The organism is Methanolobus sp. WCC1, from assembly GCF_045690315.1.
GTDB lineage: Archaea > Halobacteriota > Methanosarcinia > Methanosarcinales > Methanosarcinaceae > Methanolobus > Methanolobus tindarius.
On sequence record NZ_CP146979.1, the window covers coordinates 918,676 to 976,346 of the forward strand.

The following is a 57,671-nucleotide window of genomic DNA, read 5'->3' on the forward strand; positions in this document are numbered from 1 at the left end:
CCGTCTGATCCACAGAGATCCTGGTTAACGACCTGTGCCACACCGTTCCTTACTTCAAGGACCTTCTTGCCATCGACATCGTTCAGGCATCCTGCTGCAACTTCTTCATCCGTTGCATTTACAGGACAGACAATTACACAGTTTCCACATCCAAGACATGCATCTTCATCGATGACAAGTGTTGATGTGAGTGTAGGTCTCTTCATTTCCGCATTGAGCAGTTTCTTCTCAAGAAGTGTCTTTTTGTCGACTTCCGGAAGAATTCCTGTCTTTGTAACAGTAATAGCTTTAACAGGACATGCCATGTCACATGCACCACAGTAAATACATGCATCTGCGCGCTGTTCTACCTTGTTTACAATTTCTCCTGCTTCCCAGTCAGGGTTAAACAGTGCATTGCATGGGCATACATCTACACAGCTGCGACATGCGGTACATACTTTATCATCCTGTACCCATGTGCCTTCAAATGGCTTTTCAACGCTGATAGCTTCAGCAGGACAGACTTCTGCACACCAGCCACAGTGTATGCAACATTCTGTGTCAATAATAGTTTCACCGTCTACACTGGCAGTTCCATCGTTGGAAAGCCACTGTTTGACTTCAATGCAGCCCTGTGGACAGATCTGTTCACAAAGTCCACAGTGTACACAGTTGTCATTGACTGTTGTGTCCTTAAGTGCAACGCTTATGTAAGCATTATCATTTACAGACTCGCCGGCCTGTTTCAGTTCAAGTGCACCTGTTGGGCATGTCTTAGCACAGATTCCACATACAATGCAGAGTTCTGTCTGGTTCTCAAGGAAATCTTTGTCGATAAGTCCTCTGGCCACGGCTCCAACTGAACCGATAACTAATGAACCTTTAGGACATGCCATAACGCACGTTCCACAACCGATACACTTCTCAGGAGTGTATTCGAGTTGCTTGTCGTCTTTTACTCCAAACACTACTTCGTTCATTTGATCTTCTCCGTAATCCTGCCTAATAAGTACAAATGCTTCCAGGTCATGTCTTGTGAAAGATTGCAGCGGTTCTGCAGAAAAAATGCAGATATCAGTATTACTGAGGCCACTAAAGAACATTTCTCAATCAAGCACTTTTTGTGTTTGCGGGCATGAATACGCCTTTTTCAACAAGTCTTACTTTCAGGCTAAAAACCTTCGGAAAAACTTGCTTACAATCTTGATTCTCAATGATCGTGTCACTTTACTTAAATTCCAACCCATGGGGTCGGGAATTGTAAAATATAGTGACTCGTATTTGTTATAAAAGTATCGTTTGTATCTGTTGTTGTCGTTTGTATTTTTTGACTGTAAGTTTACCTCGCCAACCAACTGTATATATATTTTAATAAAAAGCATATTTTTCGTAGGATTTATATACTAAAACTTATCCCATATAATATGGGGTATATATTTTGGTCTGCGAAATTTTTTTGCATTTAGCTTATACGATCGATAACCGACCGTTTTTGCAATACTTTTATGATACCCTCATTGTGAGGAGATGGGAATGTGCCTTTGATGAGTATAATAGGATGTATGGAATATGAAAAAGAAATTGCCAGGATACTGGCTGAAGATAAGACCATAGAGCACATCATCGTAGTAGATGATTCAAGTTCATCTGAGCTGGTGTCTGATCTTAAGCATATGGGTGTGAAACCAAAAGTGCTGTATCCGGAGACAATCCCTCCGGGACTCAAGAAAAGTAAAAGTTTTAATGTGCTGGTCACACTTCAGGATGATACTGTTTACAAGTCCCCACAACATCTCAAAAATGAGACATGTGAAAAAATAAAGTTCTACGGACCTGTTTCAAATGGTGTGCTTATGTACTCCACTTCATGCGGTAAATTATTACAGGAAGAAGGAGTCGATTTCCACAACAGCAAGTTTATTCTGGAATTATTGTCTGAAGATGATACTAACAATAGTGCATATTTGAAAGAGAAACTTGACGAATGCCTTGCTGGTTCCGCCAGAAAAAGGGAAAAACAGAACGAGGCTAAATCTCTTGACATGGAGGAAAAGCACAGGGTTTGTTACAATAGATTAAAGGACATGATCCTGACACCAAAGACAAATTCATAAGTCATGTGTGGTATTTCTGTTTTCATTCCTGTAAACATTATTCTTTAATAGTTTACAGTACTGGTATGGGTAAAATACAGGGTTTTGCAGAGTTGTACATTTTAATCCAAATCCTGGATTTTTAAAGGATAACAGGGTAACATAATGGTAGCAAAAGGAAGTGCTTATGCACTTGGTGCAGGTACGGTAATAAACGCAATAGCCACATGGAAAGGTGCGGCTTTTGGTATCGATCTGAAGACATTTGCTGATGTGGAACTCACAGATGAAACAACATCGATAAGCGGCAGCATTCAGGGAATGCCTGACGCGGATACACAGCTTATTGAAAGATCGGTTTCATATGTACTTGAGCATTTTGGAATTGAGATGGGTGGCACAGTAACTACTCGATCAGAGGTTCCTCTTGCAAGTGGTCTTAAAAGCAGCAGTGCAGCTGCAAATGCTTCGATTCTTGCAACTCTGGATGCCATTGGCGAGGAGCTGGATCCTTTTGATGCTGTTAAAATGGGTGTACAGGCTGCCCTTGATTCAAAAGTGACAATCACCGGTGCTCTGGATGATGCATGTGCATCCTTTTACGGTGGTTTTGTAGTAACTGACAACAAAGCCATGGAACTTTTGAAAAGGACAGAGCACGACTATGAGGTGTTGATATTTGCACCTGATGAAAAGTCATTCAGTTCAGGTACCAACGTAGATAATTCAAGGCTGATAGCCCCATGGGTTGATATGGCATTTGACCTTTCCATGGAAGGCAAGTTTGAAAAGGCAATGACACTTAATGGTTTTCTTTACTGCGGCGCCCTGGGTTTTGACACGGAATTCCTGATGCGTGCTCTTAATATTGGTGTTGAAGGAGTAACACTTTCAGGTACAGGTCCTTCATTTGTTGCACTTGTAAATAATGAGCAGGCAGGTATTCTTGAAGATGTCTGGAAAGGCTATAATGTCAGCGGAAACGTGATAAGGACAAAAGTAAATAACAAAGGTGCTCATAAAGGTGCATGCTACGAAACAGCATAGCTTAATTTGTATAATTTGAAAAATAACATTCAATAACCGTCACTCATCATCAATAAACAATGATTGTAAATCAAAATCATATTCTTAAGTTGTAGTAATAAATAGATGTTTTTACATGCGGGGTATACATGTCCACTATCAAAGAAGTACGCACGGAAATAGAACAGATTGATAGCGAGATCATGCAGCTTATTCATAAGCGGGTAGGTATGGCTGCTAAGGTACTTGAAGCGAAGAAACAGGAAAAGATCAATATTAACGATCCGACACAGAATAATGTGGTTCTGGATCGTGCAGCAGATGCTGCAATAGAATTGAATCTTGATGTTTCTGCGGTAAAAGAAATATATAATATATTGATAAGGATGAACATCGAGCGTCAGCAGGAGCTGAGAGGCGAAGGTAATCTTCCTTAGGAGGTAAGAAATGGTTGATATTGCAATAATAATGGGTTCCGAATCCGATCGTTCTGTTGCAAACAGAGTGACCGGAGTGCTTGATGGTACGGATTATTCATACGATGTCCAGGTAATTTCAGCTCACCGTAACCCGGACAAACTGGATGAGTATGTTTCTCAAAGTGATTCAAAAGTATACATTGCCATAGCAGGATTGTCTGCAGCGCTTCCGGGTGTCATTGCATCAAAAACAAAAAAGCCTGTAATCGGCGTTCCTGTGAGCGCAAAAATGATGGGTCTTGATGCATTGCTTTCAACAGCTCAGATGCCGCCCGGCGTTCCGGTAGCAAGTGTTGGTGTTGACAACGGCGCAAATGCTGCCCATCTGGCAATAAGAATATTGGATCTTATCTAATATTCTATTTTATTAAGCTGGAATAAACATTGTTCATCCCCATTTCCCATTGTTTCAATGGCCTCAACTTCAAGTTCCTGATCATAGGTGTCAAGAATTCTTGAAAATATTCCTCTTGAAATGGTACAAAGAATTGGGTTAAGCTGAGCTTCTTCTTTTCCCCAGGGGCATACATTGCCTTTAATAAGGAATACTGTATTTTCCTCCTCGCCGGGACCTGATTCAAAATTGGCGCCAAGCTGGTTGATGATATTACAGCATATATCTCCAATTCCCTCATGTCCGTTCTCACGACTTCCAGAATCTGTATTTTCAAGAATAGATTCCACTACCATGTCTATCATCTGGTGAATAACAACACTCTTCTGTTCGGCTGGAAGTGTGCGAAGTAATGTCGGAATAATCTGTGTGAGAACTGATCTTATTTTGTTCTGAAGGTTTAGTTTATCCCTTTCCTCAAGCAGATCATAGTGCATCTTCTTCAGTTTCAGCAGTGAATTAATACGCGTAAGCAGTTCCATTTTGTTTACAGGTTTTGTCAGGAACTCATCAGCACCAGCCTCTATTCCGGATATCCAGTCATCTCTGCCGGAAAGTGCGGTGACCATAATAACAGGAATAAACTGGGTTTCAGGATCACCTTTTAACTTTTCACATACCTGATATCCGTTAAGATCCGGCATCATAACGTCCAGAAGAATAACATCAGGTTTTTCCTCGGGAACAAGATCAAGTGCGTCTCTGCCGTTTGTAGCAGATACGATAGAGTAATCATCTTCCAGATATGCTTTAAGCAACTCTATATTCATGATCTCATCGTCAACGATGAGTATTTTCGGATTATCAGTAAGAGTAATGGTGAGGTCTCCTGGTGCGTTTTGTTGGATGGTTTGAACTAGTTTTCAGTTCAATTATATATTTAAGTTTTTATTATATATACCTAATGCTTTTTAAGGTAAAATAATAAAATATGTAAAAAACAGATTGAAAATCTACCTTAACTATTACCTGTAAAAATGCAGGGAGAATCAAAGTTCAACAAGTTTTGCCTTTGAACCTTTAAGGCTGATTCCTGCAGACGTAATATCAAATATTGTAATATCAAGGGATATTTTTGTGCTTCTCATCTTTGGTATGCTTAAGAAACGTTCATTTTTGCCTGTATATGGATTTTCCTTAACCATGAGCTTGACAGAACCGTATGTTGAATAATCTGCAATCTTATGAGTCATCTCATAGGCAGCTTCATCCATTATGTAAAGAGCTGTTGTCTTCTGTTTTGCAAGCATACGGTTAATAGTATCAAATTTATCCCTGAATTCCTTTGGCATCAGACCAAATGCAAGCACTCCTATATTATCAATAACAGCCACATCTGTATCTTCAGGTATCAATCTGACGAGGTCAATTATGTCAATTTCCTCAATGTTAAAACCTTCCTGATCAAGTCTCATATGCCTGTCAAGATGGGTTTCTTCGATAATGTCAATCTCAGTATCACTGAAGTCATCAACGAGGTGAGCTTCCCGGGCTATTGAACGGGTTCTAAACTCTATGACCTGTTTTATTACAAGCTGTCCCTTCTCTATAAATGATTCCAGTCCAAGGCCAAGCATTGCAGCCTGCTCCAGTACGTCTTCCGGAGTTTCTTCAGTTGCAACCATTACACACTTTTTGCCGTCCATGCATGACTTATGGAGAAAGTGCAATCCAAAAATAGTTTTTCCAGCACCCGGTACACCTGTAATAAGGATTCCTTTACCTCTCGGATAACCGCCACTAATTTTTTTGTCAAGGTTTGCTATTCCTGTGGGCATTCTTTCCATATGTATCACGTCAGACTGTATAATTATCATTTTTCAACGAATTATATATTATTAGGGATAATATATTATATAAATATATTCTTAGATGGCTCCCAATAGCTAATTTTGGTAACAGAATAATCATAAAATGGTATTATGTGTAAATAGTGCAAAACATCGTGTTTTTTTAAGAGTTAGATTCAGTTTTTTGCGAATGTTTTTATATATTAGCCTCAGAAAATAAGAAGGGATTGGTATCATTACCATCGGGTATAAAATAATAGTATAGGGGATAATCGTGACAATAGATCTCAATATTAAAGTAGGGGGTGCAGCCGGCCAGGGACTTCAAACCACCGGCATGGCCCTTGCCAAGACATTAAAGAAAAGTGGATTCCATGTTTTTGCAACGCAGTATTATCTTTCCAGGGTGCGCGGCGGACACAACACATTCAAAATTCGTATAAGTGATTCTCCAATTGCTGCAATGAATGAAGGTGTGGATCTGCTACTTGCACTGGATTCAGATTCCATCGACAAACACCTCTCAGAAGTAAACGATGGTGTGGTGGTTGTTGATGCGGATAACGTAAAAGTAAACAGCAGTTCCGAATCTATTTTCCACGTTCCGATGCTGGAAATCGCAAAGGACGTTTGCGGTGACAAAATATATTCCAATTCAGTTTCCATGGGTGCTGTGATTGGTCTTCTGTGTCTTGACCTGTCTAACCTTGAGGAAATACTGAAAATTTCTTTCAAGAAAAAAGGCGAGGAAATTATACAGAAAAACATTAGTGCTGCAAGAGCAGGTTATGATTTTGTTAAGGAAAATTACCCCGGTGGCTGCAAGTTTGCTATAAATGATCCCGGGGAGAAGGAAAAGATGATGCTCATAAGCGGTAACGAGGCAGTAGGCCTTGGTGCCCTTGCTGCAGGAGTACAGTTCCTTGCTGCGTATCCAATGACTCCTTCAACAGGTGTTATGACCTATGTGGCTGCAAATGCGGATAAATTTAATGCTGTTGTGGAACAGGCAGAAGATGAGATTGCAGCACTTAACATGGTACTTGGTGCTTCTTATGCGGGAGCTCGTTCCATGACTACCACTTCTGGAGGAGGATTTGCCCTTATGACTGAGGCTCTTGGATTGGCGGGCATCACAGAAACTCCGGCTGTAATATTCCTATGTCAGCGTCCAGGTCCTGCAACAGGTCTTCCAACTATGACTGAGCAGGGGGATCTTCAGTTTGTCCTGACGGCTGCACAGGGTGAATTTCCAAGATGTATACTTGCACCGGGAACGCCGGAAGAATGTTTCTATCTGACTGCTGAAGCTTTTAACATTGCTGACAAATACCAGATTCCTGTATTTGTGCTGAGTGACCAGTACCTTGCAGATTCTCTTTTCACTTCAAAGAGATTTGATCCATCAAAAATAACTGTGCAACGTCACCTTCTTTCCGATCAGGATCTGAGAACAAAGAAAGAAAAGTATAAACGCTACAAAATTACTCCCATGGGAATATCTCCGCGTGCTTTGCCAGGTCAGGAGGGAGTTCTTGTTCTTTCTGACAGTGACGAACATGATGAGTTCGGTCACATATGCGAGGATGCGGAAAACCGCATAAAAATGAATGATAAGCGCATGAAGAAACTGGAACTTCTCAGTGATGAGATATCCGTTGCCAGAGTTTATGGCGACCCCGGCGCTGAGATTTCTCTTATAGGGTGGGGTTCAACCTGCGGTCCTCTTGCAGAGGTTGTGGATATTCTGAAATCTCAGGGTAAGTCGGTAAATCACGTCCATTTCACTCATATCCATCCGCTTCCGGTTGAAGCAACCAGGAATTTATTCTCTAAAGCTAAAAAGACCGTTTGTGTGGAGAATAATTCCACCGGGCAGTTTGCCCGACATCTCAAGCTGGACGCAGATGTGAAAGTAACTGAAACAATTCTTAGATATGATGGAGAACCCTTCAGTCCAGAATTCATAATTGCTGCCCTTAAGGAAAAGGAGGTGATCTGAGTGGTCAGCATAGAAGATTATGGTAACTTTGAAACAGCATGGTGTCCTGGATGTGGTAATTTTGCAATTCTGAAATCTATCAAGCAGGCACTTGTAAACCTTGGACGTTCACCTCATGAAGTACTGGTGGCATCAGGTATCGGTCAGTCAAGTAAAACTCCGCATTACCTTAATTGCAATGGTTTTAACGGACTTCACGGACGTTCATTACCACCTGCAACAGGTGCCAAGATTGCCAACCATGAACTTACTGTAATTGCTGTAACAGGTGATGGAGATTGTTATGGTGAAGGAGGGAACCATTTCCTGCACACCGTCAGAAGAAATCCTGACATAACAATGATTGTGCATGACAATCAGATTTACGGACTTACAAAAGGGCAGGCTTCGCCTACAAGTGAGATTGGTATGAAGACAAAGGTGCAGACCCATGGTGTGTTTAACATGCCACTGAATCCATTGTCTCTGGCTATATCCCTGGATTGTTCTTTTGTGGCCCGCGGGTATGCCGGAAAAGTCTCACACTTAACCTCCCTGATTGAAAAGGCCATTGAACACAAAGGTCTTTCACTTGTTGATGTGCTGCAGCCATGTGTCTCTTTCAATAAGCTGAATACGTTCAAATGGTATTCTGAAAGAGTCTATGAGATGGATGATGCCGGTTATGAGTTAAACGATCGCGTGAAAGCATTTGAAAAGTCAATGGAATGGGGTGAAAAGATTCCTCTGGGTGTTTTCTATGTGAACGAGAAACCATGCTTTGATGATTATCTCGATGTTCTCAAATCAGGCCCTCTTTACAAGAATCCGCCAGCGACAGAAAAAGTGAATGAACTTATAGACGGCTTTATATGAGCCGTTCTTTATTATTCTTTTAAAAAGGGTAATGTGAAGGTGAAGTTACTTCCTTTTCCTTCTTCACTTTCTACAGAAATAGTCCCTCCATGCAGCTCCACAATCTTTTTCACAATTGATAATCCAAGACCTGTACCCTGGTATGTTCTTGCCGTGGATGAATCTGCCTGATAGAATGGTGTAAAGAGTTTTATCTGCTTATCCTTAGAAATCCCAATTCCATCATCGATGACTGATATTTTCAAAAAGCTTTCATTTACACTAATGTCTACTGTGACATGCCCGCCGTTTGGTGTGAATTTGATTGCATTGCTCATCAGGTTGTAAAATATCTGCTTGAACCTGATTTTATCGGCATATATGGAAATGTCCTGGTCAATTTCAAAATTAAGCTCTATATTTTTCTTTACAGCAAGAGGGTCGATTATGTTGTAAACATTTTTTATTACTTCATTAACATCAAAAGTTTCCATATACAGGTCCATTTTTCCTGCTTCGACTTTGGAAAGATCCAGAATATCATTAATAAGTTCCAGAAGGTGCTTTCCACTTGTAGAAATATGGCTTGCAAAACGTTGCTGTTTTTCAGACATGTTTCCAAAATTGCTTTCCTGAAGCATCTGTGAATAACCTATTATTGCATTTAGCGGCGTTCTGAGTTCATGACTCATGGTTGCCAGAAATTCACTCTTAGTACGGTTAGCCTGTTCTGCTTCGAGTTTTGAACTAATAGTTGCTTGCTCTGCCATTTTCCTTGCAGTGATATCTTCTACGCTGACAACTATCTTTGGCTCATCAGGAATTTCGATATAGGCAGTTGAAACCAGTACATTGAGTTGAATGGTTTTACCAGCCGGGTCAAGTATCGTGGTTTTACCTTCCCTTTTATGAATATTCTTTTTAGTTACAAATGTTTCAATGGCAGAATCGTTAAATATGCACTTAATACATTCTTTGTTAGTTCCACAACCATTGCCTTTTTCTGAATTTATGCAGTCAAACACTTCTCCGGCTTTAAGGCCAAGCATGTTTTCTTTTTTTCGCTGCAACATTTCTAAACATGCATTATTCATATTCTCTACAATTATTTCTTCATTGAGCAGTACCATGGGTATTGGTGCAAGGTCGAATATGCTGTCAAGCATATTCTTTTGTTCCATTAATTCTTGCTCATTCTTTCGCCGTTCACTGATGTCACGGGTTATTCCAAGAAAATATCTGAAATTGCCTTCATCATCGAGTACTGGATTGATGTGCATTTCAGTCCATACTGTAGATCCATCTTTGCATGGCTGTTCAACTTCCAGTTTTCTGGGTGTATCGGGAACTACGCCTTTTTTGAATTTCCGGAAGAATTCATTCCATTGTTTCATTGCCTGAAGGCCGGATTCATTTGCAATTCTGTTTTCAATGTCCTGTTCATAGATTTCTTCAGGGCTGTATCCTCTCAATTTCTGGACAGAAGGGCTGACGTATAAGAGTTTTCCCTTCTCATTTATCATCCAGATTACATCATTGGCATTCTCTGCTATGAGCCTGAACATCTCCTCGCTCCTTTTCAGAGCATTCTCTATCTCTTTCTGTTCAGTAATGTCGGAACATACGCCAATGGTTCCCTGAATTTTTCCTGTATCTCTGTGATAAATTGGAAGACCATGTTCGATCCAGTATTTGATTTTCCCATCTTTGTTTATCATCCTGTATTCGGCATCGAAACTTTCACCATTCAAACGATACGCATCTATTGTCTTCATTACTCTTGGAAGGTCTTCGGGATGCACGTGTTCTGACCATGAATCAAGATTATTTTTGATTTCTCCCTGTTCATATCCAAGGTGTTTATCAATATCTCCAAACCATTCCATCTGGTCTGTTTTCATGTCCCATTCATATATCAGGTCACTAACACATTGTGCAGCTATCCTGAAACGTTCTTCAGCTTTTCTCCTGGAATTGATGTCACGGATAACTCCTATAAAATGTTTAAAATTAAAATTATCATCAATTATAGGATTGACAGTAAGTTCTGCCAGTATTGTTTGAGAGTTTTTACAAATTATCTCTATTTCAAAAACAGGTGGATCATAAACTACTCCCTTGCTCAATTCAGTTGCAAAGTGTGTGATCATATCTACACAATACACATATGATTCCTTTGTAATCCATTCTGAAAGATTCTTCTTAACAGCTTCATCCTGTGTAAATCCTGAGATCTTTTCTATGGAGGGGCTGAAATAGGAGAAGTCTCCTTTCATATCCATTACAAAAATTGCATCATTTACATTTTCTGTAATAAGGCGGAATTGATCATCATTTTTCTCAAGAAGGGAATCAAGATGTTCAAGTGTATGTTTGAGTTCGATTTTTGAGTATGGTTCTTTAATATACCATACATTTTCTTCATTCTCTATTGTTTTAAAAAAGAAGTCATCGGGGTTTGATACTATGAACAGGATAGGTAAATTGCTGGAGGATGCGATTTCTATTGCTTCTTCTACGTATTTCAGGTCATTGTTCCCAACTCTGGAGATAAATACTAAATTGTTTCCCGATTCAGGGATTTTAGGCTTACCATCATCCACGTGACATATGGAAAATACTTGATGTATCTCCTTTAGTTCTCTTTCAAGCCGATCATGGTTTTTTTTCGCAAAGTCGAGAATTATCGCTTTAATCATTTCTACCAGTTATTCCCTTGCCATAGCCAATTTCAAGAGATAAATCTTGGTCATATTTTATGCAAACATAATATATAATACCCGGCTATACAAATGTGTGCCGGTATTTTATCAGTGATCCATTGCATTTGCCATGATGACCACCAGATTTTCAAAAGAGCATTTTTCACTGGCAATAACCCCTGCTTTGAATGAGTGTTTTCCCATTTCCTCAATCACTTCGTCTATGCCTGTTATTGATGAAATCAGCATAAGGATAAATCCCTGAGGTTTGAGGTAGTTTCCAACCTGTTGCATAAAAGGGTCTACGTCCTTGCGTCCATCCAAGCCGCCGTCAAAGGCATAGTTAAGCCACCCTGGTACTTTTTCCTCATTTGATGTGGGGAGGTAAGGAGGGTTGAATATCACAATATCAAATTGTTTTTTTCCTTTAAGGCCGCAGAACATGTCAGTTCTTATTACCTCTATTCCGTTTGACTTTGCACATTTTGCAGCTATTGGACTAATCTCAGTGGCTATAAGGCTAATAGTCCTGTTGGCTTTAAGAACAGCGGATACAAAACCAGTTCCGGTTCCAATCTCCAGAACGTTCATACCATCTTTAACAAGGTCAAGCGCAGTATCTGCAAGTAGATATGAATCTTCAGCAGGTTCATAAACCTGCTCGGCCAGTGTGACCCTTGCGCTTCGGTGTTCAATTGTAACCATAGACAAATGTTATTTTTCTTTATGTCTGAACATCATATTCGCAAGTTTTGCGAATTGTTCCGGTTCAAGATTCTCTGGCCTTTTATCAAGCAATTCCTGTGGTAATTCATTTATGAATTCTTTCATATCTTCAATTCCCAGAAGCTGTTTGTTCCTGAGTATGGAATTTCTCATCTTCTTTCGTCTCTGTCCGAAAACAGCAGTGACAAAATTAAGGAAATATTCCTTGTTCAGAACTTCAAAATGGGCAGGACGTGGTTTTATTTCCACGACAGCTGAGAGCACTTCAGGAGGGGGAGAGAACGCTCCTCTGGGTATTTTCATTATCATGGAAGTATCAGCAAAATAGTGTGCATTGACTGACAGACGACTGTAATCTTTAGAATTGGCTTGGGCCACAAGTCTCTGTGCAAATTCATACTGGTACATCAATACTGCCAGTTTAAAATCGTATTTGAATAGCTTAAATGTAATTTCAGATGAGATTGAGTAAGGAAGATTAGCAACGACTTTGTCAAAAGCCGGGAAATCAACGTTAAGCACATCTCCGTTTATGAGTGTGAAATTATCAGGCTCTCCAAAGCGGTCCTTTAGTACAAACACAAGTTCAGGATCTCTTTCGATTGCAATAACATGGCCGGCTTTTGCCATTAGCCTTTCAGTGAGGTTTCCGATACCTGCACCGATTTCCAGTATTGTCTCATGGGGCTGTATGTCTGCTGCATCGACAATCCTGTCAAGGATTCTTTCGTCAATCAAAAAATGCTGGTCATGGTATCCACCGCGGATACCATATTTTCTGAGTATCTCATAGACCAAGAAACGAACACCTTTTAGTGATTACGTGGGCGGCGTGAAGGAGTTGTGAAAAGCCTGTATTTGATATTCTCATCCTTCAGCTCTTCTATTATTCTGTTGACTATGACTTTTTCAGGTGAATGCACTCCGCCGACTCTTTCATGTAGTTCGGCCAGGGTCTTGAAAGTCCCTTTCTTCCTTTCATCAATAATAGCCCACATAAGTTTCTTTCCGATTCCCGGCAGTAATTCAAGCATGTGAAGCCTGTTTGTGATTGGATGTGCATCGTTAAAGAATTGTACAAACCTGTCTTCGTCATGTTTTACAGTCATTTCCAGAATGTATGGTAACTCAAGCTGAGCTCCGTGACTAAGATCTGTATATGTGACACGATGCTTTACGTGGTCAATAAGATCCCTGTCACCGTCTCCTATGTAGACTCTTGCCTGGATATCCGGTACTTTTCCTTCTTTTGGTACAAGTTCCATAAGAACGAAATGTTTCTCTCCAACTGCCTGGACAAGAGGCTTCTTTTGATATGAAGGACGTTTATCGTCGGTGCTTCCATATGGAAGATAATCTAAAATCCATGCGTACTCTTCTTTCTCAGGTGGTTTTCCCCTTGCTGGCATATATCATTCCCTCATGTGGCATACCTGTTGCTACTGCAACTACTCTCGATGTAAAAAAAGGGGTGTATCGAATATAAATCTAATCCATTGCTTCTTCAACAAGGTTTAGCATTTCATCGAGTTCTTCTTCGGTAAGTGTGAATCTTTCCTTCGCGTAAAGTGATCTGAGTTCATCTCTTGACTGTGGCATGACATCTGCAATTCTGATTGCAATCTCAGGCTTCATTTTTTCCAGCTCAAGAAGTTTATTTACAAGATCTCTTGCTTTTTCCGGAGTTGTCTTTGAGAACATCTCTGCATGGTTGATAGCTTTACGCAGTTCATAGCCCAACTCTTCCTCATTGCTGAGGCGTTCTTCCATAATCTCGTGCAGCATACCCTTAACTTCAGGCAGGGTCAACAACTCTTCACTAAGAACTTCTTTTACTATCATTGATATACACTCTATGCATTAGTTGGATTAAGGCCACATTGGAATGGCGATGTAATTACAAGATTAATTCGGGATAAAATATTATCGCTAAATATACACAGTAAAGATATATCTAACGATAAATAAAGGTAATCCAGGTATTACACCTGAATTATTTGTGAATTAGTATTTCTGTGGTTTAAGGTGCTGTGGTAGGGATATAAGTTCCTTCATTGCGTTTCCGTCCCTGATCTCAAGAGTGTAGGCACGTCCGCGCTGTCCGGTGATCTTTCCTGTCTTTCCCTGGAACCTTGCGTGTGGCATTCCCTTCTGTACGCTAGGGTCAATGTCTATGTGAACCATCTGACCGCAGTCGAATTCCTGGATTGCCTTGCTTATTGGTGAAAGTCCTCTTTCTCTTGAGGTCTTCTTTAACTTGTATCTTGTGCAGTGTTTTTCACCGTGTGATGTTGCCATGATTATTTTCCTCCATTGAAAATATGATTTTGATGTATGAATTGTATGTAAGTCCTTAAGACTTGTTTATATGTCTACCTTTATGACGTTGAGTTCATCAACCTTTGCCTGAATGCCCAGAAGCCCTGTAAGACTCGGTTCGGTTCTTCCATCATCTCCTGATGTAAGTTCCTTGACATACAGGCCGCCATCACAATGCACTTCAATGATAGCAAATTCCTCTGTTTTCTCAACAAGTTTCATGTTGTGGACATATCGTTTCCTGACAAGGTCCGCTCTTCTGTGGGCCACTCTCTGCGGAGTCCTCTGATGTATCTGTACTCCGATAAGTGCTGTAATAGCATCTTCCAGTTTGTCCGTGGAAACAGGCTCTTTGAATGTAACTTTAAGGTTATAAACTTTATCCGCCTTTGAGGACTTCAGAGTCTCAATTACTGCCTTCTCAACAATTTTAAGTCCTTCAACCTCAACCTTTCCATCTGCAAACTTGTTAATCTTCTTTTCAAGTTCCCAGACATCTATGCTGCGTATTTTCGGGCTGACCGCTTCTACTACAAACGGCCTTCCGGTACCAAGCATGAGGGCATCGATATCTTCCCTTCCGGCACCATGGAATTTTGAATCCATCGCCTCTGTCATCCCAACAAGCTCCTTGCCTATGAGTTCATCTACAGATTCAGGATACTGCTTACCAGTGTTGTTACAATCCTCGCATCCCCTGCCGCCGCAGCTTCTGCATGGCCATCTTGTCTGTGGTATTCCTCTGACAAGTTTCCTGTACCTTCCCTGGATGTAGAGTGATTTGACCTGTACGCTTGTGCTTTCATCCGCAATGTCAAGGGTTATAACAAGATCCGGTCTCTCAAATTCCACTTCCTTGCCGGTACGTGCGGAAATGAGCTTACCAACCTCACGGTTCATTTCAGTTTTGAACTGCTCGGCCTGTGTAATGCCGCATTCACTCCAGAGTATTTCCTCATTTTCCCCAATAAGCCCACTGACCTTAGTACCTACAAGAAATGTTGAATATTCCCTGTCTCCGATACTTGTAACCGCTCTGTCTGCCCAGGCATCGAGATTATCGAAGATTCCAAGGCATACCCAGCATTTCTCATCCTCACCTTCGATCCGCAATGTCTTTCTGGCGTAATGACTGCTTTTTGCAAGTTCTTCCATGATAGAATCATCGCCTGACTCTTTGAAGATTGCGTCGCCTTCCATTGCCAGGGCCAGCTTGATAGCTTTCCCTCTTTCAACATTGGTAAGGCCCGTGGACAATTTGGCAAACTGCCTGCCCATACAATGGTCGCAGATGGGGCCTTCTTCAATTATTTTCTTAGCGGTTTCAAGTATGCTCATTGGATCACTTTGTAGTTTATAAAGGGGATTTAGGATTTGCTTAAATAGGTACTATATAATATAACCTTTTTTGACTATTTGATTATGCCTCTCTCATGTCAAGTTCATTGTGGATGATTATCATACAATGGTCTGAGTGCAGGGAAATAGGTCCGATATTAAGAGTGCATTTTGCAACCCTGTCAATCATTACCTCTTCTTCCTCGGTAACACCCATGTGATCTCCAAGAATAAACACAGCATCTGAGTTAAGTTCAGAGTATTCTCTGATATCCTCGCCATCTTCTTTCAGGTAGTAAATATCCCTGCCTGCTTCACTGAACTCATTGAGCAGCTGTTCAAGTCCTGCACGGCGTATGTATACTCCTGGAGTTGACTGTGTCTCATATTCAATTGCATCCTTTTCCAGTGCTTTTTTGATCAGGGATCCACTACTTCTTTCATCAGGATTGAGATATTTAAGCTTCTCACCATTGAATCTGACTACTTTAGCAGGCTCAGGCTCTCCCTGAAGCACAAGGTGGACATTCACATCACGCCTCATTCCATGTGAAAGGAAAAGTGCTGAATTAACACATCTGCAGAGTATGTCCATTCTTCCGGCAGATCCGGGCAGATCGTTTAAGGAGAAATCTCCGCTTGTCAGTGCTTTATGTCCTATTATCACAAAATCTTTCATTGAATTTCCTCAGTTATAATTAATTATCTGGATTGTTATTGATTGTGTTTATGGTAAGGATTAGTTGTCACCTTTCAGCAACATTTTTGCAAGGGCAGATGCTATCTGTTGATAATCCACACCATCATCTGCTATGCCAGCAACGAACTCATCATATTTATCGAGTTTACCACGTCTGATGAGCATTTTTATCTCATCTGCAATCCTGTTTTCCTTAATTTTCTCGATGTCTCGGTTGCTTGGAAGTTCTCTCCTGATGATGGCAGTATTAGTGGTTTCTTCAATGGATTCCAGTTTTCCCTTTTCTTTTGCAGTTACAAAACTGTATGCAAGTCCGGGCCTGCCGGCACGTGCAGTCCTTCCTATTCTATGCACATATATTTCCGGATCATGGGGCATGTCATAATTGAAGACAACCTCAATGTTATCAACATCTATTCCCCTTGCGGCAACATCCGTAGCAATAAGGATGCCTATATCCTCATCCCTGAATTTGTTCATGCGCTGCTCTCTCTTATTTTGTTTTACATCTCCATGCAGGGCGTCAACAGGGTAACCTCTGGAGCGCAGCTTTATGACAAGTTTGTCAACTTCTTTCTTGGTATTACAGAATATAAGGGCCGACTTGATGTTCTCAGCTTCGATAAGTCGCCTCAGGGATTCAGGTTTTGCGTTATCCTTAACTTCGAAATAATATTGTCTAACCTGAGGCACTGTCATTTTTTCCTGCACCACTTTTATGTGGACAGGTTCATCCTGGTACATATCTGTAAGTTTCAGAATAGGTTCTGGCATTGTTGCTGAAAACAGGAGTGTCTGCCTTTCTGTAGGCGTGCTGTCAAGTATTCTTTCGATGTCGTCCCTGAACCCCATATTCAACATTTCATCAGCTTCGTCAAGCACAACAATTCCTATATCGTCTGTTTGAAAGTTCCCTCTTTCCAGATGGTCGATTATTCTTCCGGGTGTACCCACAACAATTTGCATACCATTTTTCAGGCCATTTGCCTGGGATTGCATTGCAGCTCCGCCGTAAACAGGTAATATTTGCATTTCAGGTATGTATTTTCCAAGTTTATCAAGTTCTTCTGCTACCTGTATAACAAGTTCTCTTGTCGGGCAAATAATGAGTGCCTGGGTCTTCTTCTCTTCTGGTTCAAGCATTTCCATAAGCGGTATGCCAAAGGCTGCAGTTTTACCTGTTCCTGTCTGGGCATGGCCTATAACATCTTTGCCTTCAATTATGGCCGGTATACACTTTTCCTGGATCTCTGTTGCTTTTCTGAAACCCATTTCACGGATACTTTTCCTTATTTCCTTTGACAGGTAAAGGTCTTTAAAAAATTCTGCTTCCATTTTATCTTCACTCTTGTGGATGCCGGGGATTAACTGTTAATTAAGTGTGTTCCTGGCAAATATAATTAATATCTAGTCATGGCTGGTACTTTTCGGCTATCTTTCTGGCAGTCTCAGCAACATCTATGGCATTTTTTCCCATTATTCGTATCATTGCTTCTTTTCCGATTCCGCCTTTGTCATATATTATATCTGGTATGGATTTAAAAGTCTCAATTGCAAAGGATGTCCCCCAGTCCATTGTGTGTGTATCTGAAGGTTCATTTTCTCTTGAGAATGATGATATGCTCAGTCCCATTTCCCTGCAAATACCAACAATATCTTCTGAATATTTGATATTCACTGATGCTTTGAATGATGAATCATATTTCATCGCAGTCAGGATTATTCTGGCAACATGGCTGCTCGCGCCAAATTCAATATCACCAACGACATGGACATTGTTTTTGAGTTTAACAATCCTGCCCGTAACTGCTGCTACATCTGCAGGGCTTTTTGCACTCGGGAGTGCCATTGCGATATTGCATCCTACTTCAGGAATGAGATTTGCAAAAGCATTTGATTCCTTTAATAATTGCACTCCATCTCTCACATTATTGATGGTTATGTATCTTTCTGCATTGTTCAGGAGCCATGCAAGCTGGTTGACCGGTCCAACGCCTTTGCCCACGGGCACGCTGCCTTTGATGCCTTCAACAACAAATTCCTTTGCCATTCTTGCAGCTTCTTCTATGCTATGTCCTTTTGCAAGGTAAGATGCAAGAGAAGAGGAATAAGTACATCCTGAACCGTGGGTTCCGCCTTCTACAAAAGTTCCGGGGATTGTAAAGTACCTGTCATTACAGGAGTCATATATTATGTCTGATGCATCAAGGTGTCCTCCGGTGACGATAACGTATTTAATTCCGGTTTTACTGATTACTTTTGCGGCAATTTTTGCGTCTTCAACTGTTTTTATCTGCATTTTTGCAAGTGTGTTTGCTTCGTTGATGTTTGGTGTCACAACTTCTGCAACAGGTAAGAGTTCATCTCGCAGGGTTCTTATAGCTTCTTTGCGAAGCAGATCACCACCCGCCTCTGCAGACATAACCGGGTCCACCACAAGTTTTAACTTGTGTTTTTTTACCATATCTGCAATAGTTGATGTAATCTCTGATGAGGACAGCATTCCGGATTTTGCCCATGTGATGTCCATGTCTTCACAGACTGCATCGACCTGCTCAATAATAACATTACAGGGGATATCGTAAGCACTTTTGACTCCCAATGTGTTCTGGGCGGTAACTGATGTGATGGCACATGCAGGGTGAAGTCCCAGTGAAGCTATTGTCTTGATATCGGCTTCAATTCCCGCACCTCCACCGGAATCTGAGCCGGCTATGGAAAGTATGACTGGTATTTTGCTCATTTAATCCCTCATTTGTTTTCTGACGTGTGACGGAGCTCTTAAATGCCTTGTCGCCTATATAACAGTTGGTCAATTGGACCTATATATCTTTGCGACTCATTTTCATAGTTTTGCAGTCTTCTGGATATCTGAAAACTGTTAATCTCGATAGTTTTATATACAGCATATGCAACATTGAGCATCGCAATATGTATATGTAAATAAACAAATTTACAAGCTAGATATTAGCTACAAGTTTAAGTGTAGAATTAATTCAGATTTATTTAACTGAGGCGGCGAAAATGGGAAACAGACCTCTTGATATATTGAACGATGCTTTGAACACACCTGTAATTGTGAGACTTAAAGGCGCAAGGGAATTCCGTGGAAAACTCCAGGGATATGACGTACACATGAACCTTGTACTTGATGATGCAGAGGAACTTAAGGAAGGAGAAATTGTAAGAAAACTGGGTAGTGTTGTAATCAGAGGTGACAACGTAGTATACGTTTCTCCCTGAAATGAACGTAACCTATAAGAACTACTAGCAATATCAAGGGTAACCTCCAAGCTGTAATTCATAGGCTTCAAAATTATTATTAACCAATTAAAGAATTTCATATTAAAGGTGATTATAAATGTCAAAAGGTACTCCCTCAATGGGTAAAAGACAAAAGCGCACACATGTAAAATGCAGGCGCTGCGGTAGTGTTTCACTCAACATTCATACAAAACAGTGCACATCATGTGGCTTTGGAAAGAGCTCACGCATGAGAAGCTACAAGTGGCAGGCAAAGTGCAAATATTAAGTCTTTTTAGACTAGGGATATAAATGCGCGAAGAATGCGGTGTTGTAGGGGTTGTACAGTTCGATGAAGAACCACATCCAGTCCCTTCCGCGCTTCGTATCTATTACGCGTTATATGCTCTGCAGCATCGTGGTCAGGAATCCGCAGGAGTAACTGTCCATGATGGTAAGGAGCCTCATACCTTAAAGGGTATGGGTCTTGTGCCTGAGGTTTTCAACAAGGATGAACTTGTTGGCCTGAAAGGCAATGTGGGTATCGGCCACGTTCGCTATTCTACTTCCGGTGACTCACGCATAGAAAATTGCCAGCCTTTTATTGTAAAATATAAGAGTGGTAATGTTGCTCTTGCACACAATGGTAATCTTGTTAATGGTTATGAACTGCGCGACCAGCTGGAGGCGGAAGGTCATGTATTCGTTGCAAATTCTGATACCGAGGTACTTGCCCACCTTCTTGTGAAGGAACTTTTGAAGTATGATCCGGTTGAGGCTGTGCGCAATGTGATGAAGCAGCTTAACGGTTCATATTCATTGACTATAATGATTGATGATATGCTCATGGCAGTCAGGGATCCTGTTGGGTTCAAACCGTTATGCTTTGGTACAATCGATTCAGGTTATGTGGTGGCTTCCGAGAGTGTGGCTATTGACACCCTTAACGGTAAACTTCTCAGGGACGTAAATCCCGGTGAGCTTCTTATTTTCCGTGATGGTGAAATTGAATCATACCAGCTCTTTGAAGAGAAATATTGTGCGCATTGTGTTTTTGAATATGTTTATTTTGCACGTCCTGATTCTATAATAGACGGACAGCTTGTCTATAAGGTTCGTGAAAGAATAGGTGAAAGACTTGCCCGTGAACACCCGGTTGATGGGGATATGGTATCTCCTGTGCCTGACTCGGGTATAACTTCTGCTATTGGCTATGCAAAAGAATCAAAGATAGACTACGAAGAAAGCCTTATGAAAAATCGTTACATCGGCCGCACATTCATTCTTCCGGGCCAGGCAATGCGTGAAACTGCCGTGCGCCTGAAAATGAATACTATTGGTCAGAATATCAAAGGCAAGAAAGTAGTTCTCATTGATGATAGTATTGTAAGAGGAACCACCTCACGCCGTATCATTGACATGGTGCGTAATGCGGGTGCTACTGAAGTGCATGCCCGTATAGGAAGTCCTCCAATAATTGCACCATGTTATCTGGGAATAGACATGGCTTCCAGGGAAGAGCTAATAGCAGCTCACAAGACTATCCAGGGTGTTGAAGCAGTTATTAATGCGGATTCTCTTGGTTATCTCAGTGTAGATGGTCTGGTTGAATCAATAGGAATAGAGCGGGATAATTTATGCGTTGGCTGCCTTACAGGTGCTTATCCTGTAGAAATTCCTGGCGAAGATATGTGCCAGAGAAGACAGTTAAAACTTAATGAGTTTTAATCTTTTTTTCTTTTTGTCACTATGGTTTAATTTTTGACAAAACAATCCTTTCATATTTTTTTATACGTTATATATTCAAAAAACCATACAACTGGTGTATAAAATCTATACTGTTATATAGTAGGAGTGCATAGACAAAAATAATCCGTTATAGGATTTGCAAGGATGTACCACCCCTTGTAATGGGATGGGGTTAATTCTTATACAGTCTTAATGGTGAGGTGGTGGTAAATGCAACGTTATGTTGCATTTCGAAAAACGTAACTTCTTTTAGTCATCTGTTTTGGTACTTATAGTAATCATTAATGTAAAATGAGATTTAGTTAAGGTAAAATCCTGATTAAAACAGATAAAGTCAATATGAAAAATGGGGCCGGGATCGAGAATCGAACTCGAATCGTAGCCTCCACAGGGCTACAGGATAACCGCTACCCTACCCCGGCTCGAAGTAGGTGCCTTACTTGAAAGCACCCTATAGATGTCCGTCTCTTACATAAACCTTTTCCTTTAGAAGCATGTTAAACAGTGTCCTTAGGCGGTTTTATTTATAAATAATATCTATTCTTTTATTCATTTCCCAGTTTTTCAATTGCAATTTCCGCAGCTCTTTTACCGGAGAGCATCATTCCACCAAAGACCGGCCCCATTCTGTGTGCTCCTGCAACTGCATTTGCGGCCATTCCTGCTGCAATTAATCCCGGATATACTTCTTTGGTAGTATCCATGAGGGCACGTTCTCCAACATCGGCCCACATTGGTTTTTCTCCTGGAATGCCTGAGCCTATTTCAGCACCAGGTATTTTTCTAAGAATCGTATTGCATATTCCTGCATCATGTCCGGTTCCGTCAATAACAACTTTTGCCTTGATGGCAAGAGGATCAACATGCAGTCCTGTCATGGAAACAGTCCCCCAGTTAATAACAAGTCCACACACAGCATCATTTTCGCGGATCATGACATCTTCTACGTCAATCAGGTTGAAGATCTCCGCACCTGCCTCCGTGGCTCCACAAATAAGTTTTGCAACAGATTCCACTGAGCTTGCAACATAGTATCCTTCTTCGTACTCGTGGTAATTGATATCAAAGTCGTCAAGGATATGTTTTGCATCTTCCTGCACAACTATACGTGGGAACATCATTCCTCCTCCCCACATTCCTCCGCCAATTGAGAGCTTTTTCTCAAACAGCACAGTTTTAAGACCCGCCTCTGCCAGATACTTAGCAGCCACAAGGTTTGCAGGTCCTCCACCTACAAGTGCAACGTCAACATCTGTGTAATCAATAAAAACCTTTGAAAATTCATCAACTATAGCCCTTGTTATGATTAGTTCATCAAGTTCCATCTTATTTCCTCACGCGATATTAGATATCAAGGGCTTCTGATGTCAATTATATTCCTTAAACCTAATGCAACATCGGGTGTATTTCTGTCTTTGTATTCTGGTTCACATTAGTTCCGGTTGAAATTTCAATTCCTATGGCGGATGATGTATCATCTTCCAGCATTTCATGGCACTTTTTCAGCTTTACCCAGAACATGCTGCCAGTTCCTTCCGGGTTGTCTTCAACACCTACTGTTCCTCCAAGAAGCTCAGCTATCTTCTTAACAATGGCAAGCCCAAGTCCTGTTCCTTTAACTCCGCTCTTATTAACTCTCTTAAAACGGTCAAAAACGAGTGGTTTTGCATCATCTGATATTCCTTCTCCTGAATCTGCCACAGTTACCATCCACACATAATTCAGGTCAACAACATCAATGTTTATCTCTGAGTTTTCAGGACTGTATTTAATAGCATTGGATATGTAATTGGCAAAAATTTCCTCTACAATAGGATTGAGCATCGCAGGGTAACTTCCGTCTGCCCTGACGTGAAGTGTCATATTCTTATCGTGAAGTTGGTGCTCGAATTGTTCTATGACATTCCTCATGCTTGCCATAATATCAATTCCTTTTAATTCCAGCTCTTCTGTTGCTTCAAGCTTTGCAAACTTGGCAGCAGTTTCTATCATGTCAATGAGCCTGTTAGTATTACTCTGTACTCTGTTTATTATTTTCACTTTTTTAGGGTCATCTTCCATCTCGTAGAGTACTTCTGAAAATCCTCTGATGTTTCCTGCAGGATTTAGCAGGTCATGGCGCATGATATCGGTGAACAGGTCTTTTAGTTCATTGGAATGTCGTAGTTCTTCCTCTACTTTCTTTCTTTCATCAAGATCCATTGTAGTACCGGTAAACCTGAATGGCTGTTCATTATTCCATTCTGTGATTTTACCTCTGGCAAGTATCCACTGCCACCTGTCTTTGCTGTTTTTCATACGGAATTCCGCTTCAAAAAAAGGTGTCTCACGGTTTATATGCTCACTAACAGTATTATCTACCAATTCCAGATCATCAGGATGAATGAGTTTTTTCCAGCTCATTATGTTTTTTTCAATATCTTTGACATCGTAACCGATCATTTCTGCCCAGCGTTCATTATACATAACCTCGTCTGTCCTGAGGTTCCAGTCCCACATTCCAAGATCCGCCCCTTCCATGGCAAGTTCCATGACCTGCTTTGTCTTTGCAAGCCTGCTTTCCATATCCAGACGTGCTGCAATGTCACGCACAACAGCAAGGGCATAATTATGGTGGTCATGGGTTACAAAAGTAATATTCATCTCTGCTGGAATCTTTGTTCCATCCTTTTTTGTTAGTGTCTGGCCTGGTTGCAGGTATCTGTCTCCTGCAAGATCTCGAAGGTCATTTTTCCAGAATGTGTCCTCAAAAAGCAAATTAAGATCCTTTTCTTCCATGACGGTCAGCTCATCAATGGAGTATCCAAGTTCTTTGCATGCAGTTTCATTTGCATCAAGGATACGGTTCTTTTCCATATCTATAATAAAAATGAAGTCATTAGACCTGTTAATGAGGTCTTTAAAAAGTCCAAGGTCTTTAAGGAATGACCTGTGATTAAGTGCTGTGCTCATAATCTCAGACAAAACTTTCAATGTCTGGATATTATCAAGGTTGCAATCATTTTTGCTTGATATACTTTCTATACTGATAAATCCTATACATTCTGATTCAGATTCTACCGGGACTATCATCAATGACTGGATGCCATCTGATAAGACAATGTTTCTTTCTTTGTCAGCAGCAGCCAGAAGGTGTTCTTCTTTAGAAATGTGTACCATCTTCTTTTGAACAATCTTTTTTCCTGTCCATGGGAATTTTGAGTAAGCTGTTGATTCAAAAACACTTTTCTTCTCAGGATTTCCTTCACTTTTCCAGCTATGGGATATATATGGGTCACCATTTGCTTTGAATAAAAAAAGGTAGCAATATTCGGCATTACAGAATGAAGCTGTTTTCTTTAAAATCTCATCCAGGGTTCCTTCTATGTTTCCCGGTTTGATGAACATTGAGATAAGTGAAGATATCATGTTCTCTATTCTGGTGTTGCGGGAAACGAGATACTCCAAACCGTGATGCTTTTCATTAAGTTCTTTATGCATTTCGTCCAGTTCGCTTATCTTCATTTCCAGTTCTGTATTCTTCTTTTCTATCTGCTTACTTGCATAGATGATTATTGTGAACGTGGAAGTTATCAAAGCTAAACTGACAATCAGGGAATTCGTATCCTTAGCAAGCACAAAAGGTACAACTAATACTAATCCGAATATGCTGATTATCAGAATAAGGACAGTGTTTACCACACTGGTGATCTTCATGTTTTTCAGTGTGCGTTCATGCATCATCAATCTATTATTATAGTATTTCTAACTATATTTATCATTCGTTTGCTTCTTTGTTCTAATATTTTATAGAGTTTTATTTAACCGCATATTTTAAATTCAGGATTACAGTATGTGATGAAACTCCGGTCTTTTAGGCCATAAACCTCTTTTGAACTTTAAAAGAGGTTTAAGGGTTAGCTTTAATAGCTTTCTTAAATCAATAAGTATTAGAAAATAAAAGAGATGATACATATAGTAAGGACTGCCCAGAAAACCACTAGCAAATCCAGCAGGGAATCAAGTTCTGAACCTGGGGAAAGTACAGCAGATTTTCTCATCCTGGAGCCTGCCGGTTATCCAATGACAAGTCTTCTCGATGAATATCCTGAAATTACAGATCCGGGAGTTTTCGAACACTATGCACGTGAACAGTGGAAGGGTTACACCGCGCACAAAGGTGATTATCTCTTTGACCGCAGGATGTTTCCTGATTTTGCATACAAGGTGACTGATGTTGAACCACCTGCTTCTGTCATCGGTCAGAATACACATATAATTGTGAATGAAACCGTAATTAGCAGTACTCCTGCTGTTGAGTTCAGAAGTGATGTCACCTTTGATAACGTTATCGGGCAGCAAAATGCACGCAAGAAGTGCAAGTTAATTGAACGTTTTCTGGAAGCACCTGAGAAATTCGGTAAATGGGCACCAAGAAATGTACTTTTCTTCGGTCCGTCAGGTACCGGAAAAACTATGCTTGCAAAGGCACTTGCAAATAAAGCACATGTTCCTATTCTTCCTGTAAAAGCAACGGAACTTATCGGTGAATTTGTAGGTGAAGGTGCCAGGCAGATTCATCAGTTGTACGACCGTGCTCAGGAAATGGCTCCATGTATCATTTTCATAGACGAGCTTGATGCCATTGCACTTGACCGCAGACATCAGGAGCTGCGTGGTGATGTTGCAGAGATAGTCAATGCCTTGCTGACTGAGATGGACGGTATTGTTGAACGAGAAGGTGTTTGTACCATAGGTGCCACCAACCGCACAGGTACTATTGATCCTGCCGTTAGGAGCAGATTTGAGGAAGAGATTGAGTTCACACTACCGGATGAGAAGGAACGTCTTTCGATTCTGGAATCCAATGTAAAGACATTTCCCATACCTGTGAAGGACCTTGATCTGTCTGCCATTGCAAAAATGACCGAAGGACTTTCCGGAAGGGATCTTGTAAGCAAGGTGTTGAAGACTGCTCTTCATAATGTTATTATTGAGGACAGGGACTATGTTATTCAGGATGACCTTTATGCTTCTGTGAAAAAACTCAAGAACATTCCTGCACCAACAAATGCTGACAGGATGTACATCTGATCTGAAAGTGTCTTTTTCTAGGATTATCTTTTTAAAAGCTGACAAATATATCGGAGAGCTATGTCTGAGGTAAATGAATCTGACCGTTTCGAATGTGTCATTGTAAATGTAATTGACACTCTTATGTGGAAAGGAGTCACTGTTCAAGAGGTAGAGTCTGGTGGTCGTGCGTATTTCGGCAAGGTCAAACCAGAAGGATTTGATTATGGTCCGGGAGACACTCTTTATATTGGTATAAAACGCCTGCCATATGATCTTGAAGATATGGAAATATCAATGGAAGTTTCACTTTACGATGCAAATGATAAGAGACTTGACTGGACCTTCCTTTAAATAGATCCAGTTCCCTTTTCTACTTTTATTTTCCTGATTACCCTGTTCAGTTTTTGTCCCGGAAGGGTACGTCAAGTTCCATCAGGTCATTGGCAACAATTACATTATCAAATATCTTCTTAGCTTCTTCAAGCAAATGTGTCGGATTATCTGAATACCTGGAACTTATGTGGGTAAGTACAAGTTTCAGGACATCAGCTTCTTTTGCAAGTTTTGCTGCTTCTTCTGATGTAGAGTGCATAGACTCGATAGCCCACTGTTGCTGGTCGCTGGCAAGTGTTGAATCATGAATAAGAAGGTCTGCATCTTTACTCGCTTCAAGTATTGCCTTGCAGGGACGTGTGTCTCCTGTATAGACTATTTTCCTGCCGGGTCTCATCTCCCCAACTACATCTTCAGAATTTATTGTTTTTCCATCTACTTCTACTGCTTCTCCTTTATGGAGTTTTGAGAAAAGCGGTCCGGGCGATACTCCAAGTTCAATAGCTTTCTGGCGGTCAAATCTGCCGGGTCGCATGTTTTCAACCAGTGCATATCCAAGGCTTGGTATACTGTGTTCGGTTTTGAGTGCTACAATGGAGTAATCGTCTCTTTTTACTACATCTCCCGGTGACAGGTCAATAGCATCTATCTCAAATTTCAGTTTGTAGTATCCAAGGGAACTGAGTATCCTTGCAAATTCATGAACCCAGTGAGGGCCGTATATCTTCAGTGGTTCTGTTCTTCCGTGGAAAGACATTGTCTGTATAAGGCCGGGAATTCCAAGTATGTGGTCGGCATGAAAATGTGTTATGAATATGGATGACAGTGCTTTCATCCCCGTTTTGGCCCGCATCATCTGTTGTTGTGTCCCTTCTCCGCAATCAAAAAGCATAAGCTCGCCTTCACGATTAATAATGATGGCCGATGGATTGCGTTCCGGGGTTGGAAGTGATCCTCCCGTTCCAAGAAATGTTACGCGAAGCATACATTAATATAAGCGCTGGACTTATTTATGAATTGTCTATGTGAGGTTATGGAAAAGCTGATTCTTCTTCTCATTTTTGCTTTTCTGTACAGGGAGTATATGTATTTCATCACTCGTAAAGTTCATATAGCATCTTATTATTAAAGGAACGTCCATAAATCATACCAGATTTAATCCGAGTTACAAGGTTAATTCAATTCATAATTATATAACAATCATAAGAGGATATATCATGAAATGGCAAGGTAGATCTAGAAGAACCTACACAGGTGCTAAAATCAAGTCTGCTCGCAGCAAAAGAAAGTTCGAGCTTGGTCGCGAATCTGCTGACACTCACATCAATGAAACAAAAAGAAAGAATGTTTCTACAAGAGGCGGAAACAGAAAGGTAAGGCTTCTCCAGTGCAATGTTGCAAATGTAACAGATGCCCAGGGTAAGACCCAGAAGACTACCATCGAAACCGTCACCGGAAATACTGCAAACGAGCACTACGTCAGGCGTAACATCCTTACAAAGGGCTCAGTTATCAAGACTCCTCTTGGTAATGCAAAGATCACAAGCCGTCCTGGTCAGGATGGAGTTGTGAACGCGGTATTGCTCGAGTAATCGGGCATTCTTTTTTCTTTTTAATTTGATTGTCTGGTGTTATGGGGTTGCTAATAAATGATGGATAATAATACACGTCATGTTCTGGAATGTCTGGAAGAGGATGCAAGAATAAGTCATGAAGAAATTGCGACCCTCACAGGACTTACTATAGACAAAGTTGACAGGATTGTAAAAGAGCTTGAAGAAAGCGGAATCATCCGCAAGTATAAGACTGTAATTGACTGGGATCTTGCCGGTGATGAGTATGTCTATGCGATTATCGAGCTTAAGGTCAGCCTTGAAAGGTCAATAGGTTACCAGCCTCTTGTTGAACGTCTGTATAAGTTCCCTGAAGTCCGTTCAGTGAGACTTCTATCCGGGCAATACGATCTTTCACTTACGGTATCTGGAAAGACAATGAAAGAAGTTGCTTTCTTCGTTGCCGAGAAGATTTCAACTCTTGAACAGGTACAGCATACAACAACTCACTTTGTCCTGAAAACATACAAAGAGGATGGTGTAATCCTTCATGAGCAGGACCATGTTTCACGTTTACCGGTGACTCCATAATTTATTATTGAGTCACATTACAGGATGTATAATATATGAGAAAAGCATGCACCCCTTCTAAATTTGTAGCTGATGTTATGAACAAGGTGCCTCCATCAGGCATTCGTCGCTACTTTGATCTTGCGTCAGGTCTGGAAGATGTTATCTCCCTTGGTGTAGGTGAGCCGGATTATGTGACTCCCTGGCACATAAGGGAAGCGTGCATTCACTCACTTGAATGTGGTGAAACCTCATATACTTCAAATTATGGTCTTGTTGAGCTTCGTGAAGAGCTGGCAGATCATTATGCTTCAAAGTATGGAGTTAATTACAATCCAAATTCAGAGATTCTTGTTACTTCCGGTGTAAGCGAAGCCCTTGATGTGGCTATTCGAGCAATTACCAATCCGGGTGATGAGATTATCGTTGTGCAGCCTTCATATGTTGCATACGTTCCTTCGATAATGTTTGCAGGAGGAGTTCCTGTAATTATTTCCACAAAGCTTGAAAATAATTTTAAACTCACTGCCGAGGAACTTGAAGCAGCAATCACTCCAAAGACAAAAGCAGTTCTCATTAATTATCCGAATAACCCTACCGGTGCAACCATGGGCAAAGCTGACCTTGAGGCTATTGCAGATGTTGTGTGTGAACACGATATCATGGTAATCTCAGATGAGGTCTATGATTGTCTGACCTATAATGGTGGACACACATGTTTTTCATCTCTTGAAGGAATGCGTGACAGGACAATCCTGTTGAACGGTTTCTCCAAGGCTTACGCAATGACCGGTTTCAGGTTGGCATATGCAATGGCATCCCCCAAGATTATCAGTGCTATGATGCTGATACACCAGTATTCAATGCTATGTGCTCCAATAACCGCACAAATTGGTGCAATCGAAGCCCTCAAAAACGGCAAGCACGAAATGGAAAAAATGGTCCGTGATTACGACCGTCGCCGACATCTGATTGTTAGTGGCCTTAACAAAATCGGACTCAAATGCTTTGAACCAAAAGGTGCATTTTACGTGTTTCCAAGCGTCCGGGACACAGGCCTTAGCTCCGAGGAGTTTGCGGAACGACTCATGAACGAGCAGAAGGTCGTTACAATTCCCGGCAACGTGTTTGGTGAAGCCGGCACAGGTTTTTTGAGGTGCTCATACGCAACTTCCAGAGAAGAAATTGAAGAAGCTTTGGTGAGGATTGAAGCGTTTGTTAATGGGCTTTGAACAGTGTTATGGCTGTTCTCTGTTTTTAAATAAATTTTGTTGATTTTGTCTATTTTATTTGATGATGTGGCTTACAGAATTCATTATTCTTTCAAACGCAGAAACTTCTATATCTCCATCTTTTGGTGAATGCTTTGAAATATTTTCCAAAGGCGATGAATATATTTTGTCCATTGAAGCAATCAAAAACCCTGCTATCTTGTCACGCTCTTTATCATCTAATTCTTCATTTAAAACTTTTCTATATGAGTCTAATGATAATGAAATAGAGGATTTAAATGCATATTCTTCAAGCAATTTTCTTTCACGATTATAATTTGAGGCTGCAAACCAAACGGCGGCTGACGCAGGAATCAACAATGCAATTTTTGAAATAAGGGTTGTAGTTTCGTTTATTCCACTCAATATCTCGAAATAAACAGCTCCGGCAGCAATGAATAAGAAACCTATTGAAAGGAGTGTCCACCATTTCCAAGAATGAACTTCTTTTTTGAGCTCTGCTTTTCTTTCTCCAAATGTTTTTCCTAACGCACCACCAACAGCGGAACTCAATAGATCAGTTATTTTTTGTTCTAACTCTTCATTATTCTGTATTATTAAATTTGTTTTAGTCTCAGATTCTTCTAGCTTTTTAGATTGTTCTTTAACCGTTGTGGCAAAATCGTTTACTAGGTTTGATTGAGAATTAACTTGATTGAATAGTGTATTTATTTGATTTGATATGTTAGTGATTTCTCTATTTTTTTGTTGCATTTCCTTATCTAAAGCATTGTGTTGCCCAACTAATTTTTTGCTGTCAGTAACATTGTTATTAAATTCCTGTATCTGTTCTTTTGTTTTTTCGTATAGTTCCGATGCTCTTTCAATTTCCAATAATAGAGAATTATATTTAATTTGAATCTTCATTAGTTCATTTCTTTTTTTCTCATAATCTACTAATGTCTTAACTTTTAAATCAAGATTTAAATTAAGAAAAACAAGATTTTTCAAATTTTGGATATTGTCCAACAAAGTAGGAACTGAATTTTGATTTGCATTAATGATATTATTGATGTGAGTTTGAACATGATTCAAGTTTTTGAGTAAATTAGTTCTTGTATTGAAGCTGTAAGTATCCAGAATACCTTCATCAATACTTTGAATCAATATATCTTTGATATACTGAAAATCAGCAATAGCTTCATTAATATCGTATTCATTATGTTCTTGTGTGAAATTAGAATCCAATATTTTTTTGTTAACTTCATTTAAATCGAAATTGTTTTCATCTTCAAGATAAGTTTTTATCTCTTTTGATTTTGCTTTCAAGACATCAGCTCATTTTGTTTATTAAAGATGACTTCGGTTTGTTATCATTCTATCTTCATGAAAACCCCTTTGAAGCGATGAGATTGATCAATTTTAAATTCATTTATTAATTTCATTCTAAATGAATTATTGATTAATTGAATATTTTCATGGTTTAAAGAAGCAGATATCAATATAAATATTTATCCAGTTATCTGCAAAAATCATTATATTGATTGGGTTTGTTCTATTTCTCCCAAAATTTAAAATCTCATAATGATGAGTCTCATAATATACTACAATGTAGATATATTTATATATCAGTATTTGATACTATGGTGTGCGGTCACAAAACCTCATTGACCAGGGCTTTGCTGACCATAGGTGGTACGATGTGTTCATCGGAAAATCGCTGAAGAAAAAACGAAAAAACGTCTAAAATAACAGAACGCAGGCAGATTCCCTCTGCATTCCCTAACATCATCTCTCCCAAAAAGCTTTCTTTTTGCCTGCGTTCTGATTCTTCGGCTTGTAATTTCCTGTTTTCTACAACTTCTGATAACTCAAAAAACAGACTGTATCAGAATTATATTATCATCAGTAACAGATATTTTCAGAACTATTTTTTTTATCTACGATTAATTGTTGTTTATTTTCAGGCCACATGATGGAATTTACTTTTCTGAGTGCATCGGACGCATTGTCACCATATATGTCAGCACCTATTTCTCTGGCCCATTCCAGAGTGACAGGTGTTCCTCCAACCATCGTCTTCAATTTATCCCTGATGCCTGCTTCCCTGAGACTCTCTTCCAGTGTCATCTGGTTTGTCATGGTGATTGCCATAAGGGCAGATGTTGCTACCACATCCGGGTTGAATTTTATTGCCATTTCAACAAAGGTGTCCACTGGCACATCCACTCCAAGATCGATAACTTCATAGCCGTTTAGCTGAAGGGATGTTGCAACGATGTCCTTTCCTATAGAATGGATGTCTCCCTCTATGGTGCCAAGAAGCACAATACCTTTTGAATTTTTGAGAATGTTCTCGCCGGGGTTTGGAATCAAAATCTTAGTTGCAGCTTGCACAGCGTCGGCAGCCGCAATCATATGTGGGAGATAAACTTTACCTTCATCGAACATATCCTTCATTAAAGAGAGAGCAGCATGAAAACCATGCTCTAAAAGATATTGAGTATCAATTCCAAGTTTCAGTGCTTCATATGCAATTTTGCATGCTTCTTTATCATTGAGACTTAATACAGTTTCAATTGCTCGATCAAGATATTCTTTTGTAGGTAGCACAGGATCACTTCGAAATTCACTATTGTGCTTGAATTTTCCATATGTCATCACAAGGAACTCAGCAATTGTATTCCGTAAAACATGTATATATAAATTGCCCATAATCGCTTGTGAATTAATAACTTTCTCTGAAAATACAGTTAATCTGTATCTGTTTTATTTTCAGACAGATACTCTTCGTTGAACATCTTTGCCATAAGGACAACATAAGAAATCAGTAAAGGCCCTATGATAATTCCCAGAAGTCCAAACAGGTTCAGGCCTATAATAACTCCGATGAGTGATTCAAGTGGGTGGATTTTTCCAACTTTGTCCTGTATGGCTGGTCTGAGGAAATTGTCAATAGAACTAATAATAACGCCGCCGATAAGTATTCCTACGGCTGCAAGATAGTCCTGCTGAATTATCTGAACTATAACGGCAGGGATCCAGATTATCGGTGCTCCTACAACAGGTAGGAATGAAAGGATCATAGCTATAAATCCCCAGAGGAATGCTCCGGAAACTCCAAACAGAAGGAATGTGATTGTAAGCAACCCACCCTGGACTACAGCAATTATTCCTGAACTTATGAGTGTTGCATTGACAATATTTGTAAATTCCTTTTGTAGCAGTTCTGTATTTTCCCTGCTGAATGGTATTGCATTTGTAAGTTTGGCAGAACAAGTTGAATTTATGCCAACCAGCAGATAATAGAGCAGGAAATACATGATTACAAATTCTATAATTCTCTGTCCGATACTCTGGACAGCATTAACAAGTAAAATGCTGAAATAGTTTGCTGCAGCTGTCACAATCTCTGTGAGCTTTTCCTGTAAATTGATCCCGATTGGCAGAGTGGCTGAACTAAATTGTTCTACGTAGGTATTGATATTTGCCAATTGTGCCAGTAAAGTATCCGTATCAAATATAACACTCTGTATCTGGATTATAATTATAGTCATAAGGAAATAAAGAGGTATCAGTATAAGGACAATAGTAAGAAGTATTATTGTAAAAGCAGCCACTCTTTTGTTGATCTTCTGTTTTGTAATAAGGTAAGTGTACAAAGGTTTGAAGACAACATATAGAATAAATGCACCGAAAAATGCGTTTATGTAAGGATACAGTGCATACAAAAGGACTGCTGCAAGTATTGCAAGTATCAGTAATGCCTGTGCCATTTTACTGGAATTATTCATTACTTCTTCCATTCTTTCTTATGATATTTAAGGCTATTATCTATGTATTCTTTTATTTCTTCTGATAACTAATATATTCTATAACATAAATATTCTTATAAATGCTTTCTCAATTTCAAGAGATTATGAAAACAACGCTGGATAAATGGACCATAGAGGATGGGATAACAAATAGCGCATCACTTTCCTTCCACGCACTTATCGGTCTTCCATCTTTGCTTCTTTTCACATTATTTATGGGAAGCATCTTCCTGAAACAACAATTATTGAAAGCAGCTATCTTAACGGATGCATCAGTATTTGCAGATGACGTTGCAATAGAAACTTTAAATTCTCTTTTTACACAGCTTTCTGTGAGTACTCCCAGTAACTTTGGTATTGTGTTCAGTTTTCTGATCTACCTCTGGAGTGCAGGCAACATCTTCTTCCAGATAAAGAAACTGATAAACAAAATGTGGAATCTCGCTCCTTCAAACAAACACTGGTTGCATAACTTTTTCCATACAAGACTATCCGCTCTGATTGCAGCCCTTGCATTTGGGATGCTTGTATCCGTGAGCACTCTTTTTGAAATGATCTTCTTTGTGATATCCGATGCTTTACAGACAGCATTTTCAATATCAGTGGGTACTGTTCAGTATGCAAGTTTTGGTATAAATTTCATAACACTTATTGTTCTTTTCATGTATCTCTTCAGGGTACTTCCCGATGCCAGGGTGAATCTCAAGTATGTATTTACCGGTTCATTTTTAACAGTACTTTTACTGACACTGGGAAAATATGTGATTGGTATCTATCTTTCCTACAGCAATATCACAACCGTTTACGGGACAATTGGATCAATACTTGTGGTACTTCTGTGGATATATATGTCCTCTATCATCGTAACTTTTATGATAGTATTCACAGGAGTGTATGCTGATTATGATTCAAAGGTGCAGAATACGAGTTTGTAATCAGATGTGTGATTACATATCATGATTGTATGAAATATCATACATTTATGGCAAATTGGCTGTATTAAGATTATGATGTTTCATGCTTAAGTTTAAGTGCTATTTAATATGATATGTATGTGGGAGTAATTTAAAAATGAAAGCTTCAAATGTTAATTGGAAACAATTAATTATCTCAATAATCGTCTGCCAGATACCCGGAATACTCGGTGGATTTATTACAGTAAGTTCAATTCCAACATGGTATGCATATCTGGAAAAACCTGCACTTGTTCCTCCAAACTGGAGTTTTTCAATCGTGTGGACTCTTCTTTACCTTTTAATGGGAATCGCATTCTATATTGTCTGGCAAAAAGGATGGTCTGTTTCACAGGTAAAAACCGCCATGTCAATATTTATCGTCCAGTTGTTCTTTAATTTTATATGGTCTTACCTCTTCTTTGGATTACAGTCTCCACGATTGGGACTTGCAGGAATCACATTACTCTGGATCCTGATAGTTGTTAATATTATACAGTTCTACAGGATTTCAAGACCTGCAGGTGTATTGCTGGTTCCTTATATCATCTGGGTGTCTTTCGCAGCTTACCTCAATTATGAGATAATGATTCTGAATCCGGTGATGTAGAATCAAAATGATTGAAATGCGTATGCTGAATGTAAAAAATGAAAAGATTATGTTCTGCTATCGCATAGCAGGAAGTAATATATTTTACTCCTTTACTGATAACTTTTATCTATAATATGTCTCTCAGGGCATTGGCTGCGGTGTAAACACTTCCAATGCCACCAATGTAGTTCGCAATGCGCACTGCTTCCATAACCTCTTCTTTTGTTGCACCCGCTTCCATTGCCTGGATTGCAAGCACTTTTACTCCGTCTACGGCTCCATGGTCAGCATCAAGTGCCATGGCAATAAGAAATTTGTATTTCAATGGCATGCTGCCTTCCGAAAGTGCATTTTCAATAGTTGATTCAATTATGTTGAATAAATCGGTGTCTTTGTCCTGTATTATTTTTAATGGGTGTTCATCCATGTTATTTACTCCGGATTCTAGTCTCAAACAGGTATTTTATCTAGTTTCTGGTATTGACAATGTTTAAATATGACTGCAGTCATTTATGACTCCAGTCATGTTTAGTAGTGATTGATGAGGTTCCATGTCCCTGCGAGAGAAAAAGAAAAAAGAAACCCGTAACAGGATATTTGAAATATCCAGTCGACTGTTTAAGGAAAAAGGATTTGAGTGCACAACGGTTGATGAAATTACTAAAGAAGCAGGTATTGCCAAAGGTACTTTTTTCAATTATTTCCCTACAAAAGAATCACTTCTCTTTTATTTCAAAGAACAAAGGGAAGAATTCATAGTTAGTATCATGAAAGAGCAAATGCTTCGTGACATTTCATCAAGGGAAAAAATCAGGGAATTTCTTGTTCTTGTGGCTGAATATTATGAAAAAGACAGGGAACTCCTAAGGTTATTAGCCTTTGAGCATAGAAAAATGATAATTTCCTCCGGGAAAAAACCAGCGGATGAATCTGTCAGAAATAAGAAACATGAACAGTTCATCAATATGCTTGGAGGCTTCATACGAGAAGGCATTGACAAAGGTGCCATTAAATCCAATATTGATCCAAAGCTGGCATCAGAAACTATCTATGCGGTCTACTTCCACAGTCTCATGACCTGGTTACACTCAGAAACCGACTATTCATTTTCAGGAGATATTTCCTCAAAAATCGATATCATATTTGAAGGCATTGGTGTATGAAAAATGTATGCAATTAAAGTTGAGAATCTGGTACGGAAATTTGCTGATTTCACTGCCGTAGATGACCTGTCTTTCAGCATAAAAAAAGGTGAAGTATTTGGTCTGCTCGGTCCTAATGGAGCCGGGAAAACCACAACAATGTCCATGCTTTCAACAATGCTTCCTCCAAGTTCAGGGAAAGCATCAGTGAATGGTTTTGACATATTGAAGGATCAGGACAATGTCCGGAAATCCATAGGAATCGTTTTTCAGGATCAGAGCCTTGATGAGGAGCTTACTGCTTATGAAAATATGGATTTTCATGGAAGGCTATACAGGATTCCTAAAAGAGCGAGGCAAAAGAAAATAACTGAACTCCTGAAGCTTGTGGAACTTTTCGATAAAAAAGACAATCTTGTGAAAACATACTCAGGAGGGATGAGGCGACGTTTAGAGATAGCACGTGGTCTGATGCACGAACCACAGGTTCTTTTCCTTGATGAGCCAACCCTTGGCCTTGACCCACAGACAAGAAACCACCTATGGGACTACATTGACAGACTGAACAAAGAAAAAGGTATCACCATAATCCTTACAACTCATTACATGGAGGAAGCTGACAAGCTCTGTCATCGTATAGCCATAATTGACAAAGGCAGGATAATAGCTATGGATACCTCTGAAAATCTCAAAAATGATATTGGTGGTGATGTGATAACTCTCGTATCACCTGAAAGGGATGCTCTCTATTCAGCAATAAAATCCATGCCTGAGATTAAAAGTATTGAACTTCATGATTCATCAATAACCATCGGAATACAGAATGCTGAAAAACATGTTGCAAATATCGTAAATATTGCATCTGCAAATGATATTGAAATCAAATCCCTTTCTATTCACAAACCAACCCTTGAAGATGTTTTCCTGCATTTTACAGGCAGAACCATCAGGGAAGAGGAAGCAAGTTCTAAAGATCAAATGCGAATGATGCGAAAGGCAGGGAGGAGATAAAATGGATATCGTTTATACTATATGGCTCAGGAGCGTAAAACGTTATATTCGTTCAAAAAGCAGACTAATTGGCAGTCTTGGTATGCCGCTATTCCTCTTCCTTGTACTTGGATTCGGTCTGAATTCTGTTGTTGTCATGCCTGGAATGGAGCAGGGCTACATTGGCTTTATCATGCCGGGTATAATTTCCATGAGTGTTCTTTTCACATCTGTCTTTGCAGGCATACAAATAATATGGGACAAGCAGTTCGGTTTCCTTAAAGAAACTCTTGTGGCACCTGTGTCAAGATTTGAAATAATGCTCGGTCAGACAGTTGGAGGAGCTACAACAGCCGTAATTCAGGGTCTTATTATTCTTGTACTCTCACTTTTCATGGGACTGGAAATCAGTAATATTCCCGGATTTATTGTGGCGATAATTTTCATGACATTAATTGGTCTTGCTTTTACAGCTTTTGGAATTGCAATTGCCTCAAGAATGGAGGATATGCATGGATTCCAGCTTATCATGAACTTTGTTATCTTCCCTATATTTGGCCTGTCAGGTGCCTTATTCCCAATAGACAGCCTGCCGGAATGGGTAAAGTCACTTACACTACTGGATCCTCTTACATATGGTGTAGAAGGTATAAGGTATGGTCTTCTTGGAACCTCCCAGATTGATCCTGCTGTAAGTTTTGGGGTTCTTTCAGGGTTCACTGTTCTTATGGTTGTAGTGGGTTCCTATCTGTTCAGGAAGATCAGTATCTGACTTGTATTATTGATATTTCAATTCATAAAAGTTGTAAACCAGAGGTTGTTATACAATTAATATAATAATGAATACTAATTGATTTATTTATCTTCGTTTTTCTTTTTTGAACTATCCTGCAAATCAAGAATTTCTGTTCTTTTCCGATCCAACAATCAGCCTAAAATAGCAACGTTTTTATAAAATAATTTCTAAAGCACATGTCAAAAAAACATTATGTTTGCAATGTTTGCATGTCCGACATACCTGTTACTGTAATTACGTGACATTAGAAAGTTTGCTGCATATAATGCCAGTATATTTTTATACACTAATTAATATATGCAGTATGCATTAGTAACTATTGATTATGGACTATAACTGTTGTTGGTCTTTGCTAATTAGTTGGTTGGAAGGAAATAAATAAAAATTATTGTTATTCAGGTATTGAGAAAAACTTCTCTCTTAAGTGCCATATATAACTGCTTGAATATACGGTCTTACAGAAAAGATAAGCATAATCTGGGAGAATGTATAAGGTGGCTTTTATTCATCTGGAATAACTCTGAACAGGGATAAATTATGGTTCTGGAAAATGTTAATGTTCCTGAGGATTGTAAACCAGGAAAATCAGATGAAAATCCTGATGATTTGGATCTTAAAAAGATAACAGATGCTGCTTTTGAGTATGCACCTAATTTGATGCTGGTCATAGGTGATAATTATCGTATTGAAAAAATTAACAAGGCAGGCGCTGCATTAATAGGCCGCGATCCTTCATCAGTATTGGGTATGCAGGGTGGTGACATTTTTTCATGTGTGAACTCTGTTCGTGGCAATGGATGTGGAAATACTCCCGAATGTTCACGTTGCTCTATCCGAAATATTGTTATCGATACTTTAGAGACTGGTAAAGACCATCGTCATGTTGAAGGTAATATGGATATTCTTCTGCCTGATGAAACTATTACCAGAAGAGATTTTTTTGTGTCAACAGTTTATGTTCCTCTTGAAACGGGAAGTAAAGTAATTCTTTATCTTGACGATATCAGCGAGAGTAAAAATACAGAGAAAACCCTTAAGGAAATAGAAGAACGCTTCAAAGTATTATATGAAAACATGCCTGGCGGAACTCTCATTATAGGAAAGGATTATATTATCGAGGATGTGAACCAGCGTACCTGCGAAATAACAGGATACAAAAGAGAGGAATTAATAGGGCAACTATGTGATATAGTCTGTCCCAAAGGTTCTTTGTCCAAAAAATGTCCCATATGGGTAGATGGTCTTGAAGGTTTCCAGGGAATGGATACTGCTATAAAATGCAAAAATGGTACCAAAACTCCGATCCTTAAAAACTCAAAAAGAATTTTCATCGAAGGGAACCAGTTTATCCTTGAAAACTTCCAGGATATTTCCGAACGTAAATCTGCTGAAGAGGCTATAATTAATTCTAAGATTATGGCTGAAGAGGCCAACAGGACAAAGAGTGAATTCCTTGCAACCATGAGCCATGAACTGCGTACGCCTCTTAACGCTGTCATCGGGTACTCCGATCTTCTGCTTGATGAATCATACGGTGATCTGAACTACCAGCAGAAGCGGTCCCTTGGTCATATATCCCATAGCGGTAAACATCTTTTAAAGCTTATCAATGATATTCTTGACATTTCAAAAGTAGAATCCGGAAAAATGGAAATACATTATGAGACATTCTCTGTGGAAGAGAAATTTGGCAATGTCTTTAACATAGTTTCCCCATTTGCAAGAAAAAAGAATATTGAAATCAGCATTTCCATTGAGCCAAAGACATTATCTCTTACAGCCGACAGGGTTCGTTTTAAGCAAATACTATTCAATCTTGCAAGTAACGCCATTAAGTTTACTCCTGATGGTGGTCATGTTATGTTGAAAGCATGCCTTAAAGGAGACATGGCTGAGTTCTCGGTAATAGATGACGGGATAGGTATTGCACCGGATGATCTGAAGAAACTTTTCATGCCTTTCCAGCAGATTGATTCTACGATATCAAGAAAATATGATGGAACTGGGCTTGGACTTTCACTTGTAAAAAGATTTGTTGAAATGCACGGCGGTGATGTTTCTGTGGAAAGTGAACCTGGAAAAGGTAGTGTATTTTCTTTTAGACTACCGTTGGATGTAGTAACACATTAGTTCTCTTTATTATCTCATTCTGCGCAGGAATTACCAGATGGAAAGTGCTTCCCTTTCCGGGTTCACTCTCAATCCAGATACTTCCTTTATGGATCTCCACCAGTTTCTTCACAAGGGCAAGGCCCAGTCCGCTTCCTCCGTATCTGCGGGTCGGAGAACCATCAAGCTGAACAAAAGTATCAAAGAGTTTTGCCTTGTCATCTTCAGAAATTCCAATTCCGTTATCTTTTACGTCAATAAGAAGTGCACTTCCGTTTTCATGCCTTATATCCACCCATATTCTTCCCTGTTCTGGTGTGAATTTTATGGCATTTGTAATCAGGTGATGGAATATTATCTTTAGTTTGGATTTATCCGCGTATATTGTTCTGACAGCAGGATCCAGTGTAAAATCAAGTTTTACGTTTTTCTTGATTGCAATGGATCTTGCAACTTTCTGTATGTCGTAAACCATTTCCGGCAGGGAGAAGTCACTTATCTCAAGTTCCATTTTTCCATCTTCAATTTCTGAAATATATATCAGGGAGTTGATCATGTCAAGAAGTCTTGATCCACCTGATTTGATTATTCCGGCAAACTTTGCCTGTTGCTCGTCCATCAATTCATTCTCTTCAAGTAACAGGTCAGAATATCCTAAAATAAGACTCAGTGGTGTCCTTAATTCATGGCTTACGTTGGAAAGGAACTCACTTTTTGTACGTGAGGCATTTTCTGCAAGCATCTTGGCAGATATAAGAGCATCCTCTGCTTGCTTTTCAATAGTTTTATCCTGTAAAGTCTCAATGGCTCCTATTATGTTCCTGTCCATGTCCTTCAGTGGAGCAGCAGTGAAATAGAGCCATTTGTTTAAAAGCGGGAAGAAGTCTACAGCTTCGTATCCTCCTTCTATGAATGAGTCTTTGAGACTCTTTTCTTCATATAAATCAATGATACTTTCCATATTCCTATCAACTATCATATCAGCCATGACTGGTCTTTTCTTTGGATAAAATGCCAGCCACGGATCTTTTGTTCCAATCATTCTTTTGGCTGATATGGCAGTTGCTTTTTCGCATGCTTTATTCCAGTATGTAACTTCATGTTCTTTATTAATAACAAACATCGGTACGGGGAAACTGTTCACTATCTGGCTGAGCTCATTGCTCTTATTCTTTAATTCCTGCTCTATTCTTTTACGTTCGGTAATATCAACGGTATTTCCAAAAACCTGGGCTACATCATTCTTTTTAATGATGGTGCAGGTACAATAGAACCATAGATTTGTCCCGTCTTTTCGCTTTGCCCTAAATTCAAAATTGATTTTAGGGGAACCTTTTTTGATGCCATTTAGTATTTTTTCATGTAAGGTATCAGCATCATCCGGATGGATAAAAGAAAGAAATATTTCCCAATTGTTGTTAATCGTATCGGGTTCAAGTCCAAAAATTGTGTCAGCAACCGGAGAAATATATAAGTTTTTAAATTCACCTTTATCTATATCCGCTTTCCAGATTATGCTTGATATCGATGAAAGTAATTGCTTGTAATTCTCTTCAGTTTCAATGAGATCATTTTTTATACTCTCATTTATGGTGCCGCATGAAGGCTCATGCTTACTAAAAGTGTCCTCATATTTAATTCTGAGTTCTTGCAGTTCCTTAATTAACTGCTCTTTGTTCTTGTCTGCATCTCTCATGATCCCACTCTGCAAGAGATAGTTGTTTGCTATTTTGTGTTCTGTGCTGTATTGAACACAATGTGTAACAGTTACATATGCATTAATATTATATAATTATTAACTCTAAAAATAACTTGGAAATATAAACGCAAATATAGCTACTAACTGCGATAATTAAAAAAACTCCATGTGTGTATCAGGAAAGCAGTTCCTTATCAAAGTTCTCAATAAGGTCATTCATTTTCTCGTACCACTGGTCTATATTCTTGCGGATCATTTCTTTTACAACAACCGGTTCGATGCCCACATATTCATAATAATATCCACCAATAGATATGGATTTAGTTTCCCTGTAAACAAGACCTGCTGATATCAGGTTTTGCAATGAACGATATGCTGTGCTACGCTCACGACCAAGAAGTTCCCCGAGTTTTTCTGCGGTCATTGGTCCGTTTTCAAGAAGAGCTTTGTAGGTACTGATGTCAAGCTCTTTCAAACCGAGAACACACTTTGCCATATCTTCGCATTTACATTCCGCTCTCAGCATTTCAGGTATAGAACTTGCCATGTTTTTCCTCATAAATTTGTAATAAGTATCCTAAAAACTGTGCCTGTACTGTTGTACAGTTTGCACAAAACCGAATAGAGATTGCGTCAATTATATATATAGTTTGCCAGATTCTCCTGTGCTTGACAATAATACCAGAAGATGAACGGTCCAGTCTGCCGCTGGACACTGATGAAATTATCTATCATCCTGACATGATACGCGCAAATGAGTGGATACTGACTGAGTACAAAGCACCGGTCAGGGAGTTTTGTATCTTTGTTCCCTGCGCAAAAAAGAAACCATATCATGAAAGTCCTTCTCACAAGATATTCGATAAAGTCATATTCGAAATGCTGAAGCCGGAACAAGTCCATGTTGTGGTTTTTGGTACATGCGGCATAACCCCGCGTGAACTTGATACTGAATACCCTTTCATGGATTACCAGTTCATGCTCGGAAAATGTAATGTTGCCAAAATAAAAAGGGATTTTATCAAAATGGAAAGCCAGAGACTGGCAGAGTATCTTGAGAAGACCCGGGACAATTACAGGTACCGCATTGCTTATTGTATCGGTGATTTCAGAAAAGCAATGGAACTTGCAGTTGAGATGTCCGGTGTTGAAGTAACAATTGTTCCTGAAGAGGAAACAATTAACTCACATGTTCAGCCAGGTAAGAAATTCATTTACGGAAGTCTTAACCAGGCAAGCTACCTTCAGGACTTTTCTGATGCCATTGCATCATATGTGGGAAAAGAGTTATTCCGAGCTGTTTCCGAAACAAAAATCTCAGAGGAAGAAGAAGAAAACACCAATGTAAATGATAACGACTGGTATATCATTTAATTGTGTATATTGCCTATTTTTACTTCAATTTTAAATTAAAATCATTTTCTGAGATCGTATTTTATAGATTATTGGATAAATGCGAAGATAAATTAGAAACAGTAAAAAACAGATAAAAGTGGCAGAATACAAATGCCACTTATTCCAGATATGGGGACTGGGCCAGAACTGCCATGCCACTGTCTGAGATGCTGAGTACACGGACCTCGTTAATTGTGCCGGATCCTCTCATCTTCATAACATAGATTGAACGTTGAAGGTTGTTTCCTGCCATGATACGTCCCAGTTTTACAACAGAATCAGCACCGTATTCTACCATTTCATCAAGCCCGAACATTGCTCCGACTGTAATTACAGAAGTAACATTGTGCTTGCGGAATATGCTGAACACGTCATCAATAAGGGTTCTTAACTTATAATTTGATTCGATTGCAAGGAAAAGTGCTTCAACTGAATCTATGAAGATACGAGTTGGCTGAATATCTTCAATCTTGCTTTCAATAAGTTTCTTGAAGCTTTTGATTAGCTCAGATGGTGCAATTTCAACACTCTTCTGGAGACGAAGACTTGGGTCAGTGATGTCTACAAAGGTCAAAAGTCCTTGTTCAACATATTCTTCAAGATTCCATCCAAATGATGTTTTCATTTCTTTTACAATAGATTTAGATTCTTCAGAGGTGATGATGCACATTACCTTTTCACCATTCTTTGCTCCCTCTACAATGAACTGTGTTCCAAATATCGTTTTACCTGTACCAGAATCACCTGATACGACATTTGCAGTTCCTTTAAAGAATCCTCCGCGTAACATTTCATCCAGTCCGGTAATACCGGAACTCACTCTTTCTGATGGATCGGCATCTGTCATATTACCACTCTTTTATATCTCTCTGATCAATATTTAATAGTCATATCCCAAACAATTTCTCTTAATGATTAAGTCCTTTAAAGATAGAACTTATTGATTATCATCCGTACATTTTAGAATATTGTTTATTATGTTATCCTAATATAAAAAATCACGTATTTAATTTTAATTCCTGGTAAATCATCTCCTTATCTAAGGCAGGAAACAATTGGGCGTGAACTATTTGTATTATTGATGCCAAGTTCACATTTATAAAAAACGTTATGGGATGCTGTTTGTTTAATTCACTGGAGTTTATTGGAGCTTATATATGACATCAAGAATGGATTTGAACAGGGAAAAAAAAGAGTTGCTTGAAGGGGTAATTTCCGGCGAGATTTCTTATCATAAACTTGACTCTCTTACTGACAAGGAAACGGCTGTTATGATCAGAAGGTTTTCTCTTGAGGAATTATCAGGATTTGATTTTGATCATATACAGAATTTTTCAATTGATGTCGAGAGTGCAACTAAGAAAAATGTAGAAAACATGATAGGTGTAATTCAGGTGCCTCTGGGTGTTGCGGGTCCACTTAAAGTAAATGGTGAGTTCGCCAGTGATGAATTCCGTCTTCCTCTGGCAACCACAGAAGGGGCACTTATTGCCAGTGTGAACAGGGGTTGCTCAGTTATTACAAAGTCCGGTGGTTCAAATGTCCGGGTATTTCAGGATGTAATGACTCGTGCTCCGGTTTTCAGACTTGAAAATGTTATCAAGGCAAAAGAGTTTTCAGACTGGTTGCAGGATCCTGATGTCCTGTCCCGTATGAAAGCAAAGGCATCTGAGACAACCCGCTTTGGTGAGTTAGTTGATGTAAAACCATTTGTGACCGGCAATTCGGTATATGTCCGTTTTTCCTATGACACAAAAGATGCCATGGGCATGAATATGGTTACCATTGCAACAGATGCGGTTCTTAATTTAATCAAGGATGAGTTTGGTGCAATTCCTATTTCCCTTTCGGGCAATATGTGTGTTGACAAGAAGCCTGCGGCAATAAACAATATTCTTGGGAGGGGAAAAACTGTCGTTGCCGATGTGACAATACCTGCCGAACTTGTGGAAAAGCGTCTGAAATGCAAACCTGAGACTATGGTAGAGGTAAATTACCGCAAGAACCTGCTTGGTTCAGCACGCGCAGGTTCCCTTGGATATAATGCTCATGCTGCTAACATCATAGCTGCAATGTACATTGCATGCGGTCAGGATCCTGCTCATGTGGTAGAAGGCAGTAGTACTATAACAACCATGGAACTGACAAAATATGGTGATGTCTACTGTTCAGTAACCCTTCCTGCAATGGCCATCGGCACTGTGGGAGGCGGCACTAATCTGGGACCTCAGCATGAATGCCTGAGAATTCTTGGTGTGAATGGCTCAGGTACGCCTCCCGGGTCTAATGCTAAAAAGCTTGCAGAGATAATTGCTTCTGCTGTGCTTGCCGGTGAGATATCACTTGTAGGTGCACAGGCCGCAGGTCATCTTGCAAAAGCCCATGCTGAACTTGGAAGATAAACGCTGAGTTGTTACTCAATACAATCAGGTTAAAAAATCTTAAAGAAAAGTGAGTCATCCCTTAAACTCATTTTTTATTTTCTTTTTCTGTCAAGGACATATGCCAGGGCCAGAAATGTAATTGCTGCAACTGTAAGTATACTGATGTTTGATGTACTGCTCTCAGCTTCAGGTGCAGAAGCCTGCTGAGTTTCAGTGCTTTCTGCTGTGTCCTGAATACTCTGAAGTGTTGTTTCTTCTTCAGCAGTCTGAACAGTTCCCTCACCTACAGGGGAATCTACATTGTCATCCTCTCTGTCAATTATGTTTAACTCAGTACCTTCTTCGTTGTCGTTATCTCTGTCAGAAATTTCTTCTTCACTGATACTTATGAGTGCATCATAGGTGACCGCATCTATCTCATCACCTTGGTTGTCCCCTAAAATGATATTTTCGATTCTGATTTGACAGGTTCCCGTCTCTTCGGATGCTTTCAGTTTTATGGTACAGAAAGTGCCTTCATCCGATGTACCATCGCCCATAATAAGGGTACCATAAATTTCAGTGGTAACTCCCTCATTATTGTCAATGTTTCCGGGGTTGAACATCACTGGTGAGCCCGTGCTTGAAAGGAAATCTCCTTCGTCAATACTCTCTATGGATACGAGCGAACAGTCATAGTTCAGATCAAACTGGACACCTGCAACCAGTGTATCAGGCTTGACATATACATCAAGTGTAAACTCTTCTCCGGGGGCTACAGTCTCCACTGATGGAAGTACACTGGCACTGGTAGCAGCGCTTACAACTCCGCAGAGGCAGATTACACATGCTACCAGAATAATCCCAAAGAGATTGAGCGTTTTACCTGTCATTAACACATCCTGCTCATTCAAGCTTCTGTCTTGCAGTTTCAAGCAAAACAGAGCATTCGTCCATTTTCTTTGCAGCACTTCTGACATCTTCGGCTATATCTGCATATCCTGCAGCTTCAATTTTTCCCGCCCATTCATTGAAACTCTTGCTGTGGCTGTCATTATGTTCTATCCAATGTTCCATTAGGTGCTCAAGTTTTGGCTTGTCAAGTTCCATTTTGCTAACTCCACTGTTATATATGTGTTAATAAGATATCAGATTTCGCGCGGATCAGTAATCTCACCGGTAAGGGCAGACGCAGCAGCAGTTGCAGGGGATGCCAGATAAATAAATCCGCCAGTACCCATTCTTCCCTTAAAGTTCCTGTTGGCTGTAGATATGCAGGTTTCACCTTTGCCGATAACTCCCATGTGTCCTCCAAGGCAAGGTCCGCATCCTGGAGAACCAATCACAGCTCCTGCTTCCAGCAGGGTCTCAATAATACCCTTTCTGACAGCTTCTATCAGCACATTGCGGGACGCGGGTACAATGAGTGTACGTATGGCTACCTTTTCTCGTTTAAGGATGGATGCGGCAACTTCAAGATCTTCCAGCCTGCCGTTGGTACAGGTACCTATGAATGCCTGGTCAAGTTTTGTCGGCTTTATGTCACCTATGTCATTGACGTTGTCAACCTGGTGTGGTAATGCAATTTGAGGTTCAAGTTCATTTACATTGAAGGTGTATTCATCCGAGTATACAGCATCTTCACTAGCATAAACAGGCTCATATTCTTCAGATGCTATTCCTTCAAGGAAGTCAAATGTCGTTTTGTCCGGTGGTATAATTCCGGCTTTACCGCCCATCTCTATGGCCATATTGCTGAGTGTCATACGTCCTGACATGGACATTGAATCAATTGCAGTTCCGTAGAATTCAGCAGCTTTGTAAGTAGCACCTGCAACACCCAGTGTGCCTATTATTTTCAGGATAAGATCCTTTGCATAGACTCCGCTTTTAAAATTGCCCTCAGCTGTTATTTTTAAGCTTTCAGGAACCTTGAACCAGAGTTTTCCTGATGCAAATATCTCTGACATGTCTGTGGCACCTACGCCGGTTCCAAAGGCTCCGAATGCGCCGTAGGTACATGAGTGTGAATCTGCACCTACTACAAGTTTTCCAGGGAGGGCAAATCCGTTCTCAGGGAGTAACTGGTGACAGATTCCTTCTCCTACATCATAGAAATTACTTATTTTCTGCTCTTTTATCCATTCGCGGATCTCGTGGTGGAGTGCAGCAGTGGTATCTGTGTTTGCAGGTGTCAAATGGTCAAAGGGAATAATTATCTTATCAGGGTTCCAGACCTTTTCTTCTTCCATTTCCTTGAATGATTTAACTGCAAGGACACTTGTACCGTCATGTGCCATGGCAAAATCCACGTCTGCGATAACAAAATCGTTTGCTTTCGCATTCTTGCCGGATGCACGGCTAAAAATTTTCTCACTTATAGTGCTCAAAAGATTAACTCCATTATATAATTGCAGATTAGTGTAATAGCGATGATACACTACCTTATTAACTTAAAATCTTCGATAGAAGCAAATTAGTATTTGATGATATGCTCTATCTGTAAAAAATAGTTTTTGCTGCATGAAGCAGCAAAATAGTTTAATTGGCTAAATCAAATGATTATGCAAGCCTTTTCAGCTTTTCAATATTATTGAGTACGTATCTGCTTTCAAGAAGCACTCTCTGCTCAATGCTCTGCACAATATCTTCCAGTGGTGTGACAAGTCTGTATAATTTAACAGGTCTGCCTTTTCCTTCTGTTTTCTTTTCTTCCCGAATGTCCACCCAATTGTTGTCTTTAAGGTATCTCATTGCAATACTGACTTCAGGTTGTCTAAGGCTGGAATTCTTTTCTATTTCACGGGAGGTTATTTCTTCTCCACTGGAGAGGCAGGCAAGAGTCAGGGCTACAGGTCTGTTTATATCTAATTTCCTGAGCAGTTCTACGATCTCATACTCCTTTTCACTCATGCCAGTTGGTTTTTTCTCTCTCATTGTAAATCACCGATTATATGAATTGTTTCGTTTTGTTCGGATTCGTTCATTCAGGGCTTTTACACAGGTATTTCTGTTTTTGGAATTTGGTATAGTGCTTTTTAGTCCTGCCTGTACCCTGAAATATTGTTTACACTAACCACTATTATAAGTAGTTATTATATATTAATATTTTTTATATTAAAATAGTAAGTCTTTAACATCTATTTTTGATGATATATTTTCGTCCATAAGATAATCAGGGTATGAATATTTCTGATAGTCATAAAAAGAAATAGCAAAAGAGCTAATGGACGATTTTAGGCATAGATCCGGGTATAAATCAGAAAATGCTCAGAAAAGATTAGATTTATGGGATTGAAAATTAATTAACATATAACTTCCTTGAAAACAATTATTAACAAAGAAAAGTACAGGTTTGATTGGTGGGCCCGCTGAGATTCGAACTCAGGGCCTCACGGTTATCAGCCGTGCGCTCCACCTAGCTAAGCTACGGGCCCAATTTGCCTGTGTTATGCGTTTTGTGTGTCGCCTTCATCACGCGACACTCCAAATACGCATCCAAATACTTTAACGTTTCGCTCGGAATCGAAAAATCAAAAGAAATTTTTTAGACAGAACCTATTCGTTGTAATTTTATGGCGTTAGCTTTATGATACATAATGTGTTCTAAGGCATGATATTCCGGGCTGGTAGATCAGGGGAAGATCGCTACCTTGGCATGGTAGAGGCCTCGGGTTCAATTCCCGACCAGTCCACCACACTTTTTTACAGATGCCGTTCAATAAGATCTATATTTTTCTTATGGGTAAAGCTGCACTGCTTCATAGCTTCCAAATGTCGTAGGGAGAATAAAGTCTGCATTTGTTGAAGCACCTGCTTCTGGTGTCATTGCCAGATTTATTGAGGCGCGAGGAATCAGGTTAAGTCCTGAAGATTGCAATGAAGATGCAACATTCATCTCATAGAGTGTTGTGTATCCTGTGTTGACTGATGTTGGGGATACTGTTGCTACATAGATTACTACAAAATCTCCTGTTGTAATTACGGGTGAAGATTGTGAAAAAGAGTCATCTTCATCTCTGATTGTGTCAACTGTAAAATAGTATTTTGCATTTGTATAGGTTACATTTATTTCTGTGTTTCCTATGGTTGTGTTCTCTGTTACAAGTTTATAAAGGTTTACATCCTTATCTGCGCTGAAGCCTGACATATTTCCATCAAAATCTGCGCGTGGTGCGAGGCTATTCCTGTTGCCCGCATAAATTACATTATTTGTCTGGTACCCGTCTGTAATACTTATAACAAGGGCAGAAAGATCAACAGGTTCGCTTGCAGCCCTTAATCCAAGTGTTATTTTGAGGAGATCGATCGAATTTGCCATATCCGTACTGCTGTTCTTTGACCGGAACCCCTCAACCTTCTGTATCATAAGGTTAGATGAAACTTCTTTGGTAGCTTCCCTTCCTGTATATTGGGCTTCCTGTTGTAAAACTCCTGAAGTTGTTATCAGTACTGCTGCGGCAACTGCTGCAACAAGAACCATTGCAATAAATATAATAAGAGTTCCAATTCCTATTTGGGCATTTGTGTATGAAATAAACTTTTTAAATATGGGTAGTTGTCGCATCAGCTTCACCGAATAATTGGTTTATGAGTTGTATTACTCGTAACAATTGCACAATAATTATGGTATTACTTTATATATTAATCTTTTCTTGACAATTTACATTCGTAAATACATTTACTAACAGCAAAATAGTTTAAATTAAAAGATTTTCAGTAACCTTATATAGCAAAAACCTACTCATGTATGTCTGTATCAATAATTCTTGTTGTGGGTTATGAGTCTGCTTCCAGTGTTATGAAAAGTATTAATTAACTTAATTGGTGATTGTGTGAAAAAAATATTCCTTCTTTTACTTTTAACAGGTATGCTGCTAACAAGTGGTTGTACAGATTCTGACAACCCTGCTAACTCCAGGGTAGTACAAATAGGTGACAATATTTCTGTAAATTACACCGGCATGCTTGAGGATGGAACTGTTTTTGATACTTCAAAAGCAGATATTGCCCAGGAAAATGGAATTTACAATTCTCTCAGGGAATACAAACCTCTTTCTTTTGTTGCAGGTGCGGGTCAGATGATCGATGGTTTTGATGCTGCTGTAATTGGTATGAAAGTAGGTGAAGAGAAAACTGTTACAATTCCATCTGAAGAAGCTTATGGTGAAGTGAAGGATGAACGTATTATATCATACAAAGTTGAAGACTTTGAAGCAGTAAATATGACTCCTGTTGTTGGTGAAACTATATATGCCCAGGGTTATCCGGGAGTTATTCTGAATGTCAACGAAACAAACGTGACAGTTGACTTTAATCATCATCTTGCTGGTAAGACTCTTATCTTTGATATTGAACTGGTTTCAATAGAAGGATCTGAAGATGCCTGATCAGGTTTGATTATGGAAAAAGAAGAAAAAATTGTAGTTATTCTTTTATGCATGGCCCTTTTCTCTCTGGCCATTGCATATACTTATTTTTATTCCGGGAGTCCTTCAGATGATTCTATTTCTTTTAGTTCATCTTCTGTTCCAGGGGATAAAGTAAGGCTTGAAGGTGATATTCTCACAAAACGCTTCACTTATTCAGGTGACCATTTGCTAATGGATGTGGATTATGGTTCAGGTTCAGTTAAAGTGTTTGTACCATCAGGCAGCGGTTCCAATGATGTTGACTCGATGGTTGAAGTAAATGACAGGGTACTGATATCCGGAACAGTTTCAGAGTATGAAGGTGAGATTGAAGTTGTTGTAGATAGCAGTAGTGACGTAACAGTCCTTTAATTGCTTTCGGATTCTATATTTTTTAGTTTAATAATCCGCTAAACATATATGTAAAAAATACCCTCATACTAAAATATGAAAGCCTGTATTATGTGTGGTGGAGAGGGGACAAGGCTTCGTCCCTTAACTTTTGCCCGTCCAAAACCAAGTATTCCTATTCTTAACAAACCGTCTGTTGTACATTTAATAGAACACCTTTCAAAAGAAGGTTTCAACGATATTGTAATAACCCTCGGGTATATGGCTGAAAAAATCGAGGAGCAGTTAGGTGATGGGAGAATATTCGGAGTCCATATCGATTATGTTTATGAAGATGAAAAACTTGGGACTGCCGGAGGCGTTAAGAATGCAGAGGAATATCTTCGTGACAGTCCGTTTATAGTTCTTGGAGGCGATCATGTACTCAACCTGAATTTAAGGGAGATGTACAGGTTCCATGAAATGACGGATGCACTTGTAACAATCGGGCTTTTATCCATTGATGATCCTCGTGAATTCGGTATCGCAGATATGGATGTGAATAACAGGATCAGACGTTTCCTTGAAAAACCAGGGCCCGGTGAAATATTCAGTAATCTTGCAAGTACAGGTATTTATGTATGTGATCCGGAAATATTTGACTGGATTCCGGAAGGCAAACAATATGATTTTGCGAAGGATCTTTTCCCGGATATACTTGAGAAAAAACGGAAGATAAACGGTATTCTTGCCAGGGGCAGATGGACTGATGTTGGAAGCCCACAGGCTTACAGGCAGGCACAACGCTGGATGTTGGAGTCACTCCCCGGAACTACAATTGAAGGTCATTTTAAAACACTGGATGCCCGTATAAAAGGTCCTGTTTCTCTTGGTCATAACGTGACTGTCGGGTCCAATTCTGCGATTGTGGGTCCTATAGTTATTGGTGAAAATACGACTATAGGTGATAACGTTCTTATCGGACCATATACGGCAATAGGTTCCAATTGTACCATCAACAATGATACTCGAATATTATCTTCTTATATGTTCAATAACGTGTCAATAGGGCATAATTCAAATGTTTCCGGTTCTATTATTGATAATGGTACTGTTGTAGGTGACAACTGTAGTCTTGAAAACGGAACTGTTATTGGTCCGGAAGTCAATATCGAAAATGATGTTACAGTTCATTCTAATGTGAGGATCTGGCCAAAAAGATCTATCTCCACAGGGACAAGTGTAAAAGAAGATATGCTTGGTGAATGAATTTCGTTGATTGTAATTATATAGTATTGATTGTGTATGCATTGATTCATACACATCACACATTTATGCAGGGTTGGGGTCATGAATAAAATTGAGAAATGGATTCTCATATCTTTACTAATAAGTCTTGTATCGGGTTTGATCGTTGTTGCATTTACTTTTGATTCAAATACTTTGTCTGCCCTTATGCAGATAAAACCTGTTTATATCTTAGCTGCTGCATGCGTACATGCTCTTAGCTATGTAGTATGGGGTATGCGTACACGTTCACTTTGTAAAGCACTTGGTTTTGATGTTGGCTATACTAAAGCTTGTGAAATAGTAACATCAGGTACTCTGGCAGCATCTATCACGCCTTCTTCTTTAGGTGGTGAGCCTTTAAGAATCCACCTCCTTCATGAAGAAAAGATTCCACTAGGAAGAGCCACAGCTGTTGTTCTTGGGGAGAGAATACTTGATGGCATACTTATCCTCGCTTTAGCACCAGTTTCCATATATGTCATACGCGGTGTTCTCAATGATTCTGTTTTTGATGCCATGTTTATCTTTGCAGAATTAGGTCTTACTTTCATACTGTTTCTTACCTTGTATGCTATATGGAAACCAGATCCAACTAAAAATGTAGTTTATTTTGTTGTAAAGAGGATGGCTCCGTTTTTGGGAAGGAAAACAGATGCTGCATTAGAAAAAATCATAAAAAGAGTTGACTCTGAGCTTGAGCATTTTCATGACAGCATTTCAATATTGCTAACTGATGGCAGGCGTGGGCTTTCTTTTGGAGTCTTATACACAATAGTCTTCTGGTTTGTAGATTTCTCCATGCTTTATGTGATATTGCTTGGTCTTAACCAGCACCCTGATCCGCTCATAGTCTTTGCATCACAGATTATAGTTATGGTCTTACTTGTCATACCTGCAACTCCTGGTGCAAGCGGAGTTGCTGAGTTTGCAGGAACAACTGCTTTTTCTCTTTTCATTCCGTCATCATTACTTGGAATTGCAGTAATTGCCTGGAGGGCTTTCACTTTCTATATGAATATTTGCGTAGGTGGTTTTGTTAGTTTCAAGATTTTGAAGGATACTGATTTTATCAAGAACTTCCTAAAATAGGCTTTTAGAAGCCGATGTATGGAAGTAATTCTTCTTTTCCCGTCCTATCAACAAAATCTTCTGCGTTTTTAAAAGGCATTTCCCTATTGATAAGATTGGCTTGTTTCTTACCTATTCCTGGCAGTTCCTGTAAAAGTGACATTGAAGCAGTGTTGATGTTCAGTGGATATGGTATTCCTGTAATGGATCGGTGGCCATGTCTTGTTACTGTAACATCTATGAACTTTCCAAGTTCCTGGTTTGCGGGAATTCCTACAAGCAAGGGGTATGATCCCATCTGCCTGCCAAAACAAATTCTTTCGCTATTTAATTCACACATCAGGTTCTTGAGTACAGTACCTGCAGGAATTATTTTTTTGAGCATTGGCATATCGATTTCTTTTCGGATCTTTTCCTTATATTTCAGGAATATCTGCTTGTGCTTTCTTACAAGTTCGTCATTCCCATACATATGGGTGCCTGGAAATGCCATCACCTGGCGTATATTTATTCTTCGAAGGAGAAGATCTTCGTCAAGAACTTTCTTGAGGAATTCGTAGTTTAGTTCAAATGTCTTTTTTGATTCTCCCATAAGTCCGTGAACAATATTGATTCCTGGGAGGAGTTCAGGCATTCCGTTAACTCCTCTGCTTCTTCCTGCATCATTAATGATTTTGATAGCTTCAAATATTTCCTCAGGCATTGCTTTAAGACCATTAGCTCTTACTACTTCAGGATCCGCGCTTTCCATTCCAAGTGCCGCCACATCTCCCGGTGTATGATATTTTACGATGGTTTTAAAGATCTCCCTGGTTAGTTCCGGATAAGCTGCAATTGTTCCTGGATTGGCATTATCCATGTGGAGTACTTTCAGATCGGGCGCAACGTTTCTGATTCCTTTGTACAGGGAATGTATGGCCTGTGGATCAGGTTCAGGCATTTCTCCTCCTTTGTCCTTTGCATGATAGCTTAGAATGTCAGGCTGTCTTCCTATTCTGAAAAACTTTGCACCGTGTTTATAGAGTTCTGAAACTTCTGATACGACATCCTTAATTGGCCGGTAATCCGAGTTTCCGTATGATGGTTCCGTGCAGAATGAACAGTGCTGCTTACGTCCACAACCTCTGTATGTTTCAATTTCACACATCACATTAGGATAATCAGGATGTTTTTTGATAATAAAACTGCCTTTTGTACTCCATCTTCCTATCTCTTCAACGGTTCTGAATCGATGTTCAAAATCTTCCGGAGACTGTGCACTGTCTCCTGTTGTATCAAAGACAAAAGCCTCTATGTCCTTGCTTGAAATACACACATCTGTGTTAGTTATAATATCACATTCAGCTTTCTTTCCACCTTCCAGCGAGAAACCAAGCCTGATGGGTCCTCCCAGTATTTTAGTTCCATTGGTGGCACTGAATATGCTTTCTATCTCGCCTAAATTGATAGGTGTTGAACGCAGGTATTTGCCTGGAACTGTCATACCGGCAAGAACTACAACTATGTCTGCCCGATTTATGAGTCTGGGTGCCTCGGTGATATCTTTGCGCAGATTATCAATTGTAAAATATGCTATATTTTCTTCCTGAAATCCGTTTTCTCTTAAGGCACCTGCTATGTATCTGATGTATGGGGAAATGTAAGGTGGAACTCCGAAACATGCCGGCTCGTCCACATATCCGTCAATTATTACTGCTCTCATGCTTCTCTTCTTGTTTTTTACTAAAAAATCAGATTAATATGTGTACGAAATATTATCTTTATTGCATTATATTGGATATGATGTATCTATTACTTTGTATATATGCAAGTATCTATTTTCTATTATATTTGTTTTATTTGTGTGCTTACTGTTGCTGTTTTTCCATGGTTGTGTATATTTCCCATCAATTTCCAATATGATGTCCTATAGGTCTTTAAGCATATTTAATCAGACGGTCAGTATATAATGGATTAAACAAAACAGTTTTCAACTATGTCTTTTGTTGTTGAATTGCTGTTCAAATTGAGGATGTCAGGATTATAATTGCAAAATGAAATTATTGACAAATCTGCTTAGTACGGTGGCAATTCTATTTTGAGTCTATTAACGATACACTTACTGAATTCTTCATTTCTGATGCTGCATACATGTAATATTATGTCAGCTATTAAAGAATACAATATGTATGATTTATATGAAATTCTGTAAGCTTATTCATATTTGTATGCACACGCAATATGTCATAAATATCTTCATGATATGGTATATTATGCTTTAGTATTATACGTATTAAAAACGGTTAGCATTTGTTGTTGTATTTGAATATTCACATTTCCAATGTTTTGGCGGCACACACTTCTTATATATTCCTTTTTCCATTACCTATATTAGTTGTAAGCATGCTGTGAATGCATCAAACGAGGTTTTCCAATGAGAAGTGACAAGACAAAGAAAGGACTCGAACGCGCGCCTCACCGTTCTCTTTTGAAGGCAACCGGTGTAACAGATTCTGAAATGAAAAAGCCGTTCATTGCAGTTGTAAACTCCAGGAATGAACTCATCCCCGGTCATATTCATCTTGACAAAGTTGCAGAGGCCGTAAAGGCAGGTATCAGAAGTGCCGGTGGTGTCCCATTTGAATTCCATACTATAGGTATTTGTGACGGAATTGCCATGGGTCACGAAGGAATGAAATATTCCCTCCCAAGCCGTGAGGCAATCGAAGATTCCATAGAGCTTGTCCTTCAGGGTCACCAGCTTGATGGAATGGTTATGATAACAGCATGTGACAAGATTACTCCCGGTCACCTTATGGCAGCAGGAAGCCTTGACATTCCTGCAATTGTGGTTACAGGCGGTCCAATGATTCCGGGTTATGTTGATGATGAGCCAAGGGATCTCATATCTGTATTTGAAGGAGTCGGAGAATGCCAGTCTGAAAAAGTATCAGATGAAAAACTGAAACTCCTCGAAGACTGCTCATGCAGTGGTGCTGGTTCATGTGCCGGGATGTACACTGCAAACACCATGGCATGTATGACTGAGGCACTTGGTATGAGTCTTCCAGGGTGTGGAACTGCCCATGCAGCAGATGCTAAGAAAATAAGGCTTGCAAAAGAATCAGGTGAAAGGATTGTTTCAATGGTTAATGAAGGTCTTAATCCTCGTAGCGTTGTCACAATGAAATCATTTGAAAATGCCATAATGGTAGATATGGCAATCGGTGGCAGTACTAATACTACACTTCACCTTCCTGCAATTGCCCATGCCTTTGGACTTGAGCTTAGCCTTGATGTATTTGACAGGCTCAGTAAAAGCACTCCTCATCTTATCTCTCTCAAACCTGGCGGAGAAAATTACATGCTTGACTTTGAAAGGGCAGGCGGTGTCCAGGCAATCATGTCCAGGCTCCAGTCCAGTCTTAATCTTGATGAAAAAACAGTTAATGGTAAGACTGTTGGGGATAACCTATCAGAGCTTATCATTGTAAATCCAAAACTCAATGCAAGAATTATGGGTACAATGGAATCTCCAATCCATGAAGAAGGTGGAATTGCCGTACTTAAAGGAAGTCTTGCTCCTGATGGATCAGTTGTCAAACAGGCAGCAGTTGACCCAAAGATGCTAAAGCACAGT

At 39.6% G+C, this 57,671-nt stretch carries 57 protein-coding genes and 3 tRNA genes (2 of these 60 only partly in view); 28 read left to right on the top strand and 32 right to left on the bottom strand.

Annotation, left to right across the window (positions count from 1 at the left end):
- Positions 1-962 carry the 5' portion of a 4Fe-4S binding protein gene (locus tag V7O61_RS04660; protein WP_407282585.1) on the bottom strand. It extends 58 nt beyond the left edge of the window, so the window shows 962 of its 1,020 coding nt (coding positions 1-962); the start codon lies at positions 960-962; its stop codon lies off the left edge, out of view.
- A 564-nt stretch (positions 963-1,526) separates the two neighbouring features.
- On the opposite strand from V7O61_RS04660, the gene V7O61_RS04665 reads away from it, so the two are divergent.
- From V7O61_RS04665 to V7O61_RS04680, 4 genes are all read left to right on the top strand, one after another.
- Positions 1,527-2,096 (top strand): hypothetical protein, encoded by a 570-nt coding sequence (locus V7O61_RS04665; RefSeq protein ID WP_407347450.1) that lies wholly within the window; start codon positions 1,527-1,529, stop codon positions 2,094-2,096.
- A gap of 144 nt (positions 2,097-2,240) precedes the next feature.
- Positions 2,241-3,122 (top strand): shikimate kinase, encoded by an 882-nt coding sequence (locus tag V7O61_RS04670; protein ID WP_407282583.1) that lies wholly within the window; start codon positions 2,241-2,243, stop codon positions 3,120-3,122.
- 128 nt (positions 3,123-3,250) lie between these two features.
- Entirely contained in the window at positions 3,251-3,538 is a 288-nt protein-coding gene (locus V7O61_RS04675) for a chorismate mutase (RefSeq protein WP_023844201.1), read from the top strand.
- A gap of 10 nt (positions 3,539-3,548) precedes the next feature.
- Entirely contained in the window at positions 3,549-3,935 is a 387-nt protein-coding gene (locus V7O61_RS04680) for an AIR carboxylase family protein (protein WP_023844200.1), read from the top strand.
- Here the strand turns inward: V7O61_RS04680 and V7O61_RS04685 are convergent.
- Together V7O61_RS04685 and V7O61_RS04690 are read right to left on the bottom strand one after the other, a co-directional pair.
- Positions 3,932-4,744, bottom strand: coding sequence for a methanogen output domain 1-containing protein (locus tag V7O61_RS04685; RefSeq protein ID WP_407282582.1), 813 nt, complete (start codon positions 4,742-4,744; stop codon positions 3,932-3,934). The two genes, V7O61_RS04680 and V7O61_RS04685, sit on opposite strands and share 4 nt — an antisense overlap.
- Positions 4,745-4,963: 219 nt before the next feature.
- Positions 4,964-5,761, bottom strand: a complete 798-nt coding sequence (locus tag V7O61_RS04690) for an ATPase domain-containing protein (RefSeq protein WP_048135055.1) — start codon at positions 5,759-5,761, stop codon at positions 4,964-4,966.
- A 277-nt stretch (positions 5,762-6,038) separates the two neighbouring features.
- Between V7O61_RS04690 and V7O61_RS04695 the strand changes: the two genes are divergently transcribed.
- Together V7O61_RS04695 and V7O61_RS04700 are read left to right on the top strand one after the other, a co-directional pair.
- Positions 6,039-7,766 (top strand): 2-oxoacid:acceptor oxidoreductase subunit alpha, encoded by a 1,728-nt coding sequence (locus V7O61_RS04695; protein ID WP_288069442.1) that lies wholly within the window; start codon positions 6,039-6,041, stop codon positions 7,764-7,766.
- Complete coding sequence (locus V7O61_RS04700) at positions 7,767-8,621, top strand: 2-oxoacid:ferredoxin oxidoreductase subunit beta (RefSeq protein WP_023844196.1); 855 nt, start codon at positions 7,767-7,769, stop codon at positions 8,619-8,621.
- A gap of 11 nt (positions 8,622-8,632) precedes the next feature.
- Here the strand turns inward: V7O61_RS04700 and V7O61_RS04705 are convergent, their stop codons facing one another.
- The 10 genes from V7O61_RS04705 to thiD all read right to left on the bottom strand — a co-directional run bounded on the left by V7O61_RS04705 (position 8,633) and on the right by thiD (position 19,128).
- Entirely contained in the window at positions 8,633-11,203 is a 2,571-nt protein-coding gene (locus V7O61_RS04705) for a PAS domain S-box protein (protein ID WP_407282581.1), read from the bottom strand.
- Positions 11,204-11,410: 207 nt separating this feature from the next.
- Complete coding sequence (locus tag V7O61_RS04710; RefSeq protein ID WP_407282580.1) at positions 11,411-12,007, bottom strand: HemK2/MTQ2 family protein methyltransferase; 597 nt, start codon at positions 12,005-12,007, stop codon at positions 11,411-11,413.
- 9 nt (positions 12,008-12,016) lie between these two features.
- Complete coding sequence (rsmA, locus tag V7O61_RS04715) at positions 12,017-12,826, bottom strand: 16S rRNA (adenine(1518)-N(6)/adenine(1519)-N(6))-dimethyltransferase RsmA (RefSeq protein ID WP_407282579.1); 810 nt, start codon at positions 12,824-12,826, stop codon at positions 12,017-12,019.
- Between the two features lie 14 nt (positions 12,827-12,840).
- Positions 12,841-13,437: a DUF655 domain-containing protein gene (locus V7O61_RS04720; protein ID WP_023844192.1), complete on the bottom strand. Its 597-nt coding sequence runs from the start codon at positions 13,435-13,437 to the stop codon at positions 12,841-12,843.
- A gap of 79 nt (positions 13,438-13,516) precedes the next feature.
- The gene (locus V7O61_RS04725; protein ID WP_023844191.1) at positions 13,517-13,870 is read right to left on the bottom strand and encodes an RNA polymerase Rpb4 family protein; all 354 of its coding nucleotides are present in this window, start codon (positions 13,868-13,870) and stop codon (positions 13,517-13,519) included.
- Between the two features lie 162 nt (positions 13,871-14,032).
- Positions 14,033-14,326, bottom strand: coding sequence for a 50S ribosomal protein L21e (locus V7O61_RS04730; protein ID WP_023844190.1), 294 nt, complete (start codon positions 14,324-14,326; stop codon positions 14,033-14,035).
- A gap of 66 nt (positions 14,327-14,392) precedes the next feature.
- The gene (locus V7O61_RS04735; protein WP_407282578.1) at positions 14,393-15,685 is read right to left on the bottom strand and encodes a tRNA pseudouridine(54/55) synthase Pus10; all 1,293 of its coding nucleotides are present in this window, start codon (positions 15,683-15,685) and stop codon (positions 14,393-14,395) included.
- Positions 15,686-15,767: 82 nt separating this feature from the next.
- Complete coding sequence (gene trmY, locus V7O61_RS04740; RefSeq protein WP_407282577.1) at positions 15,768-16,364, bottom strand: tRNA (pseudouridine(54)-N(1))-methyltransferase TrmY; 597 nt, start codon at positions 16,362-16,364, stop codon at positions 15,768-15,770.
- 60 nt (positions 16,365-16,424) lie between these two features.
- Positions 16,425-17,720, bottom strand: coding sequence for a DEAD/DEAH box helicase (locus V7O61_RS04745; RefSeq protein ID WP_023844187.1), 1,296 nt, complete (start codon positions 17,718-17,720; stop codon positions 16,425-16,427).
- A 76-nt stretch (positions 17,721-17,796) separates the two neighbouring features.
- Positions 17,797-19,128 carry a bifunctional hydroxymethylpyrimidine kinase/phosphomethylpyrimidine kinase gene (gene thiD / locus V7O61_RS04750; RefSeq protein ID WP_288070967.1) on the bottom strand — a complete coding sequence of 444 codons (1,332 nt, stop codon included), beginning with the start codon at positions 19,126-19,128 and terminating at the stop codon, positions 17,797-17,799.
- 281 nt (positions 19,129-19,409) lie between these two features.
- Between thiD and V7O61_RS04755 the strand changes: the two genes are divergently transcribed.
- The 3 genes from V7O61_RS04755 to purF all read left to right on the top strand — a co-directional run bounded on the left by V7O61_RS04755 (position 19,410) and on the right by purF (position 21,356).
- Positions 19,410-19,628: an LSm family protein gene (locus V7O61_RS04755; RefSeq protein ID WP_023844185.1), complete on the top strand. Its 219-nt coding sequence runs from the start codon at positions 19,410-19,412 to the stop codon at positions 19,626-19,628.
- 118 nt (positions 19,629-19,746) lie between these two features.
- Positions 19,747-19,917, top strand: coding sequence for a 50S ribosomal protein L37e (locus V7O61_RS04760; protein WP_023844184.1), 171 nt, complete (start codon positions 19,747-19,749; stop codon positions 19,915-19,917).
- Between the two features lie 23 nt (positions 19,918-19,940).
- Positions 19,941-21,356: an amidophosphoribosyltransferase gene (gene purF, locus V7O61_RS04765; RefSeq protein WP_407282576.1), complete on the top strand. Its 1,416-nt coding sequence runs from the start codon at positions 19,941-19,943 to the stop codon at positions 21,354-21,356.
- 368 nt (positions 21,357-21,724) lie between these two features.
- Here purF and V7O61_RS04770 read toward each other — a convergent pair.
- The 3 genes from V7O61_RS04770 to V7O61_RS04780 form a co-directional block, all read right to left on the bottom strand.
- A tRNA-His gene (locus tag V7O61_RS04770) sits at positions 21,725-21,799 on the bottom strand.
- 123 nt (positions 21,800-21,922) lie between these two features.
- Positions 21,923-22,702: a sulfide-dependent adenosine diphosphate thiazole synthase gene (locus tag V7O61_RS04775; RefSeq protein ID WP_407282575.1), complete on the bottom strand. Its 780-nt coding sequence runs from the start codon at positions 22,700-22,702 to the stop codon at positions 21,923-21,925.
- A gap of 61 nt (positions 22,703-22,763) precedes the next feature.
- The gene (locus tag V7O61_RS04780) at positions 22,764-25,100 is read right to left on the bottom strand and encodes an ATP-binding protein (protein ID WP_407282574.1); all 2,337 of its coding nucleotides are present in this window, start codon (positions 25,098-25,100) and stop codon (positions 22,764-22,766) included.
- 222 nt (positions 25,101-25,322) lie between these two features.
- On the opposite strand from V7O61_RS04780, the gene V7O61_RS04785 reads away from it, so the two are divergent.
- Both V7O61_RS04785 and V7O61_RS04790 read left to right on the top strand, forming a co-directional pair.
- Positions 25,323-26,450, top strand: coding sequence for an AAA family ATPase (locus V7O61_RS04785; RefSeq protein ID WP_407282573.1), 1,128 nt, complete (start codon positions 25,323-25,325; stop codon positions 26,448-26,450).
- Positions 26,451-26,510: 60 nt separating this feature from the next.
- Complete coding sequence (locus V7O61_RS04790) at positions 26,511-26,783, top strand: hypothetical protein (RefSeq protein ID WP_023844179.1); 273 nt, start codon at positions 26,511-26,513, stop codon at positions 26,781-26,783.
- Positions 26,784-26,829: 46 nt separating this feature from the next.
- Here V7O61_RS04790 and V7O61_RS04795 read toward each other — a convergent pair whose 3' ends face one another.
- The gene (locus V7O61_RS04795) at positions 26,830-27,750 is read right to left on the bottom strand and encodes a ribonuclease Z (protein ID WP_288069883.1); all 921 of its coding nucleotides are present in this window, start codon (positions 27,748-27,750) and stop codon (positions 26,830-26,832) included.
- Positions 27,751-27,982: 232 nt separating this feature from the next.
- Between V7O61_RS04795 and V7O61_RS04800 the strand changes: the two genes are divergently transcribed.
- Genes V7O61_RS04800 through V7O61_RS04810 form a run of 3 tightly spaced genes read left to right on the top strand, consistent with a single transcriptional unit; the run spans position 27,983 to position 30,120 of the window.
- Positions 27,983-28,357 (top strand): 30S ribosomal protein S8e, encoded by a 375-nt coding sequence (locus V7O61_RS04800; RefSeq protein ID WP_023844177.1) that lies wholly within the window; start codon positions 27,983-27,985, stop codon positions 28,355-28,357.
- Between the two features lie 60 nt (positions 28,358-28,417).
- The gene (locus tag V7O61_RS04805) at positions 28,418-28,909 is read left to right on the top strand and encodes an Lrp/AsnC family transcriptional regulator (RefSeq protein WP_048135727.1); all 492 of its coding nucleotides are present in this window, start codon (positions 28,418-28,420) and stop codon (positions 28,907-28,909) included.
- 35 nt (positions 28,910-28,944) lie between these two features.
- Positions 28,945-30,120 (top strand): aminotransferase class I/II-fold pyridoxal phosphate-dependent enzyme, encoded by a 1,176-nt coding sequence (locus tag V7O61_RS04810; RefSeq protein ID WP_023844175.1) that lies wholly within the window; start codon positions 28,945-28,947, stop codon positions 30,118-30,120.
- Positions 30,121-30,174: 54 nt separating this feature from the next.
- Here the strand turns inward: V7O61_RS04810 and V7O61_RS04815 are convergent, their stop codons facing one another.
- The 4 genes from V7O61_RS04815 to V7O61_RS04830 all read right to left on the bottom strand — a co-directional run bounded on the left by V7O61_RS04815 (position 30,175) and on the right by V7O61_RS04830 (position 33,905).
- Complete coding sequence (locus V7O61_RS04815; protein ID WP_407282572.1) at positions 30,175-31,428, bottom strand: coiled-coil domain-containing protein; 1,254 nt, start codon at positions 31,426-31,428, stop codon at positions 30,175-30,177.
- A gap of 325 nt (positions 31,429-31,753) precedes the next feature.
- Positions 31,754-31,891, bottom strand: coding sequence for a hypothetical protein (locus V7O61_RS04820; RefSeq protein WP_407282571.1), 138 nt, complete (start codon positions 31,889-31,891; stop codon positions 31,754-31,756).
- A 113-nt stretch (positions 31,892-32,004) separates the two neighbouring features.
- Positions 32,005-32,760 carry a B12-binding domain-containing protein gene (locus V7O61_RS04825; protein ID WP_023844174.1) on the bottom strand — a complete coding sequence of 252 codons (756 nt, stop codon included), beginning with the start codon at positions 32,758-32,760 and terminating at the stop codon, positions 32,005-32,007.
- Positions 32,761-32,852: 92 nt separating this feature from the next.
- Positions 32,853-33,905, bottom strand: a complete 1,053-nt coding sequence (locus V7O61_RS04830) for an AI-2E family transporter (RefSeq protein WP_245596061.1) — start codon at positions 33,903-33,905, stop codon at positions 32,853-32,855.
- A gap of 113 nt (positions 33,906-34,018) precedes the next feature.
- Here V7O61_RS04830 and V7O61_RS04835 point away from each other — a divergent pair, with 113 nt between their 5' ends.
- Together V7O61_RS04835 and V7O61_RS04840 are read left to right on the top strand one after the other, a co-directional pair.
- Positions 34,019-34,849, top strand: a complete 831-nt coding sequence (locus V7O61_RS04835; RefSeq protein ID WP_169729093.1) for a YihY/virulence factor BrkB family protein — start codon at positions 34,019-34,021, stop codon at positions 34,847-34,849.
- A gap of 136 nt (positions 34,850-34,985) precedes the next feature.
- Positions 34,986-35,477, top strand: a complete 492-nt coding sequence (locus V7O61_RS04840; RefSeq protein WP_407282570.1) for a TspO/MBR family protein — start codon at positions 34,986-34,988, stop codon at positions 35,475-35,477.
- A gap of 109 nt (positions 35,478-35,586) precedes the next feature.
- Here the strand turns inward: V7O61_RS04840 and V7O61_RS04845 are convergent, their stop codons facing one another.
- A complete protein-coding gene (locus V7O61_RS04845) occupies positions 35,587-35,886 on the bottom strand; it encodes a carboxymuconolactone decarboxylase family protein (RefSeq protein ID WP_023844170.1) in 300 nt (99 codons plus the stop codon).
- A 124-nt stretch (positions 35,887-36,010) separates the two neighbouring features.
- Here V7O61_RS04845 and V7O61_RS04850 point away from each other — a divergent pair, with 124 nt between their 5' ends.
- The 4 genes from V7O61_RS04850 to V7O61_RS04865 all read left to right on the top strand — a co-directional run bounded on the left by V7O61_RS04850 (position 36,011) and on the right by V7O61_RS04865 (position 40,517).
- Positions 36,011-36,622, top strand: a complete 612-nt coding sequence (locus V7O61_RS04850; RefSeq protein ID WP_407282569.1) for a TetR/AcrR family transcriptional regulator — start codon at positions 36,011-36,013, stop codon at positions 36,620-36,622.
- Between the two features lie 3 nt (positions 36,623-36,625).
- Positions 36,626-37,612 carry an ATP-binding cassette domain-containing protein gene (locus V7O61_RS04855; RefSeq protein ID WP_023844168.1) on the top strand — a complete coding sequence of 329 codons (987 nt, stop codon included), beginning with the start codon at positions 36,626-36,628 and terminating at the stop codon, positions 37,610-37,612.
- 1 nt (position 37,613) lies between these two features.
- The gene (locus V7O61_RS04860; protein WP_023844167.1) at positions 37,614-38,363 is read left to right on the top strand and encodes an ABC transporter permease; all 750 of its coding nucleotides are present in this window, start codon (positions 37,614-37,616) and stop codon (positions 38,361-38,363) included.
- Between the two features lie 561 nt (positions 38,364-38,924).
- The gene (locus V7O61_RS04865) at positions 38,925-40,517 is read left to right on the top strand and encodes a PAS domain-containing sensor histidine kinase (RefSeq protein ID WP_407282568.1); all 1,593 of its coding nucleotides are present in this window, start codon (positions 38,925-38,927) and stop codon (positions 40,515-40,517) included.
- Here the strand turns inward: V7O61_RS04865 and V7O61_RS04870 are convergent.
- Complete coding sequence (locus V7O61_RS04870) at positions 40,486-42,192, bottom strand: ATP-binding protein (RefSeq protein ID WP_407282567.1); 1,707 nt, start codon at positions 42,190-42,192, stop codon at positions 40,486-40,488. The genes V7O61_RS04865 and V7O61_RS04870 overlap by 32 nt on opposite strands.
- A gap of 178 nt (positions 42,193-42,370) precedes the next feature.
- Positions 42,371-42,742, bottom strand: a complete 372-nt coding sequence (locus V7O61_RS04875; RefSeq protein WP_023844164.1) for a helix-turn-helix domain-containing protein — start codon at positions 42,740-42,742, stop codon at positions 42,371-42,373.
- 116 nt (positions 42,743-42,858) lie between these two features.
- On the opposite strand from V7O61_RS04875, the gene V7O61_RS04880 reads away from it, so the two are divergent.
- Positions 42,859-43,569 (top strand): DUF5591 domain-containing protein, encoded by a 711-nt coding sequence (locus V7O61_RS04880; protein WP_156916232.1) that lies wholly within the window; start codon positions 42,859-42,861, stop codon positions 43,567-43,569.
- A gap of 139 nt (positions 43,570-43,708) precedes the next feature.
- Here V7O61_RS04880 and V7O61_RS04885 read toward each other — a convergent pair whose 3' ends face one another.
- Positions 43,709-44,437, bottom strand: a complete 729-nt coding sequence (locus V7O61_RS04885) for an ATPase domain-containing protein (RefSeq protein ID WP_023844162.1) — start codon at positions 44,435-44,437, stop codon at positions 43,709-43,711.
- A gap of 310 nt (positions 44,438-44,747) precedes the next feature.
- On the opposite strand from V7O61_RS04885, the gene hmgA reads away from it, so the two are divergent.
- Positions 44,748-45,992: a hydroxymethylglutaryl-CoA reductase (NADPH) gene (hmgA, locus tag V7O61_RS04890; RefSeq protein ID WP_023844161.1), complete on the top strand. Its 1,245-nt coding sequence runs from the start codon at positions 44,748-44,750 to the stop codon at positions 45,990-45,992.
- Positions 45,993-46,066: 74 nt separating this feature from the next.
- Here hmgA and V7O61_RS04895 read toward each other — a convergent pair whose 3' ends face one another.
- The 5 genes from V7O61_RS04895 to V7O61_RS04915 all read right to left on the bottom strand — a co-directional run bounded on the left by V7O61_RS04895 (position 46,067) and on the right by V7O61_RS04915 (position 49,390).
- Positions 46,067-46,846, bottom strand: coding sequence for a cohesin domain-containing protein (locus V7O61_RS04895; protein ID WP_407282566.1), 780 nt, complete (start codon positions 46,844-46,846; stop codon positions 46,067-46,069).
- Positions 46,847-46,859: 13 nt separating this feature from the next.
- Positions 46,860-47,063: a hypothetical protein gene (locus V7O61_RS04900; protein WP_023844159.1), complete on the bottom strand. Its 204-nt coding sequence runs from the start codon at positions 47,061-47,063 to the stop codon at positions 46,860-46,862.
- A 38-nt stretch (positions 47,064-47,101) separates the two neighbouring features.
- Complete coding sequence (locus tag V7O61_RS04905) at positions 47,102-48,343, bottom strand: 3-isopropylmalate dehydratase large subunit (protein ID WP_407282565.1); 1,242 nt, start codon at positions 48,341-48,343, stop codon at positions 47,102-47,104.
- Between the two features lie 172 nt (positions 48,344-48,515).
- A complete protein-coding gene (locus tag V7O61_RS04910) occupies positions 48,516-48,890 on the bottom strand; it encodes a transcriptional regulator (protein WP_023844157.1) in 375 nt (124 codons plus the stop codon).
- Between the two features lie 423 nt (positions 48,891-49,313).
- A tRNA-Ile gene (locus tag V7O61_RS04915) sits at positions 49,314-49,390 on the bottom strand.
- Positions 49,391-49,576: 186 nt separating this feature from the next.
- Between V7O61_RS04915 and V7O61_RS04920 the strand changes: the two genes are divergently transcribed.
- Positions 49,577-49,651, top strand: a tRNA-Ala gene (locus tag V7O61_RS04920).
- A gap of 41 nt (positions 49,652-49,692) precedes the next feature.
- Here V7O61_RS04920 and V7O61_RS04925 read toward each other — a convergent pair.
- Positions 49,693-50,520 (bottom strand): archaellin/type IV pilin N-terminal domain-containing protein, encoded by an 828-nt coding sequence (locus V7O61_RS04925; RefSeq protein WP_407282564.1) that lies wholly within the window; start codon positions 50,518-50,520, stop codon positions 49,693-49,695.
- A 268-nt stretch (positions 50,521-50,788) separates the two neighbouring features.
- Here V7O61_RS04925 and V7O61_RS04930 point away from each other — a divergent pair, with 268 nt between their 5' ends.
- The 4 genes from V7O61_RS04930 (at position 50,789) to V7O61_RS04945 (ending at position 54,073) form a co-directional block, all read left to right on the top strand.
- Entirely contained in the window at positions 50,789-51,343 is a 555-nt protein-coding gene (locus V7O61_RS04930; protein WP_407282563.1) for a peptidylprolyl isomerase, read from the top strand.
- A gap of 12 nt (positions 51,344-51,355) precedes the next feature.
- On the top strand, positions 51,356-51,736 hold the full coding sequence (locus tag V7O61_RS04935; RefSeq protein WP_407282562.1) for an OB-fold nucleic acid binding domain-containing protein: 381 nt from the start codon (positions 51,356-51,358) through the stop codon (positions 51,734-51,736).
- Between the two features lie 75 nt (positions 51,737-51,811).
- Positions 51,812-52,963 (top strand): sugar phosphate nucleotidyltransferase, encoded by a 1,152-nt coding sequence (locus tag V7O61_RS04940; RefSeq protein ID WP_023844153.1) that lies wholly within the window; start codon positions 51,812-51,814, stop codon positions 52,961-52,963.
- A gap of 81 nt (positions 52,964-53,044) precedes the next feature.
- Positions 53,045-54,073 (top strand): flippase-like domain-containing protein, encoded by a 1,029-nt coding sequence (locus V7O61_RS04945; protein WP_023844152.1) that lies wholly within the window; start codon positions 53,045-53,047, stop codon positions 54,071-54,073.
- A gap of 4 nt (positions 54,074-54,077) precedes the next feature.
- Here V7O61_RS04945 and V7O61_RS04950 read toward each other — a convergent pair whose 3' ends face one another.
- Positions 54,078-55,754 (bottom strand): radical SAM protein, encoded by a 1,677-nt coding sequence (locus V7O61_RS04950; RefSeq protein WP_407282561.1) that lies wholly within the window; start codon positions 55,752-55,754, stop codon positions 54,078-54,080.
- A 711-nt stretch (positions 55,755-56,465) separates the two neighbouring features.
- Here V7O61_RS04950 and ilvD point away from each other — a divergent pair.
- A protein-coding gene (ilvD, locus tag V7O61_RS04955; RefSeq protein WP_023844150.1) for a dihydroxy-acid dehydratase crosses the window boundary here: on the top strand, positions 56,466-57,671 show its 5' portion. It continues 456 nt past the right edge of the window; only the first 1,206 of its 1,662 coding nucleotides appear in the window; its start codon is at positions 56,466-56,468; its stop codon lies beyond the right edge, outside the window.

Excerpts from the sequence above, each read along its gene's own strand:
- V7O61_RS04785 (WP_407282573.1), top strand. The coding sequence starts at position 25,323 with ATGATACATATAGTAAGGACTGCCCAGAAAACCACTAGCAAATCCAGC.
- V7O61_RS04735 (WP_407282578.1), bottom strand. The coding sequence starts at position 15,685 with ATGAGCATACTTGAAACCGCTAAGAAAATAATTGAAGAAGGCCCCATC.
- V7O61_RS04675 (WP_023844201.1), top strand. The coding sequence starts at position 3,251 with ATGTCCACTATCAAAGAAGTACGCACGGAAATAGAACAGATTGATAGC.
- V7O61_RS04925 (WP_407282564.1), bottom strand. The coding sequence starts at position 50,520 with ATGCGACAACTACCCATATTTAAAAAGTTTATTTCATACACAAATGCC.
- V7O61_RS04855 (WP_023844168.1), top strand. The coding sequence starts at position 36,626 with ATGTATGCAATTAAAGTTGAGAATCTGGTACGGAAATTTGCTGATTTC.
- trmY (WP_407282577.1), bottom strand. The coding sequence starts at position 16,364 with ATGAAAGATTTTGTGATAATAGGACATAAAGCACTGACAAGCGGAGAT.
- V7O61_RS04835 (WP_169729093.1), top strand. The coding sequence starts at position 34,019 with ATGAAAACAACGCTGGATAAATGGACCATAGAGGATGGGATAACAAAT.
- V7O61_RS04900 (WP_023844159.1), bottom strand. The coding sequence starts at position 47,063 with ATGGAACTTGACAAGCCAAAACTTGAGCACCTAATGGAACATTGGATA.
- V7O61_RS04690 (WP_048135055.1), bottom strand. The coding sequence starts at position 5,761 with ATGGAAAGAATGCCCACAGGAATAGCAAACCTTGACAAAAAAATTAGT.
- V7O61_RS04665 (WP_407347450.1), top strand. The coding sequence starts at position 1,527 with ATGAGTATAATAGGATGTATGGAATATGAAAAAGAAATTGCCAGGATA.
- V7O61_RS04940 (WP_023844153.1), top strand. The coding sequence starts at position 51,812 with ATGAAAGCCTGTATTATGTGTGGTGGAGAGGGGACAAGGCTTCGTCCC.
- V7O61_RS04755 (WP_023844185.1), top strand. The coding sequence starts at position 19,410 with ATGGGAAACAGACCTCTTGATATATTGAACGATGCTTTGAACACACCT.
- V7O61_RS04935 (WP_407282562.1), top strand. The coding sequence starts at position 51,356 with ATGGAAAAAGAAGAAAAAATTGTAGTTATTCTTTTATGCATGGCCCTT.
- V7O61_RS04795 (WP_288069883.1), bottom strand. The coding sequence starts at position 27,750 with ATGCTTCGCGTAACATTTCTTGGAACGGGAGGATCACTTCCAACCCCG.
- V7O61_RS04780 (WP_407282574.1), bottom strand. The coding sequence starts at position 25,100 with ATGATGCATGAACGCACACTGAAAAACATGAAGATCACCAGTGTGGTA.
- hmgA (WP_023844161.1), top strand. The coding sequence starts at position 44,748 with ATGACATCAAGAATGGATTTGAACAGGGAAAAAAAAGAGTTGCTTGAA.
- V7O61_RS04760 (WP_023844184.1), top strand. The coding sequence starts at position 19,747 with ATGTCAAAAGGTACTCCCTCAATGGGTAAAAGACAAAAGCGCACACAT.
- V7O61_RS04725 (WP_023844191.1), bottom strand. The coding sequence starts at position 13,870 with ATGATAGTAAAAGAAGTTCTTAGTGAAGAGTTGTTGACCCTGCCTGAA.
- purF (WP_407282576.1), top strand. The coding sequence starts at position 19,941 with ATGCGCGAAGAATGCGGTGTTGTAGGGGTTGTACAGTTCGATGAAGAA.
- V7O61_RS04790 (WP_023844179.1), top strand. The coding sequence starts at position 26,511 with ATGTCTGAGGTAAATGAATCTGACCGTTTCGAATGTGTCATTGTAAAT.
- V7O61_RS04895 (WP_407282566.1), bottom strand. The coding sequence starts at position 46,846 with ATGACAGGTAAAACGCTCAATCTCTTTGGGATTATTCTGGTAGCATGT.
- V7O61_RS04885 (WP_023844162.1), bottom strand. The coding sequence starts at position 44,437 with ATGACAGATGCCGATCCATCAGAAAGAGTGAGTTCCGGTATTACCGGA.
- V7O61_RS04850 (WP_407282569.1), top strand. The coding sequence starts at position 36,011 with ATGTCCCTGCGAGAGAAAAAGAAAAAAGAAACCCGTAACAGGATATTT.
- V7O61_RS04670 (WP_407282583.1), top strand. The coding sequence starts at position 2,241 with ATGGTAGCAAAAGGAAGTGCTTATGCACTTGGTGCAGGTACGGTAATA.
- V7O61_RS04775 (WP_407282575.1), bottom strand. The coding sequence starts at position 22,702 with ATGGAACTTGATGAACTAATCATAACAAGGGCTATAGTTGATGAATTT.
- V7O61_RS04825 (WP_023844174.1), bottom strand. The coding sequence starts at position 32,760 with ATGACATATGGAAAATTCAAGCACAATAGTGAATTTCGAAGTGATCCT.
- V7O61_RS04710 (WP_407282580.1), bottom strand. The coding sequence starts at position 12,007 with ATGGTTACAATTGAACACCGAAGCGCAAGGGTCACACTGGCCGAGCAG.
- V7O61_RS04945 (WP_023844152.1), top strand. The coding sequence starts at position 53,045 with ATGAATAAAATTGAGAAATGGATTCTCATATCTTTACTAATAAGTCTT.
- V7O61_RS04685 (WP_407282582.1), bottom strand. The coding sequence starts at position 4,744 with ATGAATATAGAGTTGCTTAAAGCATATCTGGAAGATGATTACTCTATC.
- V7O61_RS04875 (WP_023844164.1), bottom strand. The coding sequence starts at position 42,742 with ATGGCAAGTTCTATACCTGAAATGCTGAGAGCGGAATGTAAATGCGAA.
- V7O61_RS04680 (WP_023844200.1), top strand. The coding sequence starts at position 3,549 with ATGGTTGATATTGCAATAATAATGGGTTCCGAATCCGATCGTTCTGTT.
- V7O61_RS04810 (WP_023844175.1), top strand. The coding sequence starts at position 28,945 with ATGAGAAAAGCATGCACCCCTTCTAAATTTGTAGCTGATGTTATGAAC.
- V7O61_RS04845 (WP_023844170.1), bottom strand. The coding sequence starts at position 35,886 with ATGGATGAACACCCATTAAAAATAATACAGGACAAAGACACCGATTTA.
- V7O61_RS04870 (WP_407282567.1), bottom strand. The coding sequence starts at position 42,192 with ATGAGAGATGCAGACAAGAACAAAGAGCAGTTAATTAAGGAACTGCAA.
- V7O61_RS04730 (WP_023844190.1), bottom strand. The coding sequence starts at position 14,326 with ATGGCAACATCACACGGTGAAAAACACTGCACAAGATACAAGTTAAAG.
- V7O61_RS04820 (WP_407282571.1), bottom strand. The coding sequence starts at position 31,891 with ATGATGTTAGGGAATGCAGAGGGAATCTGCCTGCGTTCTGTTATTTTA.
- V7O61_RS04745 (WP_023844187.1), bottom strand. The coding sequence starts at position 17,720 with ATGGAAGCAGAATTTTTTAAAGACCTTTACCTGTCAAAGGAAATAAGG.
- V7O61_RS04720 (WP_023844192.1), bottom strand. The coding sequence starts at position 13,437 with ATGCCAGCAAGGGGAAAACCACCTGAGAAAGAAGAGTACGCATGGATT.
- V7O61_RS04830 (WP_245596061.1), bottom strand. The coding sequence starts at position 33,905 with ATGGAAGAAGTAATGAATAATTCCAGTAAAATGGCACAGGCATTACTG.
- V7O61_RS04840 (WP_407282570.1), top strand. The coding sequence starts at position 34,986 with ATGAAAGCTTCAAATGTTAATTGGAAACAATTAATTATCTCAATAATC.
- V7O61_RS04865 (WP_407282568.1), top strand. The coding sequence starts at position 38,925 with ATGGTTCTGGAAAATGTTAATGTTCCTGAGGATTGTAAACCAGGAAAA.
- V7O61_RS04800 (WP_023844177.1), top strand. The coding sequence starts at position 27,983 with ATGAAATGGCAAGGTAGATCTAGAAGAACCTACACAGGTGCTAAAATC.
- V7O61_RS04805 (WP_048135727.1), top strand. The coding sequence starts at position 28,418 with ATGGATAATAATACACGTCATGTTCTGGAATGTCTGGAAGAGGATGCA.
- V7O61_RS04950 (WP_407282561.1), bottom strand. The coding sequence starts at position 55,754 with ATGAGAGCAGTAATAATTGACGGATATGTGGACGAGCCGGCATGTTTC.
- V7O61_RS04860 (WP_023844167.1), top strand. The coding sequence starts at position 37,614 with ATGGATATCGTTTATACTATATGGCTCAGGAGCGTAAAACGTTATATT.
- V7O61_RS04910 (WP_023844157.1), bottom strand. The coding sequence starts at position 48,890 with ATGAGAGAGAAAAAACCAACTGGCATGAGTGAAAAGGAGTATGAGATC.
- thiD (WP_288070967.1), bottom strand. The coding sequence starts at position 19,128 with ATGAGCAAAATACCAGTCATACTTTCCATAGCCGGCTCAGATTCCGGT.